This is a genomic window from Pararhizobium sp. (genome assembly GCF_965279435.1).
Taxonomy (GTDB): Bacteria; Pseudomonadota; Alphaproteobacteria; order Rhizobiales; family Rhizobiaceae; genus Pararhizobium.
This window is the reverse complement of record NZ_CBDIHY010000003.1, coordinates 4062674-4120344: the sequence shown is the minus strand read 5'-3', so window position 1 is coordinate 4120344 and position 57671 is coordinate 4062674. Positions and strand designations below refer to the sequence as shown.

At 59.9% G+C, this 57671-nt stretch carries 49 protein-coding genes and 1 other RNA gene (2 of these 50 running past the window's edge); 36 read left to right on the top strand and 14 right to left on the bottom strand.

Annotation, left to right across the window (positions count from 1 at the left end; all coding sequences use genetic code 11):
* On the bottom strand, positions 1-767 hold the 5' portion of the coding sequence (locus ACQY8Q_RS25740; protein WP_428429340.1) for a L,D-transpeptidase family protein. The gene continues 610 nt to the left of window position 1, outside the view; only the first 767 of its 1377 coding nucleotides appear in the window; its start codon is at positions 765-767; its stop codon lies off the left edge, out of view.
* Between the two features lie 206 nt (positions 768-973).
* Here ACQY8Q_RS25740 and ACQY8Q_RS25735 point away from each other — a divergent pair, with 206 nt between their 5' ends.
* Together ACQY8Q_RS25735 and ACQY8Q_RS25730 are read left to right on the top strand one after the other, a co-directional pair.
* A complete protein-coding gene (locus tag ACQY8Q_RS25735) occupies positions 974-1828 on the top strand; it encodes a DUF4432 family protein (RefSeq protein WP_428429339.1) in 855 nt (284 codons plus the stop codon).
* A gap of 74 nt (positions 1829-1902) precedes the next feature.
* Positions 1903-2241, top strand: a complete 339-nt coding sequence (locus ACQY8Q_RS25730; RefSeq protein ID WP_428429337.1) for a TIGR01244 family sulfur transferase — start codon at positions 1903-1905, stop codon at positions 2239-2241.
* A gap of 55 nt (positions 2242-2296) precedes the next feature.
* Here ACQY8Q_RS25730 and ACQY8Q_RS25725 read toward each other — a convergent pair whose 3' ends face one another.
* From ACQY8Q_RS25725 to ACQY8Q_RS25715, 3 genes are read right to left on the bottom strand one after another with little or no spacing between them, the layout of a single operon-like run.
* Complete coding sequence (locus ACQY8Q_RS25725; RefSeq protein ID WP_428429336.1) at positions 2297-3943, bottom strand: thiamine pyrophosphate-binding protein; 1647 nt, start codon at positions 3941-3943, stop codon at positions 2297-2299.
* A 34-nt stretch (positions 3944-3977) separates the two neighbouring features.
* Positions 3978-4928: a DMT family transporter gene (locus ACQY8Q_RS25720; protein WP_428429335.1), complete on the bottom strand. Its 951-nt coding sequence runs from the start codon at positions 4926-4928 to the stop codon at positions 3978-3980.
* A gap of 13 nt (positions 4929-4941) precedes the next feature.
* Positions 4942-5877, bottom strand: a complete 936-nt coding sequence (locus ACQY8Q_RS25715) for an alpha/beta fold hydrolase (protein ID WP_428429333.1) — start codon at positions 5875-5877, stop codon at positions 4942-4944.
* Positions 5878-6069: 192 nt separating this feature from the next.
* Between ACQY8Q_RS25715 and ACQY8Q_RS25710 the strand changes: the two genes are divergently transcribed.
* The 4 genes from ACQY8Q_RS25710 (at position 6070) to metF (ending at position 10727) form a co-directional block, all read left to right on the top strand.
* Positions 6070-6837, top strand: a complete 768-nt coding sequence (locus tag ACQY8Q_RS25710; RefSeq protein WP_428429331.1) for a ribonuclease T2 — start codon at positions 6070-6072, stop codon at positions 6835-6837.
* A 93-nt stretch (positions 6838-6930) separates the two neighbouring features.
* On the top strand, positions 6931-8580 hold the full coding sequence (gene ettA, locus ACQY8Q_RS25705) for an energy-dependent translational throttle protein EttA (RefSeq protein WP_428429329.1): 1650 nt from the start codon (positions 6931-6933) through the stop codon (positions 8578-8580).
* Positions 8581-8770: 190 nt separating this feature from the next.
* Entirely contained in the window at positions 8771-9799 is a 1029-nt protein-coding gene (locus tag ACQY8Q_RS25700) for an ArsR/SmtB family transcription factor (RefSeq protein ID WP_428429327.1), read from the top strand.
* A 1-nt stretch (position 9800) separates the two neighbouring features.
* On the top strand, positions 9801-10727 hold the full coding sequence (metF, locus tag ACQY8Q_RS25695) for a methylenetetrahydrofolate reductase [NAD(P)H] (RefSeq protein ID WP_428429326.1): 927 nt from the start codon (positions 9801-9803) through the stop codon (positions 10725-10727).
* A gap of 530 nt (positions 10728-11257) precedes the next feature.
* Here the strand turns inward: metF and ACQY8Q_RS25690 are convergent.
* Positions 11258-12193: a DMT family transporter gene (locus tag ACQY8Q_RS25690; protein WP_428429324.1), complete on the bottom strand. Its 936-nt coding sequence runs from the start codon at positions 12191-12193 to the stop codon at positions 11258-11260.
* 102 nt (positions 12194-12295) lie between these two features.
* Between ACQY8Q_RS25690 and ACQY8Q_RS25685 the strand changes: the two genes are divergently transcribed.
* Positions 12296-13720 (top strand): cation:proton antiporter, encoded by a 1425-nt coding sequence (locus ACQY8Q_RS25685; RefSeq protein WP_428429323.1) that lies wholly within the window; start codon positions 12296-12298, stop codon positions 13718-13720.
* Here ACQY8Q_RS25685 and ACQY8Q_RS25680 read toward each other — a convergent pair.
* The 4 genes from ACQY8Q_RS25680 to ACQY8Q_RS25665 all read right to left on the bottom strand — a co-directional run bounded on the left by ACQY8Q_RS25680 (position 13707) and on the right by ACQY8Q_RS25665 (position 17992).
* A complete protein-coding gene (locus tag ACQY8Q_RS25680; protein ID WP_428429321.1) occupies positions 13707-14924 on the bottom strand; it encodes a lytic murein transglycosylase in 1218 nt (405 codons plus the stop codon). The two genes, ACQY8Q_RS25685 and ACQY8Q_RS25680, sit on opposite strands and share 14 nt — an antisense overlap.
* 131 nt (positions 14925-15055) lie before the next feature.
* On the bottom strand, positions 15056-15856 hold the full coding sequence (locus ACQY8Q_RS25675; RefSeq protein ID WP_428429319.1) for a glycoside hydrolase family 25 protein: 801 nt from the start codon (positions 15854-15856) through the stop codon (positions 15056-15058).
* A gap of 220 nt (positions 15857-16076) precedes the next feature.
* Positions 16077-16745, bottom strand: coding sequence for a class I SAM-dependent methyltransferase (locus tag ACQY8Q_RS25670; protein WP_428429317.1), 669 nt, complete (start codon positions 16743-16745; stop codon positions 16077-16079).
* A complete protein-coding gene (locus tag ACQY8Q_RS25665) occupies positions 16742-17992 on the bottom strand; it encodes a DUF3419 family protein (protein ID WP_428429315.1) in 1251 nt (416 codons plus the stop codon). Before ACQY8Q_RS25665 ends, ACQY8Q_RS25670 begins: the two co-directional genes overlap by 4 nt.
* Positions 17993-18274: 282 nt before the next feature.
* Between ACQY8Q_RS25665 and ACQY8Q_RS25660 the strand changes: the two genes are divergently transcribed.
* Positions 18275-19714 carry a putative bifunctional diguanylate cyclase/phosphodiesterase gene (locus ACQY8Q_RS25660; protein ID WP_428429313.1) on the top strand — a complete coding sequence of 480 codons (1440 nt, stop codon included), beginning with the start codon at positions 18275-18277 and terminating at the stop codon, positions 19712-19714.
* 119 nt (positions 19715-19833) lie between these two features.
* Positions 19834-21186, top strand: a complete 1353-nt coding sequence (locus tag ACQY8Q_RS25655; protein ID WP_428429311.1) for a serine hydrolase domain-containing protein — start codon at positions 19834-19836, stop codon at positions 21184-21186.
* A 54-nt stretch (positions 21187-21240) separates the two neighbouring features.
* Here ACQY8Q_RS25655 and ACQY8Q_RS25650 read toward each other — a convergent pair whose 3' ends face one another.
* From ACQY8Q_RS25650 to ACQY8Q_RS25635, 4 genes are all read right to left on the bottom strand, one after another.
* Positions 21241-22197 (bottom strand): transglycosylase SLT domain-containing protein, encoded by a 957-nt coding sequence (locus ACQY8Q_RS25650; RefSeq protein WP_428429309.1) that lies wholly within the window; start codon positions 22195-22197, stop codon positions 21241-21243.
* A gap of 117 nt (positions 22198-22314) precedes the next feature.
* Positions 22315-22950, bottom strand: a complete 636-nt coding sequence (locus tag ACQY8Q_RS25645) for a LysE family translocator (protein ID WP_428429307.1) — start codon at positions 22948-22950, stop codon at positions 22315-22317.
* An 84-nt stretch (positions 22951-23034) separates the two neighbouring features.
* The gene (locus ACQY8Q_RS25640) at positions 23035-24249 is read right to left on the bottom strand and encodes a pyrophosphate--fructose-6-phosphate 1-phosphotransferase (RefSeq protein ID WP_428429305.1); all 1215 of its coding nucleotides are present in this window, start codon (positions 24247-24249) and stop codon (positions 23035-23037) included.
* Positions 24250-24348: 99 nt separating this feature from the next.
* Positions 24349-25224, bottom strand: a complete 876-nt coding sequence (locus ACQY8Q_RS25635; protein WP_428429303.1) for a DMT family transporter — start codon at positions 25222-25224, stop codon at positions 24349-24351.
* Positions 25225-25543: 319 nt separating this feature from the next.
* Between ACQY8Q_RS25635 and ACQY8Q_RS25630 the strand changes: the two genes are divergently transcribed.
* From ACQY8Q_RS25630 to ACQY8Q_RS25545, 18 genes are all read left to right on the top strand, one after another.
* On the top strand, positions 25544-26251 hold the full coding sequence (locus ACQY8Q_RS25630; protein WP_428429301.1) for a TerB family tellurite resistance protein: 708 nt from the start codon (positions 25544-25546) through the stop codon (positions 26249-26251).
* Positions 26248-27012 (top strand): N-acetylmuramoyl-L-alanine amidase, encoded by a 765-nt coding sequence (locus tag ACQY8Q_RS25625; protein ID WP_428429299.1) that lies wholly within the window; start codon positions 26248-26250, stop codon positions 27010-27012. The genes ACQY8Q_RS25630 and ACQY8Q_RS25625 overlap by 4 nt, the downstream gene beginning before the upstream one ends.
* Positions 27013-27238: 226 nt before the next feature.
* Positions 27239-27769: a lytic transglycosylase domain-containing protein gene (locus ACQY8Q_RS25620; protein WP_428429297.1), complete on the top strand. Its 531-nt coding sequence runs from the start codon at positions 27239-27241 to the stop codon at positions 27767-27769.
* A 109-nt stretch (positions 27770-27878) separates the two neighbouring features.
* A complete protein-coding gene (locus ACQY8Q_RS25615; RefSeq protein WP_428429295.1) occupies positions 27879-29069 on the top strand; it encodes an NAD(P)/FAD-dependent oxidoreductase in 1191 nt (396 codons plus the stop codon).
* A gap of 70 nt (positions 29070-29139) precedes the next feature.
* Positions 29140-29538: RNase P RNA component class A (gene rnpB, locus ACQY8Q_RS25610), an RNA gene on the top strand.
* A gap of 422 nt (positions 29539-29960) precedes the next feature.
* Complete coding sequence (gene mraZ / locus ACQY8Q_RS25605; RefSeq protein ID WP_428429874.1) at positions 29961-30401, top strand: division/cell wall cluster transcriptional repressor MraZ; 441 nt, start codon at positions 29961-29963, stop codon at positions 30399-30401.
* A 14-nt stretch (positions 30402-30415) separates the two neighbouring features.
* Positions 30416-31441, top strand: coding sequence for a 16S rRNA (cytosine(1402)-N(4))-methyltransferase RsmH (gene rsmH / locus ACQY8Q_RS25600; protein ID WP_428429293.1), 1026 nt, complete (start codon positions 30416-30418; stop codon positions 31439-31441).
* 3 nt (positions 31442-31444) lie between these two features.
* Positions 31445-31855, top strand: a complete 411-nt coding sequence (gene ftsL / locus ACQY8Q_RS25595) for a cell division protein FtsL (protein ID WP_428429291.1) — start codon at positions 31445-31447, stop codon at positions 31853-31855.
* On the top strand, positions 31855-33600 hold the full coding sequence (locus ACQY8Q_RS25590) for a peptidoglycan D,D-transpeptidase FtsI family protein (protein WP_428429290.1): 1746 nt from the start codon (positions 31855-31857) through the stop codon (positions 33598-33600). Before ftsL ends, ACQY8Q_RS25590 begins: the two co-directional genes overlap by 1 nt.
* Before the next feature lie 63 nt (positions 33601-33663).
* Complete coding sequence (locus ACQY8Q_RS25585) at positions 33664-35127, top strand: UDP-N-acetylmuramoyl-L-alanyl-D-glutamate--2,6-diaminopimelate ligase (protein ID WP_428429289.1); 1464 nt, start codon at positions 33664-33666, stop codon at positions 35125-35127.
* A gap of 1 nt (position 35128) precedes the next feature.
* The gene (locus ACQY8Q_RS25580; RefSeq protein ID WP_428429288.1) at positions 35129-36562 is read left to right on the top strand and encodes a UDP-N-acetylmuramoylalanyl-D-glutamyl-2,6-diaminopimelate--D-alanyl-D-alanine ligase; all 1434 of its coding nucleotides are present in this window, start codon (positions 35129-35131) and stop codon (positions 36560-36562) included.
* A 122-nt stretch (positions 36563-36684) separates the two neighbouring features.
* The gene (gene mraY, locus ACQY8Q_RS25575) at positions 36685-37785 is read left to right on the top strand and encodes a phospho-N-acetylmuramoyl-pentapeptide-transferase (RefSeq protein ID WP_428429287.1); all 1101 of its coding nucleotides are present in this window, start codon (positions 36685-36687) and stop codon (positions 37783-37785) included.
* Positions 37786-37791: 6 nt separating this feature from the next.
* Positions 37792-39183: a UDP-N-acetylmuramoyl-L-alanine--D-glutamate ligase gene (murD, locus tag ACQY8Q_RS25570; RefSeq protein WP_428429285.1), complete on the top strand. Its 1392-nt coding sequence runs from the start codon at positions 37792-37794 to the stop codon at positions 39181-39183.
* Between the two features lie 60 nt (positions 39184-39243).
* Entirely contained in the window at positions 39244-40398 is a 1155-nt protein-coding gene (gene ftsW / locus ACQY8Q_RS25565; RefSeq protein WP_428429283.1) for a putative lipid II flippase FtsW, read from the top strand.
* 22 nt (positions 40399-40420) lie between these two features.
* Positions 40421-41545, top strand: a complete 1125-nt coding sequence (gene murG, locus ACQY8Q_RS25560) for an undecaprenyldiphospho-muramoylpentapeptide beta-N-acetylglucosaminyltransferase (protein WP_428429282.1) — start codon at positions 40421-40423, stop codon at positions 41543-41545.
* On the top strand, positions 41542-42957 hold the full coding sequence (murC, locus tag ACQY8Q_RS25555; protein WP_428429280.1) for a UDP-N-acetylmuramate--L-alanine ligase: 1416 nt from the start codon (positions 41542-41544) through the stop codon (positions 42955-42957). The genes murG and murC overlap by 4 nt, the downstream gene beginning before the upstream one ends.
* The gene (gene murB / locus ACQY8Q_RS25550; protein WP_428429279.1) at positions 42954-43928 is read left to right on the top strand and encodes a UDP-N-acetylmuramate dehydrogenase; all 975 of its coding nucleotides are present in this window, start codon (positions 42954-42956) and stop codon (positions 43926-43928) included. Before murC ends, murB begins: the two co-directional genes overlap by 4 nt.
* A gap of 101 nt (positions 43929-44029) precedes the next feature.
* The gene (locus ACQY8Q_RS25545; RefSeq protein ID WP_428429278.1) at positions 44030-44401 is read left to right on the top strand and encodes a DUF2750 domain-containing protein; all 372 of its coding nucleotides are present in this window, start codon (positions 44030-44032) and stop codon (positions 44399-44401) included.
* Between the two features lie 98 nt (positions 44402-44499).
* Here the strand turns inward: ACQY8Q_RS25545 and ACQY8Q_RS25540 are convergent, their stop codons facing one another.
* Complete coding sequence (locus ACQY8Q_RS25540; protein WP_428429277.1) at positions 44500-45801, bottom strand: MFS transporter; 1302 nt, start codon at positions 45799-45801, stop codon at positions 44500-44502.
* Between the two features lie 382 nt (positions 45802-46183).
* On the opposite strand from ACQY8Q_RS25540, the gene aqpZ reads away from it, so the two are divergent.
* The 9 genes from aqpZ to ligA all read left to right on the top strand — a co-directional run.
* A complete protein-coding gene (aqpZ, locus tag ACQY8Q_RS25535) occupies positions 46184-46870 on the top strand; it encodes an aquaporin Z (protein WP_428429276.1) in 687 nt (228 codons plus the stop codon).
* Between the two features lie 319 nt (positions 46871-47189).
* A complete protein-coding gene (locus ACQY8Q_RS25530) occupies positions 47190-48116 on the top strand; it encodes a D-alanine--D-alanine ligase (protein ID WP_428429873.1) in 927 nt (308 codons plus the stop codon).
* Positions 48104-49036 carry a cell division protein FtsQ/DivIB gene (locus ACQY8Q_RS25525; protein WP_428429275.1) on the top strand — a complete coding sequence of 311 codons (933 nt, stop codon included), beginning with the start codon at positions 48104-48106 and terminating at the stop codon, positions 49034-49036. Before ACQY8Q_RS25530 ends, ACQY8Q_RS25525 begins: the two co-directional genes overlap by 13 nt.
* Positions 49033-50364, top strand: coding sequence for a cell division protein FtsA (gene ftsA / locus ACQY8Q_RS25520; protein WP_428429274.1), 1332 nt, complete (start codon positions 49033-49035; stop codon positions 50362-50364). Before ACQY8Q_RS25525 ends, ftsA begins: the two co-directional genes overlap by 4 nt.
* Before the next feature lie 93 nt (positions 50365-50457).
* On the top strand, positions 50458-52233 hold the full coding sequence (gene ftsZ / locus ACQY8Q_RS25515) for a cell division protein FtsZ (protein WP_428429273.1): 1776 nt from the start codon (positions 50458-50460) through the stop codon (positions 52231-52233).
* A 346-nt stretch (positions 52234-52579) separates the two neighbouring features.
* Positions 52580-53512: a UDP-3-O-acyl-N-acetylglucosamine deacetylase gene (gene lpxC / locus ACQY8Q_RS25510; RefSeq protein WP_428429872.1), complete on the top strand. Its 933-nt coding sequence runs from the start codon at positions 52580-52582 to the stop codon at positions 53510-53512.
* Between the two features lie 233 nt (positions 53513-53745).
* On the top strand, positions 53746-54579 hold the full coding sequence (locus ACQY8Q_RS25505; RefSeq protein WP_428429272.1) for an outer membrane protein assembly factor BamD: 834 nt from the start codon (positions 53746-53748) through the stop codon (positions 54577-54579).
* 34 nt (positions 54580-54613) lie between these two features.
* Positions 54614-56287 (top strand): DNA repair protein RecN, encoded by a 1674-nt coding sequence (gene recN, locus ACQY8Q_RS25500; protein WP_428429271.1) that lies wholly within the window; start codon positions 54614-54616, stop codon positions 56285-56287.
* Between the two features lie 184 nt (positions 56288-56471).
* Positions 56472-57671, top strand: the 5' portion of a protein-coding gene (ligA, locus tag ACQY8Q_RS25495) for an NAD-dependent DNA ligase LigA (RefSeq protein ID WP_428429270.1). The gene runs 960 nt beyond the window's last position; 1200 of the gene's 2160 nt are visible here — the first part of the coding sequence; the start codon lies at positions 56472-56474; its stop codon lies beyond the right edge, outside the window.

The following is a 57671-nucleotide window of genomic DNA, read 5'->3' as shown; positions in this document are numbered from 1 at the left end:
GGACCGGCGGCATCGGCTGCCGTGATCGTGTAGGTGGTGATCGGCAGGCCGCCGGTGAAGCGTAGCCGCTCCAGAATGTCGTCGGTATTGTTCGGATCCAGCGTTTCGCCGGTTGCCTGTTGCCAGGCCTCGATCGCCTTGGTCACGTTGGAGCCGGTCTTGCCGTCGATCACGCCTGGAGAAAAACCTTCCCGATCGAGGAAAACCTGCAGTGCGGTAATTTCGGCGCTGGATTTCTTGGTGATCCGGGCAACCGATGGCAGCGTCTGGCGGGCAGGCGCGTTGTCCTCCGGCGGCAGGGCGGCCATGTCGTTTTCGTCCTGCATCGGCAGGCTTGTTGGCAATTCCTGACGATCGACATTGCCCGGCGCCGAATCACGATAGTCCGGGATCGAGCCTGTGACATCGCCGGGCCGGGAATAGCCCTGGTCGGTGAAGGCAGGATCGGAATAACCATAGTCAGGATTGGTATAGACGTCGCTGTTGCGCTCGCGGCGGCGCACCTCATTGCGCTGGCGGCCTGATCCCATCACGGTCGCAACGACATTGCCCCAGCTATCGACCAGAACGGTGCGGCCACGGTTATCACGCATCATCCGCACGTCGCCGGATTCGGGCATATAGTCGAGGATGTCACCTTGTGGCGTCACCAGCACCGAATTGGGCGGCAGGCGGCCAAAGCTGTCTTGCGCCTCGGCGGCAGTGGCAAGAGCGAGCACGCCGACGGCGGAAAAAAGGGCAAAGCGGGTTCTGGAAACGAACGTCACGGTGAAACCTGTTATCTGGCAGTTGAACTCGGGGCGTACAAATCAAATGGGACGGTAATATGAATAAACTGAATTCATTATGAACACTTTCCTAAAATCCTTCAAATTCGGTGGGTTGCCGTTTCAATCAGGTGTGGAACCCCTTGCTTTGCGCTAGTTTTGGCTGTTGCCGATTCCGCCAGATAGAGCACACGGGAGAACTTGCAATGTCGATCCAAATCTCCGGTGGCGACTGGGAAAACGATTTCCAGATTCTTCTCGACCGGCAGTCTGCACTGGATATCGGTGCGTTCGTCGTTGATGGCGTCGATCTGTCGCCGGGCACGGCAATCCCGTCGGACGGCGATACGCGCATCGATCATGCCCTGCAGGGGTTTTTCTTCACCTGCGGTCCCGATCATATCCGCCACCCGGAACCGATCGAAGGAAGCGATGACGGGCAAACGTTTCCGCTGCACGGCTCACTCTGCGGCACGCCGGTCGGCCAGACCCGGATGTCGGCGCCGGGCGAACCGCCGGGCTGCACCGCGCAAACCGACGTTGTGCTCGCAAACGGCGGAACGGCAAGTATCTCCCGGCAATGGTCTGTCAATGCCGATACGGCTGAGGTCATGCTGCTCGATTGTGTCACCAATACTGGAGACAGGCCGTTCGCACCGATGCTGATGTATCACATGAATATCGGCGGCTGGCTTGCTGGCGCTGAAACGCAGATCTGCGGAACGATGTTCGGCGATGAAAAGCGGCCTTGGCGGTTCGGCGAGGGGGACCGCGGGCTTTTCTGCCTGCCGGCGGTACCCGGTGCCGAAGACGGCTGGGCACAGGTGACGCTTGGACCTTTCGAGGCACTGGCCGGCCGCTCTCTGGCCGTCCGGTTCTCCACGCACACATTGCCATTCCTGCAGGTGTGGCGTTGCCAGATCGGCGCGGCCAATGTCATCGGTATCGAGCCTGTGTCCCATCGGCTTGCCAAGCGGGCCGAGCTTGCCGCCGCTGGCGAAATGCCGATGCTTGAGCCCGGCGGGACGATCGAATACGCGCTGGCCTTCCAGATCCGCTGATCCGCCTTTCCAATTGACGCGCTACGCGGCCGGTCTTACATCAGTCCGGGCATTATTTTGAGGAAGGCACAGCCATGGACATTCGCCAGATCAACGATGAATATTCGGTCACCGGACAGATTTCCGTCGAGGACCTCGATGCGATCAAGGCGCTGGGGTTCAAGTCCATCGTCTGCCATCGCCCGGATTTCGAGCAGCCGGATCAGCCGCAGTTCGAAACGATCGCTGCCCGCGCCAAGGAGCTTGGCCTCGACATCACCCATATCCCCGTCGGTCCGATGGGCGTGACGGCCGATTCAGTGCGTGAAATGGTCGATGCGCTGGATACGTTCGAACGCCCGATGCTCGGCTATTGCCGCTCCGGCGCCCGCTCGACCAATGTCTATCAGCAGACCCAGCACATTCGAGGCTGATACTTTTGGACGGCGCGCTGTCTTGCGATCGCGCGCCGTCGTTTGCTGATGAAGCCTAGCCGTGCCGGATCTGGCTCAGCGTGCGCGTCGGCGTGATCGCTTCCGGATCGAGCCTGATCTCGATGATCGACGGCTTGCCGCTTTGGCGGGCGCGCTCGAAGGCACTGGCAAAATCCTCCGTCTTTTCGACGAGTTCTCCATGGCCGCCATAGGCGCGGGCAAAGGCTGAAAAGTCCGGATTTGTCAGATCGGTGCCGCTGACCCGGCCCGGATATTCCCGTTCCTGATGCATGCGGATCGTGCCGTAGATGCCGTTGTTGATCACCAAGGTTATGATCGGCAGATTGTAGCGCACGGCGGTGGCGAATTCCTGGCCGTGCATCATGAAGCAGCCGTCACCGGCAAAGCAGATCACTTCGCGTTCCGGAAACAGCTGTTTGGCGGCAACGGCAGCCGGCAGGCCGTAGCCCATCGAGCCGGATGTCGGCGCCGCCTGCGTGTTGAACTGCTGGAAGCGGTGGAAGCGATGCACCCAGGTGGCGTAATTGCCGGCGCCATTGGCAAAGATCGTATCCTTTGCCGTATTCGCCTCGATATAGCGCATGATCGGCCCCATCTGCACATCGCCGGGACCGGTTTCCGGCGGAGTAGACCAGGTGAGATAGGACTGGTGCATTCTCGCCGTACGTTCGGACTGATGAAGCGGTTGTCCTGGTTTCAGGGTGTCGAGCGCGGCTGCGAAATCAGCGGGCGATGCGGCGATTGCCAGATCCGGGCGGTAGACACGGCCGAGTTCTCCGGGGTCGGGGTAGACATGCACCAGCGTCTGCTGCGGGTAGGGCACCTCCAGCAGGGTGTAACCCGAGGACGGCATCTCGGAGAATCGGCCACCGATCAACAGTACCAGATCGGCTTCGCGGATGTCCTTGGACAGCGCGGGGTTGATACCGATGCCGACATCTCCGGCATAGTTCGGATGCAGGTGATCAAACAGCATCTGGCGGCGGAAGGAGCAGCCGACCGGTAGATCGAAGCGCTCGGCGAAAGACTGGAACTGCCGGACGGCCTCTTCGCTCCAGCGCGTACCGCCGAGAATGGCGATCGGCCGTTCGGCTTTAGAAAGCAGCGCTTCCAGCGCCTGCATCTGGCCCTGGCCGGGATGGCTTTCCACCGGTTGATAGGGCTTTGCCGGGACAGCTTCCGTCTTCTGCGTCAGCATGTCCTCCGGCACGGTCAGAACCACCGGACCGGGACGGCCGGATGTGGCGACCGCAAAGGCGCGGGTAACGAACTCCGGGATGCGGGCGGGATCATCGATTTCGCCAACCCATTTGGCGATTTCGGTGAACGCGCGGCGATATTCGATTTCCTGAAAGGCTTCGCGCTCGCGGGCATCGCGCTGGACCTGGCCGATGAACAGGATCATCGGGATCGAATCCTGTCGGGCGATATGCAGGCCGGCAGACGCATTCATGGCGCCTGGACCGCGTGTGACCATGCAGATGCCGGGTTCGCCGGTCAGACGGCCCCAGGCGTCCGCCATCATCGCGGCGCCCCCTTCCTGGCGGCAGACCAGTACCTCGATATCTGTATCGTAGAGCGCATCGAGCACAGCGAGATAGCTTTCGCCCGGTACGCAGGACACCCGCTTGACACCGTTTGCCTTCAGCGCCTCCACGATCAATTCTCCGCCTGTCTTCATGTTTGCTCCTCCCAAAGCACGTCAATCACGTTTGTCAGATGGCCGGTGATACCGGCGCAACACCTGCTGTTTTGTTGACCCGGCGCTCGCGCCAGATGATGTAGAGGCCGGACCCGATGATGATGGCGATGCCCAGCCATTTCAATGCGTCCGGCAGATGGCCGAATACCAGCCAGCCGAAGATCGTCGCCGAGACGATTTCCAGATATTGCAGTGGCGCCAGCACCGAGGCGGGCGCGGCGCGATAAGCATAGACGCCAAGCACCCCGGATATGGTTGCGGTGACGCCGACGCCAAGCAGATAAAGCCCGGCGGTCATGTCCGGCACGACCGGATCGAAGATCTCAGAACCCGTCCCGTTGCCGATGTAAAGCAGGATACCGCAAAACACCGCACCCCAGACGCCGGCGTGAAACTGCATCGACCATGGATCCTCGTTCTGCGCCACCAGACGGGTGACCAGAAGGAAAATCGCCAGTCCAAACGCCGAGACAACAGGCAGAAGTGCGATCCAGCCGACTTCCTGCATGCTCGGCTGGATGACCAGCAGAGCTCCGAAAAAGCCGACGCCGCAGGCGGTATAGCGCCGCCAGCCGATGGTTTCCTTGAGGAAAATGCTGCCGAGGATGGTCAGGATGATCGGCTCGACGAAGAAGATGGCGATGGCATCGGCGACTTCCATCGCCTTCAGCGTGGTGATGAACGACAGCATGGTCACGACCAGCAGGCCGCCGCGCAGCATGTGCAATCCGGTCTTCTTCCAGGTCAGATCGAACAGTGTGCCGCGGACGATGACGATCGGCAGGATGAAGATCATCTGCAGCACGAAGCGCACGGCGGTGATTTCAGCCGATGGAATGGTGGTGATCGCGAGTTTTGCAAAGATATCGATCAGCGGCGAGATCAGCACCGCGATGACCATCAGGGTGAGGCCGAAGGAAACATCATTGCTGCGTGTCGCCGGGTTCGCGGAAATGCCGGTCATGCCAGGTCTTTGCTCATTTCCGCTGCTCCACGACGGAGAGGCACCATGCGGCAAAATCCTGCATGGCACTGTCGCGCTCAATTTCGTTCAAGGTTTCGTGGCGCATGGTCGGATAAACCACTGTCGTCACGCCCTTCAGCCCCACCTTCTGCATACGCCCAGCCAGCCAGGAGATTTCCCGGCCGCCATTGGTGGCTGGATCCTGGCCGCCGCCGACAAGGTGGATCGGCAGGCCTTGCGGCAGGCGTCTCAGCCGCTCTGGCTTTGCGCCGTCGAAGGTCAGCGTGAACAGGTCGATCCACATCGAAACGCTGGCATCGAAACCGCAGAGCGGGTCGTCGATATATTGTGCCACTTCCACCGTGTCGTGCGACAGCCAGTCATAGTCGGTTTCGCGGTCGGGGATCGACTTGGCCCAGGCGGCGAATGTCAGCTTCGACAGCAGTCCGCTCGGCACATCGGAGCCTTTCAGCATTTTCTCGATGGCAAGGATGGCTTGGGCGGCGCGTCCGGCCAGGCCCGGATTGAAATTCGAATTCCACACGGCCAGTCCATCGTAAAGGCCCGGATCTTCTTCCGCCGCATTCAGCGCGATCAAGCCGCCCATGGAATGACCGAACAGGATGACGGGCAGGCCGGGATGACGGCTGGCAGCCATCGCGCGCATTGCCCTGACGTCGTCAATGACCTTGGCTGCCCCTTCAGATTGCGCATAGCGGCCGAGCGGCGCATCGGCAGCCCTGGTTGCGCCGTGGCCGCGATGATCGTGCGCGTAGACGTTGAAACCGTGCGTGGCCATGAGTTTGGCGAAGCGGGCATAACGGGCGGAATGTTCGGCCAGTCCGTGGCAGATGATCAGCACGCCCTTGTGCAGGCCGCTGGCTGGCCAGTGACGCCAGGCAAGGGCGGCTCCGCTCGGGCTTTGCAACGTTTCGACCTTGGCGAACACCCCTTAGATCCTCCCAGGCGAAGTTCCTGCACTTAACCGCTATCAACTTGATTTAACAGCCGAAGGCAACCGGCGCTTGGTGCTTGTTTGGTATCAGGTCAGAAAAGAATCGATGATGTATGGATTCCAGGTTGCATTTTTCTTGTTTTAATCGCTAAATGATCTTGTTTTGTTCTCGTTTGGGAGGCCGGCATGCAGGGAAATGTGAGGACCAGTTTTCGACCGCTTTTCTATCGCCTGAGCGTTTTTGCGCTTGCTGTGATGTTTGCCTCTTCGGCAATCGCCGAAGAGCAAGTTTCATCCGCCAAGGGCAAGACCGAATACATTCTCGCCATCAGCTGGCAGCCGGGATTTTGCGAAACCCGGCCAACCCGCACGGAATGCGCCGGCCAAACCGCCGAGCGCTATGACGCCACCCATTTTTCACTGCATGGCCTCTGGCCGGTCAAGAAGAGCTATTGCGGCGTCGCGGCGGATATCAAGGCTCGAGCCCAGAAGGGCGATTGGCTGGAGTTGCCGCAACTGGCGATGACGCAGGAGACTGCGGCCAAGCTGAAGGTGGCCATGCCGGGAACGCAGTCCGGGCTCGACCGGCATCAATGGTTGCGCAGCGGCACATGCCATGGCGGCACAGCACAGGACTATTTTTCCGTGCAGCTTCGTCTTCTCGAGGACATCAACGCCTCGGCCGTGCGCAGCCTGTTTGCCGGCCGGATCGGACAGGATGTGACGGAGAGCGAGGTCAAGCGGGCGTTTGACGACAGTTTCGGCAAGGGGGCGGGAGATCGGGTCAGGATGCGCTGCCAGAAAGTCGGTGCGCGCAGCGTCATCACCGGGTTGACGATCGGACTGTCGGGCGATGTTTCGGCCCATGCCGGCCTTTCAAGTCTGATCCTTGCCGCCGGGGATACCGATTTCAAATGTGCAAAAGGCACCGTCGATGCAGCCGGCATTCCGTGAATGGCGTTGCTAAAACCGGTTTCTTCATTGCTCCGCCGGGATAATTCGCCTACATAGCGGGCAAAATCCCATTCCGTCGGAGCAGTTCTCTCTATGGCACGTCAATTCATTTATCATATGTCAGGGCTGAACAAGTCCTACGGCACCAAGAAGGTGCTGGAGAATGTCAATCTGTCGTTCTATCCGGACGCCAAGATCGGTATCCTCGGCCCGAACGGTGCCGGTAAGTCGACCGTGCTGCGCATCATGGCCGGCCTCGACACGGAATATACCGGCGAAGCCTGGGTCGCCCAGGGTGCGACCGTCGGCTACCTGGCGCAGGAGCCGCAGCTCGATCCGAACAAGACGGCGATGGAAAACGTCATGGAGGGCGTGGCCGACAAGACCGCCATCCTCGAGCGTTACAACGAACTGATGATGAACTATTCCGACGAGACGGCGGAAGAAGGCTCCAAGCTTCAGGACATCATCGACGGCCAGAACCTGTGGGATCTCGAAAGCCAGGTCGAAATGGCGATGGAAGCACTGCGCTGCCCGCCCGGCGATGCGGATGTGACCAGCCTTTCGGGTGGTGAGCGCCGCCGTCTGGCTCTGTGCAAGCTGCTGCTCTCCAAGCCGGACCTTTTGCTGCTCGACGAACCGACCAACCATCTTGACGCCGAAACCATCGGCTGGCTGGAAAATCATCTGCGCATGTATGCCGGTGCCGTCATGATGATCACCCACGATCGCTACTTTCTCGACAATGTCACAGGCTGGATCCTCGAGCTCGACCGTGGCCGCAGCATTCCCTACGAAGGCAACTATTCCGCATACCTGCTGGCCAAGGCCAAGCGCATGCAGCAGGAAAACCGTGAAGACGCTTCCCGTCAGAAGGCGATCAGCCGCGAACAGGAATGGATTGCTTCCAGCCCGAAAGCCCGCCAGTCGAAGTCGAAGGCCCGTATCAAGGCCTATGACGAACTGGTCGATGCAGCCGACAAGATGCGTCTTGGCGATGCGCAGATCATCATTCCGATCGGCGAGCGCCTCGGTCAGGTGGTTATCGAAGCCGAGAACATTACCAAGGGTTACGGCGACCGCGTGTTGATCGACGACCTGTCGATCAAGCTGCCGCCCGGCGGCATCGTTGGTGTCATCGGTCCGAACGGCGCCGGCAAGACGACGCTGTTCCGGATGATCACCGGCCAGGAAAAGCCGGATAGCGGCACATTCCGTGTCGGCGATTCCGTCAAGCTCGGTTATGTCGACCAGAGCCGCGATGCACTCGATGGCGCAAAGACCGTCTGGGAAGAAATTTCCGGCGGTGCCGAAGTCATCAAGCTCGGCAAGCTGGAGATGAACTCGCGCGCCTATTGCGGCGCCTTCAACTTCAAGGGCACCGACCAGCAGCAGAAGGTCGGCAATCTCTCCGGCGGTCAGCGCAACCGCGTTCACCTTGCCAAGATGCTGAAGGCCGGCGGCAATGTGCTGCTGCTCGACGAACCGACCAACGATCTGGATACGGAAACACTGGCCGCGCTTGAAATCGCGCTGGAAAACTTTGCCGGCTGCGCTGTGATCATTAGCCACGATCGCATGTTCCTCGACCGGCTGGCCACGCATATCCTGGCCTTCGAAGGCGACAGCCACGTGGAGTGGTTCGAAGGCAACTTCGAGGACTACGAGAAGGACAAGATCCGCCGCCTTGGCCCGGAATCGGTCAACCCGAGCCGCGTCAGCTACAAGCGCCTGACGCGCTAGTCAGGGGCGGGCGTTCGCGCCTGTGTACCAGCAGCGCGGCATCCCGTTGCTTTGCCGGATTAAAACAGATCAGGCGGTCCGCAAGGGCCGCCTTTTTCATGTCTCGATGTCTGTGGCCAATACGACATTTCAACTTGCGAAAAGTCCGAAAATCACATAAACATATCTTTATGTGTTGATGGGGTAGGTGATGGCGCGAGAACACGGGCTGGGACTGGACGAGTTGGTCGACGTGCTGAAGGCAGCGGGCGAGCCGACGCGCATGCGTCTTCTGGCGCTTCTGGCTGCCGGCGACCTGACCGTCACCGATCTTACCGAAATTCTCGGTCAATCGCAGCCTCGAATTTCCCGCCATCTGAAGCTGCTGTCGGAAGTTGCCCTGATCGACCGCTATCAGGAAGGCGCCTGGGCCTATTTCCGCCTGAGGGGCGAGGGGGCTGGCGTTGCGCTGGTGCGCGACCTGCTGTCGGCCTCCGATATTGCCGACGCCGTACTGACGCGCGACGGCGAGCGGTTGGCAGCGCTGAAACAGGCGCGGTCTGAAAAGGCGCAGGACTATTTCAGCCGCAATGCCTCGGAATGGGACGAATTGCGCCGCCTGCATGTCAGCGAGGCGGATGTCGAGGCGGCCTTGAAAAAGGTTGTCGGCACGGAGCCTGTCGATGGCCTGCTTGATCTTGGAACCGGTACCGGCCGGATCCTTCAGCTTCTCGAAGGCCTGTATCGCCGTGGTGTCGGTGTCGATGCCAGCCGTGACATGCTGGCCGTGGCCCGCGCCAACCTTGATCGCGCCGGGATCACCAAGGCTTCGATCCGCCATGGCGATATCTTCAACCTGCCGCTGGACGGCCGTCAGTTCGATCTCGTCACCATCCACCAGGTCCTGCACTTCCTGCCGCAGCCGCAGGCGGCGATTGCCGAGGCTGCCCGCATGCTTGTGCCCGGCGGACGATTGGCGATCATCGATCTTGCCCCGCACACGCTGGAATATCTGCGTGACGAGCATGCGCATATGCGCCTCGGTTTCTCGCGCCAGACGATGGCCGATTGGCTGGAAAAGGCCGGGTTGAGCGTCGAGGAGACGGTGGACCTGACGCCGGAGATAGATCGGGACCGGCAGCTGACGGTGACCATCTGGCTTGCCCGCGACAACCGGCAGGCCGTTGCAATCGATACACCCGAGGGCAAGCGCGCTCTCGCCTATGCCGGGAGGACATGACATGCCGATACACACCCTTTACCCGGCGGAACGCGGAAACCTGCGGCTTTCCTTCGAGTATTTCCCGCCGAAGAACGACGATATGGAAGCCCATCTGTTCCAGACGGTCACGGAGCTATCTGCCTTCGATCCGGCTTTCGTCACGATGACCTATGGCGCTGGCGGCTCCACCAAGGCGCGCTCGTTGACCGCCGTACAGCGGATGATCCATGATGAGGGTTTCGCCAATACCGCGGCTCACCTGACCTGTGTCGGCGCGACGAAGGCCGAAGTCGATGCGATCGTTGACGAGTTCATCGGCAAGGGCGTGCGTCATTTCGTGGTTTTGCGTGGTGACCCCCAGGGCAGTGTTGGCGCGCGCTACGAGCCGTTTCCGGGCGGTTACGAGAATGCTGCGGCGCTGGTGGCGGCAATTCGGGCGAAGGGCGATTTCGACATTTCGGTCTCCGCCTATCCGGAAAAACATCCGGAAAGCCCGGATGTCGATGCCGATATCGATATGCTGAAGCGCAAGGTCGATAATGGCGCGACGCGGGCGCTCACCCAGTTCTTCTTCGATAACAATGATTTCGAGCGCTATCTTGAGCGCGTCCGGCGGGCGGGCATCACTATTCCTGTTGTCCCCGGTATTATGCCGATCAACAATCTGGCGGGGATTACCAAGTTTGCCGCACTCTGTGGTGCTAAGGTTCCCGAGGCTATCGTCACCCGGCTTGTGCATCTCGACGAAAGCCCGGAAGAACGTTTCAAGGAAGCCACCCATATCGCCGCAGAGCAGATTGTCGATCTGGCGCGGCGTGGCCTTCGTGATTTCCATCTCTACACGATGAACCGTTCGCCGCTGGTGGCGGCGGTGTGCGATCTCGTCGGGTTTGAGCGGGTAGTGCCGGCTGCGGTTCACTCCCGATCAGCGGGTGCCGCTGCCTGAGACCGGCAAACATTGCGCTGTTGAAATAGACAAAGCCCTTGAGACCGGATGGTTTCAAGGGCTTTTTTATCTTTGGCAGCTTCAGGTTTGCGGTCCTTTTCAGAGCGCCTTGCCTAGCTGAGTCGTGCTGCAATGGATTGCGGCCTTAAGTCCTGCTTTATCGATTGGACTATGTGGCTAATGCTTTCAGATGAAAAGCATGCTTCCGATAAATACGAACGCTGCACTTATCATGAGGACATTCAACGAATGTGTCATTCCCATAACCGGCCCTCCTTGCGTTGACCTCCGAAAGATAGGGGGAAAATGTCACGCATGAAAGGAAAAGTTATGCTGCGTTGCGGTATACCGTGCCTCGGAAGAGCTTATTCACAGGGGTAAGCCCATGATTGATCGTTGTTTTTTCCGCTGCCACAATTTTTTCACAATGTCTTTACTTTGGTTAATGTGACACGCTGAAATGCGCTGTGAGTGACCAATTGGACACATCCCCAGCCCACCAAAGCATGGGTTTGATTCCATCGCTGGCGTCAGGTGCGGCTGCCAGGCAGGAGGCGGCCATCGAGCACCACGAGGCCGGCGGCGATCAGCAGCATGCCGGCAATGTCGGTTTTTTCCAGCGTTTCCCCGAGAAACAGGACGCCGAGGAATATGGCGCTTGGCGGCACCAGAAGGGTGACCAGCGACGTGTTGGTGGCACCGGCCCGGCTCATGATGCGGAAGAACAGGATGTAGCCGTAGGCAGTCGACAGAAGAGCCAAGGCCAAGATCGCCAGCACTGAGGTCATTGGCGGAAAGGCCAGCTGCCACGGCTGATCGACCACCAGAGAGAGCGGCAGCATGATCAGCGTCGATGCGGTGAGCTGCCCGGCCGCCGTGACCGGCGCTGCCAGGCCCCGGAAGCGCTTGCCATAGGTCGCCGCAAAACCATAGCTGATCGCCGCTACCACCGGAAAGAGCAGGGCCCAGAGTGGAATGTTGCTGTCAGCCTGTGTCAAGCCCGGCAGGGCACTCGGGCCGATCAGGACGGCTGTGCCGGCCAGGCCGAGCAGGCAGCCGGTGATCTTGGCAAGGCTCAGCTTCTCGTCCTGCGTCAGCGCATTGGCGATCAGCACCGTCCAGACCGGCGTGGTGGCGTTGAGGATGGCCGCAAGCCCGGCGCCGATCTGTGTCTGGCCAAGGAAGATGAACGTGTGCGGAATGGCGTTGTTGATCAGGCCGAGCAGCAGGAATTGCGGCCAGCGGGCCTTCAGTTCGCGGTAGATGTCGTAACGGCCGAAAATGTAGATATGCAGCGCAAGGGCCGCCAGCGCCACGCGTAACAGAACAAGGGTAAACGCCGGCACATGCTGGATGGCGATGCGTGCGAAGAAGAACGAGCCGCCCCAGATCAGCCCGAGCAGAGCCAAAAGCCCCCAGGTGGCAATCGTCATGCGGTTTTGCAGCCCGCCAGTTTTCGCATCCATGTGACTTGACCTTCCCCTGCTTCGCTCGAAATATAGCGAGCGTTAGAGCTTACTTATCCTACGAGGCTCTAAGGCGTAAGATAGGATCTATCCACCCGATTCTTGATCGACGTCAGAGATATGAAGGACGATCTGCTGGAGCCTTTGACGACACAATCGATCGCTGCCACCGCGCATGAGGGCCAGGGGCTGATCTCCATCGCCATCGTCGTGGCGGTCGCAGCCATTCTCGGGCTCGGCTTCCTGCGCTTGCGTCAACCGCCACTGGTTGGCTTCATACTGGCGGGCGTAGCTCTGGGGCCAACCGGTTTCGGCTTCATCTCCAACAATGCCAATGTCACACTGCTTGCCGAAATGGGCGTCGTCGTCCTTCTGTTCTTCATCGGCATGGAATTGTCGATCAAGGCGTTCGTGCTCAGCCTGCGCCAGGCCTTGAGCGTGGCAGGCGGGCAGGTGATCGCGGCGATTGCTGCGGCAGGTCTGATCGCGCTGATTACCGGCGCAACCATGGCCGAAGGGCTGATCCTCGGCTTCGTCATTGCGATGTCTTCCACTGTCGTTGCCATGAAGATGCTCGAAGACATGGGCGAGTTGCGCAGCGAGACCGGGCGGATCGCCGTCGGCGTGCTGATCGCACAGGATATCGCCGTTGTCCCGATGCTGATCCTGGTCTCCAGCCTTGGTGGCGAGGAATTGCACGTCGGCATTATCGCGATCAAGATAGTCATCGCCATCGGCATTCTCGCGGCCCTGCTCTGGTGGTTCGGCCGCCACGGCAAGTTGAAGGTTCCCTATAGCGAAGCTGTCGAGGACAAGGTGGAGATTCTGGCGCTTGGAGCGCTTGCCGTCTGCTTCGGCGCTGCCGCCATTTCTGGCCTTGCCGGCATGTCGCCGGCCTATGGGGCGTTTCTCTCCGGCATTGTAATCGGCAATTCGACACTGCGCAGCCGCGTCATTCCGGTGATCGAGCCGATCCAGAGCGTGCTGCTCGTGGTTTTCTTCCTGTCGATCGGGTTGCTGATCGACCTCACTTTCATCGGCGAAAATTTCTGGTCGGTGCTCAGTGCTGCGCTGATCGTCATTGCGGCGAAGACCGTGCTGAACATTTTCCTGCTGCGCAAGACCGGCTCATCGCCGCAGATCGCCCTGGTGGCGGGGCTATCTATGGCACAGATCGGCGAGTTTTCGTTCGTGCTTGCCGCGGCAGGGCTCGGTGCGGGCGTGCTGCAGTTCGATACCTATAAGGTTGCGATTGCCGTCACGGCGGTGTCGCTGCTGGTTTCGCCGCTCTGGGTCAGCTTGATGCACCGGTTGGAAAATATTGCTTCCGGACATCTGCTGACCTACCGCGAGGCCTTTGCGGTCGCCTATGCACGCGAACTGAGCGAGGTGTCGAAACGGGGAGCGGCGCTTGCCGGTGCCCGCTGGTCGTTGAAACTGCGTTACCGCGCCTTGCGCCTTGCCCGCCACCACCGGCGGCGGGCAAAATTGGAAAACAAGCCTGAAGACGATCTTACAGAGCGTTGAGAACGTCCGGCGTTGCCCAGCCATCGGCAGGGATACCAAGGCGCAGCTGCTCCTTCTGAAGGGCTGCACGGGTGCCGGATCCGAGGATGCCGTCGATCTTGCCGACGTCATGGCCCTTGGCCTGCAGCTTCGTCTGCAGCGCCTTCATGCCTTCGTCGGTCAATCCCGGCTCCGGTGTATGGTTGTCATAGGTCGGAGCGCCTGCCAGCCGGGTGGCGAAATAGGCAGCCGAGGTCGTGTAGATGAACGACTGGTTCCATTCGAGATAGACGTTGAAGTTCGGATAGGTCAGGAAGGCGACGCCGTGGCGTCCCTGCGGGATGACCAGTGATGAGGCAAGCTGCGGGAATGCAGTGTTGCCGTCGCGCGGCTTGACGCCGAGCTTGAACCAGTCACCCGCGGTCATGCCTGTCTGCAACCCGGTCTTCTCCCAGGGCAGGTTTTCCGGCAGGTTGACTTCCTGGATCCACGGCTGACCGGCGACAAAGCCGAGGCTCTTGATGAATTTCGCCGCCGTCAGGATCGCATCCGGCGAGCTCTGCTTGAGGTTGACGTGACCGTCGCCATCGCCATCCATGCCCTGTGCGATGATGTCTTCCGGCAGCATCTGGACCTGGCCGATTTCACCGGCCCAAGCGCCAGTTGTTGTTTCCGGATCGAGGTCGCCGTGCTGAACCATCTCGATGGCCGAGATCAACTGCGGGCGGAACATTTCCGGGCGGCGGCAATCATGCGACAGCGTCACCAGAGCGTTGCGGGTGTTGAAATCGCCCTGGACTGCGCCAAAATCGGTTTCCATTGCCCAGAATGCGGTGATCACCGGAGCCGGAACGCCGAATTCCTTTTCGGCCCGTTCGAAGATTGCGGCATATTCCTTCATTTTCTTGGCGCCGATATCCAGCCGCGCCTTGCTGACGGTGCGCTGCGAGAATTCGGTAAAGCTTTGCTTGAACACGCCCTGGGCGCGGTCGCGGCTCAGCACTTTTTCCGAAATGACGGAACCGGCCAGCGCACGATCGACCACGTCGGCCGGAATACCCTTGGCAATCGCCTCCGCCTTGACGCCCTGCAGGAAGGTGGCGAGATCGCCGCCGCAGGCGACTGCCGGGGTTGCAGGCTTTGCGGCCTGCTGCGCCAGCGCAGACGAGGCCAGGAGGGTGAGGAAACCGATCGAAAGAACGGAGCGCAGTGTGCTGCGTGTCATCGCAAGTCCTTGTTGTCAGGCCAAAACCGGCCGAAAGCAGCGCCAAAACGGCTGCTTTTGTTTCGCTGAAAATATGGCAGCGGCTGTCGCACGGCAATGGGGCGGAAAGAAGAAAGACCGGCGTATCTGTCTCAGTTTTGCGCCGGTTCGCGGGGTTTGGAAACGGCTGCGACCCAGCTCTTCCAGTTCTTCTGGGAACCCGCGAAAACGTTGATGTCGGCATTGCCCTGGATGCCGGGGATGACGCCGGTGCTGGTATATTGCCAGAAGGCCCAACGGCGCTCGGTGTAGATTTCCGTCGGATGTGCTGCGACCGAGCGGACCCAGAAATGATAGTCCTTGAACTGGCCGACGAGATTGTCGCGGTGGAAATCGACCGATGTGTAGATGATCGGGCGCTTGCCGTAATAGGCTTCCAGCCGGTCCATGAAGCGCTTCATTTCGGTCTGGACGGTCAGTGGTGATGGCCGATACTTGCAGGTTTTGGATTCACCGTTCCATTCGACGTCGAGAACCGGCGGCAGATAGACCGCGCTCTTCGGCACATTGGAGATGAACCAGTCGGCCTGCTCGTCGGCCGTCGAGCAGAAATAGTAGAAGTGGTATGGAGCATAGGGCAGGCCGGTGGCGCGGGCCTGCTGCCAGTATTCGCCGAACTTGGCGTCGACCCGGTCCTTGCCTTCCGTCGCTTTGATGAAGGCGAAGGAAACGCCGGAGTTCTTGACCTTGGCCCAGTCGATGTCACCCTGCCATTTCGACACGTCGATGCCGTGGATGTTGTGTTTCTGCGGCGTGCGCGCGCCAAAATCCTGCGGATCCTTGTCCTGGAATTTCGGCGGGATCGATGCGGTGGAGACGAGATCGTAATCTGTCGATGTGCAGGCGGAAAGCAGCGAGACAATAGGCAGAAGAGCCAGGAATAGCCGGCGCATGAGGTTTCCGTTCTGAAACGATCGACGTTGCTGCCTCACACGATGATATCCGCTGATGTGAATCCCCCAGGAGGCATGAACCTCATTTTCACCATATCATCGTAAAAATTGCGTTAGTTTCAAGCGGCAATTGCGAAAGCGGCGTAGCGAAACGCCAACGGCACGCATTTGCCCGTGGTTCTACAGTAAAACTTGATGATGTCGTGGAGCTTGCGCCGGCCTAGTGAGCCGCGCGCCGGTAGGTGAACAGCCAGGCGTAGCCGCGTCCGATCGGGTGGAATTCGAGGGTGTCGCCGAACGTCTCGGCATTGGACCTGAGCACGACCTCCATCGTCTTGCGTGGCGTGACATGGAACCGCTTGAGCCATGCCTGCAATCCACGCCGGAACAGGCGAGGCAGGCGTTCCTGCTGGCCGAAATCGGCAATGTGCAACGAGCCACCTGGATTGAGTGCGGCGATTGCCGCACCGATTGCCTTCTCCCAATCCGGGATCATCGACAGGGCGTAGGAAATGACGATCCGGTCGAAACCGGTTTCACCGAATTCGGACGACTGAAAATCGGTCGCATCAGCGACGCGCAGGATTGTGCGGGCCCGGCCTGGTTTGCCAAGTTTCGCCTCGGCGGAGACCAGCATTTCCGCTGAAATATCGAGCCCGAACAGCCGCGCGTGCGGGAAACGCTGGCCGATCAGCGCCAGATTGCGGCCGGTGCCGCAGCCGACTTCAAGCACGCTGCCGCCAGCTGGAACATTCAGCTCGCCGATCAGGGTGTCGCGGCCGAACAGATAGTATTTGCGGGTCAGATCATAGATGTGCCGCTGGGTGCGATACATCCGGTCCATGCGGTCGGCATGGCTGCTTCCCGCATCGGTGCCGATCGCTGTCATGCCGTTTTCCTGTAGATGTGGAAACCGCCATAGATGGCCGAGCGGTCTTTCAGATTGAGCGCCTGCGACTGCTCACGATCATAGTGCCACTGGCCGAGCACGTTTTCGGAGACGCGGCCCTCCAGAATGCTGGCTTCGGCGGCGGTGCGGAAGATCACCATGGCACCTTCCGCCGAGGTGCGGGTGATTTCGCTCCACAGGTCGTTGAGCTGGCGGTCGTTCATCCAGTCCTGTGCATCGAGCAGGACGTAGCGATCGACGGAACCGGCAGCCTTCTTGGCCAGAAGCTCGGTAAAGCTGGCGTGATGCACATGCACACGTTCGGCATTGTTGCGGATGTTCTCGTGGCGGCTGGCCTCCAGATAGTCCGGCAGATCGCCCTCATGCGGCATCGGATAACGGCGGGCAAAAGCCTGCCAGGCAAAGTAGTTTTCCTTCAGCGGGAAATGGCAGCAGAGCTTTTCCAGCCGGTGGCGCAAAACGCCGGCCAGTGATTTTTCCGCGCTGAGGCTTGCCAATTCGTCGAACTGTTGCGGGGGAATGCCGAGGCCGAACAGCGAGCTCTTGCGGCTGGTGATCCAGCGGATCAGGGGGCGGTCGAACAGGGGGGCAAGGCGCTCGTCGAAGAACTGGCGCTGCTCGCGCATCGAGCGGGCATTGGCCAGTTCGCTCGGATCGACCCCGTGCAGACGTGCCAGCAGGTGGCCAAGGCCGATGAAGCGGCCGAGCAGGCCGGTACGGTAGATGTTCTTGCCGAAAACCTTGACTCGACGTTGGCCGGTCAAGCTGCGGCTGTTCCAGTATTGCCGCGTTTCGCTGTCGAGCTTTGGCGCGATGAACAGATCATAGGCCTGAACGTTGCTGGCATGATCATGGCGGGCCAGGAAACGGACGATATCGGCATGACCGGGCAGGTGACGGAAGGCTGCGAGTTTTAGCCTGTTCAGTGCCACGTGATGGCGGTTGAGGTCAACGACGTCGATGCGCTCGGGTGCCGCAGACAGGTAGGCCAGCATATTGCAGCCGCCGGAAGCAATGGTGACGACGTGATGCTCGGGCCGCAACTGCATTGCAGCCATATCGACGGCCGGATCCTCCCATATCTGTGGATAGACGAGACCCGAAAACAGCAGCCCGAAAAGGCGCTCCGACAGCCCCTCCAAACTCAACGCCTTATGCTGGATCAGCGCGGTTTTCAGCTTGCGGTTCCGTTTGCCGTAGCCTGCATCGGGTGCGAGATCGGTCATGTCAGCCTGCCATCCGTTGACGTTGGAGGAGCTTTTAAGACGAGTCCGCTACACTTTGATGACGACGTTTTCTACTAGTTTTTACCCATAAGAATTGATTAAGTTTGTATATGTTACATACGGTGAGTTTTTCGGGGCGCTAACATGATGTTAAAGGCTTTTCTACCGAAGCCCGAGCAGCGGTATGCTGCATTGGGCGCGGTGATCGGGGCATTGTTTCCGGCAGTTTGCATTTTTTATGACGTAATAATCGCAGATGTTCACGGGGTATGGGGCAGTGGAATGCTAGCGATCTCAGTTGCTTCATTGATCGTCATGCCGTTTGTCTGCGGGCTGTTCTTTTATCAGCGGGGACGTGCGCAAAGCCGCCTTCTGGAAGAACTCGAGTTGCGCCGCAAGACCGAAGAAAACCTGTCGCGGGTCGTCCATACCGATCAACTGACCGGCATCGCCAACCGTGTCGCGCTGGAGCGCGATCTTCGCGAATTGCTCGTTACCGGATCTATGCCTGCAGGCCGCACCGCTCTGTTGATGCTCGACCTAGACCGCTTCAAATTCGTCAACGATTCCATGGGCCATGATGCCGGTGATGCGTTGCTTGTTGCGCTCGGCAGGCGGCTGATCCAGGCGATGTCGGGCATCGCTGCGGTCTATCGGCTGGGGGGAGACGAGTTCGTCATCGTCGTTGCCGGCTCTCCGTCCGAAGGCAAGCTTGACGATATCTGCATGACGATCAAGGGCCTGTTCGTTGAGCCTTTTCAGCTGTCTTCCGCGCAATTCTGGACGGGCGGTAGCATTGGTGTTGCCTATATAGAGCCGGACGATCAGTCGATTTCTGCGGTTCTCAAGCGCGCCGATCTGGCGCTCTACAAGGCCAAGGAGATTGCCGGCAACAGCCACGTGGTCTACGCGCCGGAAATGGCCGAGGAGGCAACGCGCAAGGGCGAGATCGAGTATGATCTTTCCCGTGCATTGGCCGCCGGCGAATTCTATCTCGAATACCAGCCGATCGTCGGCATCGAAAGCCGGGCGATCCGCTCCTTCGAAGCACTGATTCGCTGGCGCCATCCCGACAAAGGCATCATTCCGCCCGATCATTTCATTGCTGCCGCCGAAAAAACCGGCCTGATCCTGCCGATCGGCAACTGGGTGCTCAGAACCGCTTGCCTGGAGGCGGCGCGGTGGCCGGCTCCAACCGGCGTCGCGGTCAATGTCGCGGGCGATCAGTTCAAGGACCGTGCTTTTGTTCCGTATGTGAAAGCCTGCCTTGCGGAAGCCGGACTTGCTCCCGGCCGGCTGACCATCGAGGTGACTGAATCGATCTTCTATGTCGATGCGGCGATTATCAGCGGCAGTCTGACGGAGCTTCGCGCACATGGTGTGCGGATAGCACTCGATGATTTCGGCATCGGATTTTCGTCGATCAACAATCTCAGGCGTTTTCCGCTTGACCAGCTCAAGGTTGATCGTTCCTTCACTCAGGCGATGCTCGGTAATCAGCGGGATGCCGAAATCGTCGATATCATCCTGAAGCTCGGAAACACGTTTCAGGTCTCGACGACCATCGAGGGCATTGAGACCGAAGGGCAGATGGAGTTCGTCCGGGCGCTCGGCGCTTCGGAAGCCCAGGGGTTCTTGATTTCCAGGCCAGTCTCGGCCGAAGGAGCGATTGCCATCCTGCAGCGGGAGCCGGAAAGGCTTGCGGCACGATCGATCGGCTAGAGCCACATTTGTCGGACGAGACACAAGAAACATGTTTAGCGTCGAAGTGATTGCCACAAAGCCTTCCTAAATGCGTGAAATCCTGTTCTTCTGACACCAGCGAAGCAGGGACGATGTGCATGCGGAAAAAAAGGTGGTTCTGGCTCGCGGGCTCGGTATCGATAGCCGTGGCGGCTGTCGCGGGCTGGCTTGTCGTGGTGCCGCCGGATCTGCTGCGGGTCGGCGATGGTTATGCGGCCAAGATCGTCTGCTCGAACGTTTTCATCGCCGATCGGGACGCAAACACTGTTCTTGCCGACGATGTTCAGGCGCCCGGCCATCCGCTTTTGCGTCTGGTGCGGATATCGGTCGACGATATCCGGAAAACCGTTACGGCGCGCATGTTCGGTTTTGCAGCACCCGGCCGGGCAATCTACCGTGAAGGTCTCGGCTGCACCAATGTCACCGAAGGGGAGTTCGCAGCTTTCCCCGGAAACAGACAGCTTCGCCGCAGGCCGGCCCAGTCGGATGACGGCAAGCCGTGGCCGGATGGCAGCGGCACCGCCGTCAACCCGGCAATCCAGACGCTTTTGACCGATCCGCAGCTTGCGGGGCCGGGCATGCGCGCCATCGTCGTCGTCAAGGACGGCAGGATCGTTGCGGAAAACTATGGCGAGGGTTTTAGCAGCGCCACGCCTCTGCTTGGCTGGTCTATGACAAAGTCCGTGACCGCAGCCCTGATCGGCTTGAGGATCCGCGACGGACAGATGGCACTCGACCGGACCGAGCTGCTGCCGCAGTGGCGAAACGATCCGCGCAGCCAGATCAAGCTTGCCGACCTCATGGCCATGCAGAGTGGACTGCAGTTTAACGAGGATTACGGCGATGTGACCGACGTCACGCGCATGCTCTATCTGGAAGGCGACATGGCCAGCTTTTCGGCGGCCAAGCCGCTGGAGGCAAAACCGGGCGAGCGTTTCAGCTATTCCAGCGGCACGACAACCATTCTGTCGCGGCTGTGGATGGACACGTTCGCCAGCGTGCGCGAAGCGCTGACCTTTCCGCGCGCCGCACTCTTCAGGCCACTCGGCATGAACAGTGCTGTTCTGGAGCCGGACGGGCATGGCACCTTTGTCGGCTCGTCCTATATGTACGCGACAGCACGCGACTGGGCCCGGTTTGGCCTTTTCCTGCTGCAGAACGGCAGCTGGAACGGCGAACAATTGTTGCCGCCGGACTTTGTCAGCTACATGCGCACGCCCACCCAGGCATCTGGAGGACGTTATGGGGCAGGGCAGGTCTGGACGAAATTTGGAAATGACGGTGGTCCGCCTTTACCCGGCGATGCCTATTGGCTGCAGGGGCATGATGGCCAGACTGTGATGCTGGTGCCGTCACTCGGTCTTGCGGTCGTCCGGCTGGGATTGACGCCGTCACGCAGCGGCTATGACGTGCGCCAGTTGCAGGCCAAAATAGTTGAGGCGGTCAACTGACCGCCCCGGAACTTGAAATGAAATAAAAAAAGGGAAGGGAGAGGCTAGCCAACCTTACTTCATGCCCAATGTTTCGAGCAGGCCTTTGCGCTTGGCGTGGTAATAATAGCCGCTGGCATAGAGCTTGACCGCGCCGTCGTTCTGGTTGTCGGCCACCATCCAGGCGCCGGCCAGATATTTCGTCGCGTATTTCAGATTGGTTTCGGCATCGAACAGGCCTTCTGCCGTACCTTCATAGCCAAGACCCTTGGCCGTGTTGTAGCGGATCTGCATCAGGCCGTAATTGCCGGAGTGATAGGCGCGCGGATTGTAGGTGCTTTCGCGCTTGACGACGCGGTGCACCAGTTCTTCCGGGATATTGTTGAGCTTGGCGTAATAGGTGATCAGGCGGTCGAGTTCCGGACGCGAACTTGTCGGCTTGGCGCCAATGCCAAGCGAAGCAGGAATACTCCTTGCCATTGCATAGGCGCTTGCGCCGATCGAAGGCTTTGGCATGGGAACGATCATCTGCTTGGCGACCAGTGTCTCAAGCCCGACTGGCTCGCCGGTATCGAAATCCGATTCCATTGCAGCGACCATCATGCCTTGGGGAATCTGCGGCAAGCGATCGGACTTTGCCGATGCCTGCATATTGGTGGTTTCCGGCAGCACGGCGGCTGTTGCCGCTTGTGCTGCTGCAGATGTCTGCGGCGCTACCAGTGCATTGGCGGATGTTGCAGATATTGTTGCTTGATTGGCTGCGGCAACCTGTGCCGCTGCTGTTTCGCCGGGCTTCATCATCGCCGTTTCGGCGGCAAGTGCCGCAGTCGTTGCAGCGACGCCATCCGGTGTCGGCAGAGCGTAAGCCGTCATTTCCGTTCCAGGCTTCGGCAGCGGTGTCACCGTCTGCACCGCCATCAGCTGTTCCATTGGCGTTCGCTCAATGCTCGAGCAGCCGCTGACAAGCGATGCCGAGATCAGAGCACAGGCCGTAACAGCCGGTTTTGAAACGGAAAAACGGAAATTCGCCATGCTGTCACTTTCGTGCTGTCAGGCCCCACAGCCCTATGCAAATCAGCAGCCAGAGGCCACCATGCGCATAGCGTCATTAACCTATGAGACGGTGAACCGCAAGCGCAGGACGCCTTTTCAGGTGCCGGCGCGCCGCAAGCCCGCTGTCAGAAGGCCTGCACCGATCAAAAGCGACCCGCCCGTGCGATTGACGATCGTCTGAACTTTGGGCTTTCGAATCGTGTGGCGGGCAGCCGATGCCATCAGCGCATAGAGCGTTGCGTTAAGGGTTGCGAGCACCAGGAATGTGGTTTCAAAGATTAGCATCTGGTTGAACAGCGGGCGGCTGAGATCGAGGAACTGCGGCAGGAAGGCCACGAAAAAGACGATGCTTTTTGGGTTGAGCGCCGTGACCACATAAGTGTGCAGGAAGATCCGCAGCGGCTTTTCCGTCGGCACCGACATGGTGCCATCGGCAGCTTCAGCTGCGATTGGTGCGCGCCAAAGCTTGATGCCGAGCCAGATCAGATAGGCGGCGCCCACCCATTTCAGCACGGTGAAAATCGCTGCCGATGTGGCCAGCAATGCGCCAAGGCCGAGCATCGAGGCGGTCATCGCGGTGAAATCGCCAAGGGCTACGCCGGCGACCGTGGCGCTTGCGACCTTGCGCCCGTGGCCGAGTGCGTAGGAGATCACCAGAAGAATGGTCGGGCCAGGGATGGCAAGAAGAATGGAGGAGGCGGCGACGAAGGCCAGCCAGTGTTCGATCGACATGAAAACGGCTCCGTTTGGACTTGGCGTTCTATCGAGGAAGCCATGCGCAAACGGAGCCGTCAATAGGCGTTTATGAGCCGGATATCAGTTTGCCGGCGACCACTTCTGGCCGATCGCGTCCATGACCTCGCCGAACCATTTCACCGAGGTGTCGAAGTGCTTGCCGCCACGGATGCGCGGGAATTCGATCGTGCGCAGCTTGCCGCCCTGGTCCTCGTCATGGCCGGTGACGCCGGAGACCTTGTTCAGCGCGCTTTCGACGGCGAGATCGACCATGCCCTGGATGAGGCGCAGGTCGTCGGCGTTGGCCGGTGCGGAGCGGGCATAGTAGCCGGACTTCTGCACCATCGAACGCTCGGCGCCGAGAAGGGCAGCGAACTGCTTGGTGAACCAGCCGCCGACATTGATCGTGTCGATCTTCACATGGCCGAAGGCATCGCGCTTGACGGCTTCACCGGCGGCTTCGCGTTCGGCAACGACGGCATCGAGGCAGGCGCCTTCGGAGACGAACAGCGTGACAAAGCCGGTCTTGTCCATGACGGAGCGCAGCCGCGCGGCTTCGATTTCCAGATTGAACGCAGTCTCGGGCAGATAGAGGCCGTCGATGTTCTTCATCTGCCGGTTCATCATGAAGCCGTCGACGAATTCCCGATCGTCGATGTGCTGAATGTAAGAGCGTGCCGTCGCGGCTGTCAGCCAGCCGCAATGGCGGCCCATGACTTCGTGGACGACGAGCGTGCGCGGGGCAGCACTCTGTTCGTTGCTGACATTGTCGAAGAATTTCGCGCCATATTCGGCAGCAGTCCAGGCGCCGAGCGACTGGCGGATCGGTACAACGTCGTTATCGACCGTCTTCGGCAGGCCAACGACTGTAAGGTCATAGCCATTAGCGCCGAGATAGGCGGCAAGGTCGGCGGCCGTGATGTTGGTGTCGTCACCGCCGATCGTGTGCAGGATGGTGATGCCGTCCGCTGCCAGCCGTTCGGCTGCCACCCTGAGCGGGTTCTGGCCTTCCTTGACCAGGCCGCGCTTGATGCAATCGGCCGTGTTGGTCAGCTTTACCCGGCTGTTGCCGATCGGCGAGCCGCCATGGCGGTGGAGGATATGGGCTTTTTCCCGCATGTCGCGGGTGATCTCGATGCGGTCGGCCAGCAGCAGGCCCTGATATCCGGAGCGGTAGGCCACGAGCTCGATGTCGGGCGCGATGTCGGTATAGCGCTCGATCAGGCCGCCCACGGCAGAGGACAGACAGGGCGCGAGCCCGCCTGCGGTCAGCATTGCAACTTTCTGTTTGGCCATGGAGTCCTCCTAGGGGATTGCGGCAAGATCGTTCGCGGTCTCTCTAGCGCAATTCCCATGGAAGTTAAATGACATGCTGCAGGTATCGGGGTGGACAGCTTAAGCGATGCGCGATTTTCGCCCGAGCCAGACGATGAGGGCAACGGCAACGGCAAAGCCGATTGTCGATGGGCTGATAACTTCACCGAGCAGGACTGCCGAGACAGCGAGCGTGACGAATGTCTGCAGCAATTGCACTTGCGCCACACGTGCGATACCGCCGAGCGCCAGTCCGGCATTCCAGAAGATGAAGCCGGCAAACATCGACATCAGGCCGAGATAGGAGAGGGCGCCGAGTTCGACTGGGGTCGGCGCCTGAATGCCATCTTTCATGACCAGCAATGTCGCAACGACAGAGAGCGGTGCGGTAATGACTAGCGCCCAGGAGATCACCTCCCAGCCCGGAATGATGCGCGAAACCTTGGCAGACAACACGTAGCCGAGCGAAGCGGTGACGGCGGCGAGAAACAGCCAGGCATCGCCGGCCTGCAGGTGAAAGCCGCTGTCGCGGATGGAAAAAAATACCACGAGCGCTGCGCCGGCAAGACCATAGGCCCAGAAGGCCGGGCCCGGCCGCTCGCCATCGACGAGCGCGGCGAAGATCGAGGTCAAAAGCGGCAGGATGCCGAGAATGACGCCACCATGGCTGGCCGGGATGGTCTGCATCGCCGTGGTGGAGAAGATCGGGAAACCATAGACGACGCAGATGCCAGCGCCGAGCAGCATTGGGCCTTGTCCTTTTGGCCACTTTTTCCGCATCAGAAGCAGCGTCAGTCCGGCCGCTATCGAGGCGATCACGGCGCGGCCGAAGGTGATGAAAAACGGCGAAAAACCGCCAAGCGCAATGTGCGTCATCGGCAGGGTGACGCCGAAAATGGTGACGCCGATCAGGCCGAGTGCCATGCCCATGGCCTGCGGGTGGGTGGAAATGCGCATCGGAACTCCAACGGAATGTGGATTGTCCGGTCGCACCCTGGCCGGTTCGAAGTCAAATTCATTTGAATGATTGAACGATCACGGCAACGAATGCTATAATAGTGAGGTGCCATCACAAATTCGTCATTTGAGCCGAATCCGCGGCTCTGGCTCCTTGCAATCCGCGCCAACATCTGGTCATGCTGTTGCTCGAGCTGCATGAGACTATCGTGGCGGCACAGTCGTGTCAGCCGCTTTGCATGTGTGCATGGACGTTTTGCCCATGCCGTCTCCACCTGAAGCGCCCTGGGATCAGCCAGTAATGGGAAAGAACGTACCTATGTCATTCTGGGATAGCATCCTCAGCATCGTCACCGCGACGGGCAATGCGCTCGCCGGTGTGATCGAAGCTGTGCGGACGCTGTTTGAAGGCGATCCGGAAACCCGCCGCAAGGTAGCGTTTTCCGTCGCCATGATTGCGCTGTCCGCCAAGATGGCAAAGGCCGATGGCATCGTTACCGAGGCCGAAGTGTCGGCGTTTCGCGATATCTTCAAGTTTCCCGACGATCAGGCGCAGAACGTTGCCCGGCTCTACAATCTGGCCCGTCAGGATGTTGCCGGTTTCGAGGCCTATGCTGAAAAACTGGCGTCGCTTTGTGTTTCCTGCGATCAGAATTGCCCGGTGCTGGAGGACATCGTTGATGGGCTCTTCCATATCGCCAAGTCTGACGGTGCCATCCATGAGAAGGAACTGAACTTTCTCTCCCGCGTCGCCGAGATCTTCCATATGAAGGAAGAGCGCTTTCAGGAGATCATGGCCCGCCACGTGCACAGCGCCGGCGCCGATCCCTACAAGATTCTTGGCGTTTCGCCGAAGGACGATTTTTCGATCATCCGCAAGCGCTACCGTGTGCTGGTGTCTGAAAACCATCCTGATATTCTGGTTGCCCGTGGCGTGCCGCAAGAGCTACAGGCGATTGCCAACGATCGTATGGCTGAACTCAATGCCGCCTATGAGGCGATCGAGAAAGAACGCCGCGCCGCATGACGGACTTCGCCTGTGACTATCCCGCCGCACGCGTCGTGCCGTCGCCCAACCATGGCGAAAGGGCAGGCGGGCTGAAACCCGACATGATCATCCTGCACTATACCGGCATGGCAACGGCAGCGGCCGCTCTCGACTGGCTTTGCCGCGAGGAAAGCCAAGTCTCCAGCCATTATTTCGTTCACGGGGATGGCCGCGTCGATCAGCTGGTCGCCGAAGATCGGCGCGCCTGGCATGCCGGCAAGAGCAACTGGAAGGGCGAGACCGACATCAATTCCCGCTCGATCGGCATCGAAATCGCGAATGCCGGCCATCCCGGCGGACTGCCGGATTTCCCCTCCGTACAGATCGATGCGGTCGTCGAACTGTGTCGAAACTGCGGCGAACGGTGGTCGATCACCCCTGAGCGGGTACTGGCGCATAGCGATATCGCCCCTATTCGCAAGGTTGATCCTGGAGAAAAATTTCCTTGGGAACGGCTGCATTCCGGGGGCGTCGGGCATTGGGTTCCACCGGCCCCGATCGGTGGCGGACGGTTTTTCCAGCGCGGCGATCAGGGGCAACCTGTCGAGGCGGTGCAGACGATGCTGTCGCTATACGGCTACGGAATTGAAGTGACAGGTGTTTTCTGCGAGAAAACCGAGGGTGCGGTGGCCGCATTCCAGCGTCATTTCCGCCCAATGCAGGTCGATGGCATCGCCGATATTTCGACGCTGGACACGCTGCACAGACTGCTTTCGGGCTTGCCGAATTTCAGCCGGTGAGCGGCGGTTGCGCCAGAAATTCCAAGGGCCTTTTCACGCCGTCTCCTGACTAATTTTGTGCACTGCCACATCATCACCATGATGCCGGGGTCTTTTGCGGCCATACCAAACCGCAGGGAAATCAGGCCTCCAGCCCTTCCTGTTGATGACGAAAATCGGGTGCGAGACGGCAGGGCGGGGTGCGCCCACATGGCCGCAGCGCCCGAAAGTGGAGACTTCAAGCTAAATGAGAATATCGTATCTTGCTGCGGCGGCGGCATGCTTCTGCATGCTGATTTCCGGGGTTGAAACGTCGTATGCCGGGGGCACCGACAAGACCATCACATCCTCCATCAAGCCAGTGACCAGAACGACCGGTTATGCTGCACCGGGCGTCAACGCGCTCAAATCTTCCGTCTACAGCGGCCTGATCCAGACCTATGCCAAACAATACGGCGTCCCTGTTGATCTTGCCCATGCGGTGATCAAGGTCGAGAGCAATTTCAACCCCAAGGCACGCGGAAGTGCCGGCGAAGTCGGCCTGATGCAGATCAAGCCCGCCACGGCACGGATGATGGGTTATTCCGGCGGCAAAAACGGCCTGTTCGATCCCGAGACCAACATCAAATTCGGCATGAAATATCTCGCCGTGGCACACGAACTGTCCGGTGGTTTCACCTGCGGCACGATCCTGCGCTACAATGCCGGGCACGGTGCCAAGAAGATGAACCCGGTGTCGCGCCGCTATTGCGGCAAGGTGCAGGCAATCATCGATTGATGTGAAGGGATGCCGGATCGCATGTCCGGCGGCGCTCTTTTTCACATTCGCAGATGTCAGCCGGCCGATGCCATGATATTGCCGAAGGATCGTTTTCCGAGGGCGTAACATGGTAGGCACATTCGATTTCATCATTGTTGGCAAAGGCATGATGGGCGCAGCGGCCGCCCGGCACCTGGCGAAAAGCGGTGCTAAGATCGCATTGATCGGGCCGGACGAGCCAGAAGACTGGGCAAACCACGGTGGCGTCTTTAGCAGCCACTATGACAATGGCCGCATCACGCGCACGATCGATCCAGACCCGGTCTGGGCGCTCCTGGCGCAGCGCTCGATCGAACGCTACGCCGATATCGAAACCGGCAGCGGTGTCGATTTCTACAGCGAAGCCGGTTGCCTGATCGCCGCACCTCTTCCGGGTGGCGAGGAAAGCACGCTCGACAATGTGATTGCCGCCCGCAACCGTCTTGGCGTTGTGGCGCCTTTTATCGACGAGCAAGGACTTGCCGAGCAGTTTCCCTGGTTCCGGTTTCCAGCAGGCTATGGCGGCGTGTTTGAGCCTCGCAACGCGGGCCATATCGACCCGCGTGCACTGGTGAAGGCGCAGGTCATTCTGGCCGAAAAGGCCGGCGTGACGATCATTCGCTCTGAGGTTTCGGCTGTCGCCCGGGTTGGAAGCAGCGTCAATGTCCAAACGGTTGACGGGTCGACCATCCGGGGTGGGCGTGCCGTTATCGCCGCCGGTGGATTTTCGATTTCCGGGCAATTGCTTGCCCGGCCGCTCGATCTCGCCGTCAAGGCGCGTACCGTGCTGTTTGCCGAGGTGGCGGAGGCTGATCTGCCACGGTTTGCCGGAATGCCGTCGCTGATCGGTTCGGCCCTTCAGCAGGACGAGAGCTATTATCTGTTGCCACCGATCCGCTACCCGGACGGCAAGCATTACATCAAGATCGGCGGCGATCCGAGCGATATCAATATCGGCTCAGAGCCCGAGGTTCGCGCCTGGTTCCGGGGGCAGGCCAACCGGTCAGCAGCCGATCATATGTCGGGTCTTCTGGCGCGCGCCATGCCGTCCTTTACGCCCGCTTCGCTCCGGTGGAGCCCTTGCGTTACCACCTTCACCCGCCACGGCTATCCCTATATCGGCTTTGCCGATACCGACCGCATCGCTGTTTTGACCGGCGGCAATGGTGCTGCGGCCAAGAGTTCGGACGAAATCGGCCGGCTTGGCGCGTCACTGCTTCTGAACGGTGTGCTCGATGCGCCCGAATACGATACGGATTTTGCTGTCTGCTTCCGCTAGCAGCGCGGCATCACAGACTTTTTGCTTTTGTCTCTGGCAATTGGCGGACACCTCGGCTATGCACCGCGAGCCAGTTGGCCGGGCAGCCGCGCTCCGCTATGACCGAAAGGTTGCGGGGGGAGGAAAGTCCGGGCTCCACGGAAAAACGGTGCCGGATAACGTCCGGCGGGGGCGACCCCAGGGAAAGTGCCACAGAGAGAATACCGCCTGCGTTTACGCAGGTAAGGGTGAAAGGGTGGGGTAAGAGCCCACCGCACGCATGGCAACATGGGTGGCAAGGCAAACCCCACCGGGAGCAAAACCGAATAGGGATGACGTGGTTCGCGCAAGCGTTCCGGCCTTTTCCGGGTCAGTCATCCGGGTGGGTTGCAGGAGGCAGCGCGCAAGCGTTGTCCCAGATGAATGGCTGCCACGTTCCGGCTTTCGGGCCGGAGCCATACAGAACCCGGCTTACAGGCCAACTGGCAAATTCCCTTATTTTTCAATTTCATAAACTGCGACCTTGGAGGTCGCGTATCCAATTGAATCTCAATTTCAATTAGGTTTTTCTAAAGAAGCGAACCGGGAATTCGTAAACCGCAATTCGCCGGTGGAGCCACGGTCGTGGCTATGCGTTTGTAACCATTTGTTAAACTTAACGGACTATCAATATTTGCCAACGACGCGTGCCGAAATAGACCAAATCCCATTGACGCCCATATGGTCCCATGTTATCCCAACGATGCACTGCACACGGGCTGATTCAAGCCTACTCACCGCAAGTTTCGGGATTGCTCCGTAAGGAGTTTTCGATCGGGCATGTCGCCCGGCTGTGGGGTGCTGCGCGTCCTTTTGATGGTGTGTGTGGGCTGTTGGGGCTGGCATGTCCACCGGGAACGGCTGTATCGTGTCATGAACCGCTTCCTTTCGCATGCGACAAACCGGATCGATTCCAAGGGGCGGGTTTCCGTTCCTTCGATGTTTCGCTCTGTCTTGTCGGCGCTGGATATTCGGGAGCTTTACTGCTTTCAGGATTTCGTCTTTCCGGCTATCAGCGCCGGCGGTCCCGAGTTGCTGGACCGCTTCGAAAGGCAAATCAGCGGCGAGGATCCATTTTCGCCGCAGGCCAATCAGATGTCGCTCCTTGTTCATGGGGGCGGGGTCTTCATGAAGCTCGACCAGGAAGGCCGGTTGATGGTCACGGATTTCATCCGCGATTTCACGGGCATCGACACGGAAGTCACTTTCGTGGGGCGGGCGGATCATTTTCAGTTGTGGGCGCCGCACGTGTTTGCGGAAACGCAGGCAGCGGCAAGAGAAGAGCGCAGATTGCGAGGTCTGCGTTCGGGCTAGAGTGGAGAAGCGGAATGATGACGGATCAAGGCGCAGGTTTTACCGATGCCGAAGGCGGACCGGTCCGCCACATTCCGGTTCTTCTCCCCGAGGTTCTCGCCAGTCTGGATATCGCTCCGGGCAAAATCATTCTTGATGGTACATTTGGTGCGGGCGGTTACACGGCGGCGATCCTTGCTGCGGGTGCCGATGTCATCGCGCTGGATCGCGATCCGGCGGCCATTCTCGGTGGTCAGCCGCTGGTTGAGGCCAGCGCCGGCCGCCTGACGCTCGTGCAGTCACAGTTTTCCGATCTCGCGCAGCACGCTCCGCCCGAAGGCTTGGATGGTATTGTGCTTGATATCGGTGTTTCCTCGATGCAGATCGACGAGGCGGATCGAGGCTTCTCGTTTCAGCGCAAGGGGCCGCTGGACATGCGCATGTCGTCGTATGGTGTTTCTGCAGCCGATGTCGTCAATCGCGCCAAGGTGACCGATCTCACACGTATTTTCGGCTTTCTCGGTGAAGAGCCGCAATCCGGCCGCATCGCTCGCGCCATCGAAAAGCGCCGGCTTGAAGAGCCGTTCGTGACGACCCGCGATCTTGCCGGTCTGATCGAGGTCGTGACGCCGCGCAAGGCCAAGGACAAGATCCATCCTGCCACCCGCGTTTTTCAGGCGCTGCGCATTTTCGTCAACGACGAGCTTGGTGAGCTGGCCAGCGCGCTGTTTGCCGCTGAGCGCGTCCTGAAGCCCGGCGGACGGTTGACCGTGGTCACATTCCATTCGCTGGAAGACCGGATCGTCAAGAAATTCTTTCAGGACCGCGCCGGCAAGGCTTCGGGATCGCGCCATCTGCCGATCGCCCACGAACGCGCGGCAACCTTCGCACCAGTTGGGAAATCTATGGTGGCTGCCAGCGAAGAAGAAGCGTCCCGCAATCCACGTGCCCGGTCCGCCAAGATGCGGGTTGGTGCCCGCACCGATGCTCCGCCTGAGGCAGATGATCTGTCCATTTTCGATCTGCCGAACCTTGCAAGCCTTGGAAAGATGGGGGGCTAAGTCATGTTGCGTAGTTTTGACATCGTCCTGATCGTCGTCATGACCGCGGCTGCCACGGTCACCTACACGATCAAGCACCAGGCTGAAAACAAGCTCGAGGAAGTTCGCAAGCTCGAGGCCGGCATCAAGCTTGAGGAAGACACGATCGATCTGCTGCGCGCCGACTGGGCGCTGCTGACCCAGCCCAACAGGCTGGAGAAACTCGTCACTGTCTATCAGCAGGATCTGCAGCTTGCGCCCACCGACCCGACCCAGCTTGCCCGTCCGGAAGAATTGCCGATGCTGAAGGCTGACATGCCGCCGCCGGCCGATGTTCTGGAAGCGATGGGACTGGCCAAGGGCAAGGGGAATGGCAAGTCCAAGAAGCCGGTGGCTGACACAGACGATATTGCAACGGGTTCGGTGGATCGCTGATGTCTTTTCTCTCCCGCATCATGGTCGTCAAGAGCAAGGCGCATTTTTCCGCCGGCGGCAACAACCATCCCGGCGATCTCGGCAGGCCGTTCGAGGGTACGCGCAAGCGGACAAGCAACCAGGCGAAAAGCCGGGTTGCCATCGTCATCGCCAGCTTTACGGCGGTTTACTGCATCATCGGGGGCCGTCTGGTTCAATACGGTCTGGCCCAGCCGGAGACCGTCTCCAGCATCGGCCGCGCCGACAATCTGATGGCGTCGCGCCCGGATATTCTCGACCGTAATGGTGAAATTCTGGCGACCGACATCCGCACGGTTTCGCTCTATACGGAACCACACAAGATTGTTGATGCCGACGAAGCGGTTGAGCAACTCTCGACCGTGCTGCCCAGCCTGAATGTCACCGATATCTACAACAAGCTGAAATCGCCATCGCGCTTCCAATGGTTGCGCCGTCAATTGACCCCGAAGCAGCAGAGCGAAATCCTGGCGCTCGGCATTCCCGGCATCGGTTTCCGGCCGGAAAAGCGCCGGTTCTATCCGGGTGGCGCTACCGCTTCGCATATTGTCGGTCATGTCAATGTCGATAACCGCGGCATCGCCGGTATGGAGCGCTGGATCGACAGCCAGGGGCTTGCCGATCTCGCGGCCATCGGCATGACCAGTGATGCCAAGCTCGAGCCGGTTAAATTGTCGATCGACCTGCGCGTTCAGAATATCCTGCGCGATGTCGTCGTCGATGCAATGACGAAATTCCGCTCGCTTGCCGCCGGTGGCGTGGTACTGGATGTCAGGACAGGCGAAGTCCTCGCCATGGTCTCCTATCCGGATTACGACCCCAACAAGCCGGCTGATGGCGCCAAGGAAGGCTGGATGAACCGCATGTCGAACGGTACGTTCGAGATGGGGTCGACGTTTAAATCCTTCACGACGGCGATGGCGCTCGATTCAGGCAAGGTAAAGCTCACCGACAGTTTTGACGCGACAAACCCGATCCGCATCGGCGGCTTTACGATCAAGGACTTCCACGGCAAGCGCCGCGTTCTGACCGTGCCGGAAATCTTTCAGTATTCGTCCAACATCGGTACGGCCAAGATGGCCGACATCGTCGGCATCGAGGGCCACAAGGAGTTTCTCACCCGCATCGGGCTGCTGACCAAAATGCCGACCGAACTGCCGGAAGTGAAGACGCCGAGCCAGCCGCGCGTATGGAAGAAGATCAACTCGATCACCATCTCGTTCGGCCACGGCGTCTCGACCACACCGTTGCAAACGGCAGTGGCGGGGGCTGCCCTTTTGAACGGCGGCAACCTGATCGAGCCGACCTTCCTGCCGCGCACGATTGAGGAGGCGCAGGCCGCTTCGACCAAGGTTATCAAGAAATCGACCAGCGACGATATGCGATTCCTGTTCCGCTGGAACGGCGTCAACGGCTCGGGCCGCAACGCCCGTGTGCCGGGCTTCAATGTTGGCGGCAAGACCGGTACGGCCGACAAGGTTGTGAATGGCCGCTATTCGAACGACGCCAACTTCAACGCCTTCCTGGCCGGCTTCCCGATCGATGACCCGCGTTATGTGGTCCTGACCTTTATCGACGAGCCGAAGACCGACAAGGGCAATGGCGCGGCACTGGCGGGCAATACCGCCGCACCGATGGTGCGTGACATCATCAGCCGGTCGGCGCCGCTGCTCGGCGTCGAGCCGAAGTTCGGTGAAGACGGTTCTGCCTTGCTTGTGTCTTATTGACCATGGAATGACAATCTGAAGGATTCGCCGCCCGGCGCGTCGATTAAACTGAAAAGTGCATCCATGAAGATCAAAGATCTGATCGGGAAGGATTTCCCGGAAATTGCGTCACAGCTGGACTCGAAAGCCGGCGATATCGACATCGCCGCCATCACTGCCGATAGCCGGCAGGTTGGCCCGGGCACGTTGTTCATGGCGCTGTCTGGAAGCAAGGCTGACGGCAAGGCTTTCATCGACGAGGCAATCGCCCGCGGAGCCGCCGCTGTCGTCACCGGCGCAAAGTTTGAAGGCAATGCTCCGGCAATCCCCATCCTGTTCGCATCGACCCCGCGCCGCGTGCTGGCAATCGCTGCGGCCAATTTCTATGGCCGCCAGCCGGATACGATGGTTGCCGTCACTGGCACGGCCGGCAAGACCTCGGTTGCCTCCTTTGCCCGGCAGATCTGGGCGCATGCCGGTTTTGCAGCTGCGATGATCGGCACGACCGGTGTGATTGCGCCTGGCCGCAACGATTACGGTTCTCTGACAACACCCGATCCGGTGTCCTTGCACAAGCTTCTGGCCGAACTGTCCGACGCAGGTGTCACCCATGCGGCAATGGAAGCGTCCAGCCACGGGCTCGACCAGAACCGGCTCGACGGCGTCCGGCTTGCTGCTGCCGGTTTCACCAATCTGGGCCGCGACCACATGGATTATCACCCGACTGTCGAGGACTACATGGCCGCCAAGATGCGGCTGTTCGACGGTGTCTTGCCGAAGGGCTCACCGGCGGTGATCTTTTCCGACGATCCCTGGTCGGCGCAGGCGATTGCCGCTGCCAAGGCTGGTGGCCACGAAGTTTTGACGGTCGGCCGCAAGGGCGACTACCTGTCGCTGAAGCGCGTCGAGCATTTCCGCCATAAACAGATTGCCGAAATCCATGTCGGCGACGAGATTTTCGAAGTGCATGTGCCGCTCGCAGGCGATTTCCAGATATCGAACGCGCTGGTTGCGGCCGGTCTTGCCATGTCCACCGGCGTTAGTGCCAGGGCGACGATGGCAGCGCTTGAGAAGCTGCAAGGGGCTTCCGGCCGTTTGGAACTGGTCGGCCATACCAAGGAGGGCGCGCTTGCTTACGTCGATTACGCCCACAAGCCGGATGCGCTGGAAAATGTATTGATGTCGGTTCGCCCGTTCACTACCGGCCGCATCATCGTGGTGTTCGGCTGCGGCGGCGACCGGGACAAGGGCAAGCGTCCGATCATGGGCGAGATCGCCACGAGGCTCGCCGATGTAGTGATCGTCACGGACGACAACCCGCGCTCGGAAGTTCCCGCCGTCATTCGCAGCGAGATCATGGCTGCCGCCAAGGGTGCCACCGAGATCGGCGACCGCGCCGAAGCGATCAAGGCTGCCGTCGATATGCTGAAATCGGGCGACACACTGATCGTTGCCGGCAAGGGGCATGAGGAGGGGCAGACCGTCGGCTCCATCACCTTGCCGTTCTCCGATCACGACGAATTGCGCAAGGCATTGGGAGGGCATTGATTTGAGCTTTCTCTGGACAACAAGCGACCTGATGGCGGCCATGCACGGCCGCCCGAGGGGAAATCTGCCCGAGGGCATTACGGGCATTTCGATCGACAGCCGTTCGCTCGGCAAAGGGGAGGCATTTTTCGCCATCAAGGGCGACCGCGTCGATGGGCACGATTATGCCGGTATCGCTTTGGCCAATGGTGCAACGCTTCTGGTCGTCAGCGAAGCCAAAATTCCGGCGCTCGGGCGGCTGAATGGACCGATGATCGTTGTCGATGACGTGCTGGAGGCGATGGTGCGGCTGGGTTGTGCTGCGCGTGATCGAAGTGCCGCCAAGATCATCGCCGTCACCGGATCCGTCGGCAAGACTACGACCAAGGAGATGCTGCGGCATATGCTTGAGCCATCCGGCCGGGTGCATGCGTCCGTTGCGTCGTTCAACAATCACTGGGGCGTGCCGCTGACCCTGTCGCGCATGCCCGAAAACACTGATTTCGGCATTTTCGAAATCGGTATGAACCATGCCGACGAAATCCGGCCGCTGGTCAAGATGGTGCGGCCGCATGTGGCCATCATCACCACGATCGCTGCGGCGCATCTCGGCAATTTCAAGGACCTCGAGGAAATCGCGACTGCAAAGGCTGAAATCATGGAGGGCCTCGTTGATGACGGCCACGTGATCCTCAACCGCGACAACGAACAGTTCGACATGCTGGAGAAGACAGCAAACGCGCTGGGTATCGCTCACGTTCACAGCTTCGGCAGCAGCGCCAAAGCCGATTTCCGCATGGTTGAATATGTAGGCGGCTCGGAAGGCGGCGTGCTGTGGGCTGCACTCGACGGCAAGACACTGGAAATCCAGATGGGTGCGCCCGGCCGTCATATCGCCGAGAATGCGCTGGCGGCTCTCGGAGCGGCCAGCCTTGTCGGCGCGGATATGGATGCGGCTCTTGCTGCGCTTGCAACGCTTCAGCCCGAAAAGGGACGGGGCGCCCGCCACCGCCTTTCGATCGGGTCCGGAACGTTTGTGCTGATCGACGAAAGCTACAACGCCAATCCGGCTTCGATGCGAGCGGCGATCTCGCTGCTGAAAGATACGGTCCTGCCTGACGGCGGGCGCCGGATCGCCATTCTTGGCGACATGCTGGAAATGGGCGAGACCACTAGCGAAATTCATGCCCGACTGGCCGCTCCGCTGGTCGAAGCCGGGATTACGGATATCTGGCTCGCCGGAGAAGAAATGGCGCATCTGCGTGATGCGCTGCCTGACGGTACGCATGTCGAATACCGGCTGTCGGTCATTGAGCTGAAGGAATTTGCGCTCGGCTCTATCGCTGCCAGGGATGTGGTGATGATCAAATCGTCGAAGGGGACCGGCTGCGGCAGGATCGTTTCGGCTCTTCTTGAGCTCTATCCGGCCCATTTGGGTGCGCAACACGCTGAATAAAGGCAGGACAAGGCATTCTTCGCCACTGTTCTATGCTGACACTTTTGATAGGACGCAGTTATCCTTCCATCAGGTGATTCTGATGGATGAAACTGCAACGAACCTTTGGGGAAAGGTCCCTCATGCTCATCTGGCTTGTCGAACTGGCGGACCATTTTCAATTCTTCAACCTGTTCCGGTACATCACGTTCCGGACTGGCGCCGCCCTGTTCACCTCGGCATTGATCGTTTTCCTGTTCGGGCCGCGGATGATTTCGTCGCTGCGCGTACGGCAGGGACGCGGCCAGCCGATCCGCGCGGATGGTCCGCAGACCCATTTCAAGAAGGCCGGTACGCCGACAATGGGCGGGTTGATGATCCTTGCCGGTATCGTCGGCAGTTCGCTGCTCTGGGCCGATCTTTCCAGCGTCTACGTCGTCTCGACGCTGCTGGTAACGCTGGGTTTCGGCGCCATCGGCTTTTACGACGATTATCTGAAGGTGACGAAACAGTCCGACAAGGGCTTTTCCGGCAAGGCGCGGCTCGGGATCGAATTCCTGGTCGCAGGCATCGCCGTATACTTCATGATGCGCACGGCGCTTTCGGCTGGTGTTGCCGGTTCGACTTTCGGATCGTCGCTGACATTCCCGTTTCTCAAGGATTTCACGCTTAATCTCGGCTATTTCTTTATCCTGTTCGGCGGCTTCGTCATCGTCGGTGCCGGCAATGCCGTCAATCTGACCGACGGTCTTGATGGCCTCGCCATCGTACCTGTCATGATTGCTGCAGCCTCCTTCGGTGTCATCGCCTATCTCGCCGGTAACGCGGTGTTTGCAAACTATCTGCAAATCCATTTTGTCCCGGGAACGGGTGAACTTGCCGTCATTCTTGGAGCGGTGATCGGGGCCGGGCTCGGATTTCTGTGGTTCAATGCCCCGCCGGCGGCGATCTTCATGGGCGACACCGGGTCGCTGGCGCTCGGCGGTCTGATCGGTACGGTTGCCGTTGCCACCAAGCACGAAATCGTCATGGTGATCATCGGTGGCCTGTTCGTCATGGAAACCCTGTCGGTGATCATCCAGGTCTTCTGGTTCAAGCGCACCGGCAAGCGCGTCTTCCTGATGGCGCCGATCCACCACCATTTCGAAAAGCTCGGCTGGACCGAAAGCCAGGTGGTTATCCGTTTCTGGATCATTGCCGTTATCCTCGCCATGGTCGGCCTTTCGACCCTGAAGCTGCGGTAACAGACGATGATACCGGTCACCACATTCAGCGGCAAAAAGGTCGGCCTGTTCGGGCTTGGCGGTTCTGGACTGGCAACGGCGCAGGCACTGGTGGCCGGTGGCGCCCTTGTCACGGCCTGGGACGACAATCCCGACAGCGTCGCCAGGGCCTCTGCGGCAGGGATCGGTACCGGTGATCTCCATCACGCAAACTGGGCGGATTTTTCCGCCTTCGTCCTGTCGCCCGGCGTTCCGCTGACGCATCCAAAGCCGCATTGGACCGTTGATCTTGCCCATGCTGCCGGTGTCGAGATCATCGGCGACGTCGAGCTTTTCGTGCGCGAACGGAGGCTCCACGCGCCGGATTGCCCGTTCATCGCCATCACCGGCACCAACGGCAAATCGACGACCACGGCGCTGATTGCGCATATCCTGAAATCCAGCGGCCGCGATACGCAACTCGGCGGCAATATCGGTACCGCTGTGATGACGCTCGACCCACCGGCGCCAAACCGGTTTTACGTCGTTGAATGCTCGTCCTACCAGATCGATCTGGCGCCGACGATCAATCCGTCCGCTGGCATCCTGCTCAACCTGACGCCCGATCATCTCGACCGTCACGGCAGCATGGAACAGTACGCGGAGATCAAGGAACGCTTGATTGCGGGTAGCGACACGGCGATCGTCGGCGTTGATGACGTCTACACCGAGGCGATTGCCGACCGGGCAACGCTTGCCGGACACCGCGTCATCCGCATCGCCCGCCATCGGGCGCTTGGCGAAGGACTGTATGCGGACGGAACGCGCGTCATGCGCGCCGAAGGTGGTCTGGCGACCGTTGTTGCCGATCTCGACGGTATTGCAACCTTGCGCGGTAATCACAACGCCCAGAATGCGGCGGCGGCGATTGCGGCCTGTCTGTCTGTCGGCGTTTCAGAAAGAGAAATCCTTGCCGGGCTTTCGTCTTTTCCGGGTCTGAAGCATCGCATGCAGCCGGTTGGCCGCAAGGGCAACGTTGTCTTCGTCAATGACAGCAAGGCGACCAATGCCGATGCGGCAGCACCAGCGCTGTCGAGCTATGAGCGGATCTACTGGATCGCCGGCGGCCTGCCCAAGGAAGGTGGAATCACCTCGCTTTCGCCGTTCTTTCCGAAGATCGCCAAGGCCTACCTGATCGGCGAAGCCGCACCGGCCTTTGCTGCGACCCTTGGGGAAACGGTTCCCTTCGAGATTTCCGGAACTCTGGAGCGGGCGGTGGCCCATGCAGCAGCCGATGCGGCAGGGGATGAGGCGGCACAATCGGCCGTCCTGCTGTCCCCGGCTTGCGCAAGCTTCGACCAGTACAAGAACTTTGAAGTGCGCGGCGACGCCTTCGTCAGCCATGTCGCTGCGATTGACGGCGTGACGATGCTGATTTGAGGGTGACGACCCTGACTTTGAGATATTGGCGCCGGACGCGCCGTTGAAGGGGACGAAGAAATGGTAAGCCGTGCCGAACGTGGCCCTGTGGCCGACTGGTTCTGGACGATCGACAGGTTCTTCCTGGCGACCTTCATTCTGTTGATGGGCATCGGTTTCATGTTGTCCTTCGCGGCAAGCCCGGCGGTGGCCGAGCGGCTCAATCTTGACAGCTTCCATTTCGTCAAGCGCCACGCGGCCTTCCTCTTGCCGTCGCTGGCGGTGATGATCGGCATCTCGTTCATGACGCCGCGCCAGGTGCGCCGCACCGCGATGATCCTGTTGGTGGCGTCGCTCGCCATGATGGTCCTGGCGCTGTTTTTCGGGGCCGAGGTCAAGGGATCGCGCCGCTGGATCTCGCTCGCCGGGTTGTCGGTACAGCCGTCCGAATTCATGAAGCCGGCCTTCGTCGTCGTTTGTGCATGGCTGTTTTCCGAACATGCCCGCCAGCCTGAGATTCCCGGCAACCTGTTTGCCATCCTGTTGTTCGGCATTGTCGCGGCACTTCTGGTCGCCCAGCCCGATCTTGGCCAGACGATTTTGACCACGGCGGTCTGGGGCGGCATGTTCTTCATGGCCGGCATGCCGTGGCTCTGGATCGTCGTGCTCGGCGGCTCTGCCGTTGGCGGCCTTGTGGTTGCCTATACTCTTTTGCCGCACGTGGCGGGCCGTATCGACCGGTTCATGACCGGCGAGGGCGATACGTTCCAGGTGGACACGGCACTGCAGGCCATCATCCGGGGTGACTGGTTCGGCCAAGGGCCGGGCGAGGGCATCGTCAAGCGGATCATCCCGGACAGCCATACCGACTTTATCTTCTCGGTCGCTGCCGAGGAATTCGGCATCGTCTTCTGCATGGTCATCGTGCTGATTTTTGCCTTCCTCGTCATGCGGGGCCTCAGTCACGCGTTTCGTGAACGCAATGATTTCACCCGTTTTGCGGTTGCCGGCCTGGTGCTGCAGATCGGCATCCAGTCGATGATCAATATCGGCGTTAATCTGCAATTGCTGCCGGCCAAGGGCATGACCCTGCCGTTGATCTCATACGGCGGTTCGTCCATGGTGGCGATCTGCGTAACGGCGGGTTTCATCCTGGCGTTGACCCGCCATCGTCCGGAAAAGCGCGCTGTGGAGCGTAGCCTGTTTCGTTCCGGCATGGCCGTTCCGGCCGAATAGGCCGGTGGAATAAGGACTGAACATGACCAAAGGCATTATCATGCTTGCCGCCGGTGGTACCGGCGGCCATCTGTTTCCGGCGGAAGCGCTGGCGCACGAATTGAAGGCGCTCGGCTATTCCATTCATCTGGTGACAGACAGCCGCGCCGAACGGTTTGCGGGCAAATTTCCGGCCGATGAAATCCATGTCGTACCATCGGCGACGATCGGATCGAAGAACCCGCTGAAGATCGCGTCATCGCTATGGACACTCTGGTCCGGTATGCGCATTGCCCGCCGCCTGATGGCGAAGGTGCGGCCGAAGGTCGTCGTCGGCTTCGGCGGCTATCCGACAATCCCACCGTTGCTGGCTGCCACCGGCATGGGCATCCCGTCGATGATCCACGAGCAGAATGCCGTCATGGGCCGCGCCAACAAAGCCTTGGCTAACCGTGTCAGGGCGATTGCCGGTGGGTTTCTGCCTGAAACCGATGGACCCTATGCAGCAAAAACGGTGACGACCGGCAACCCGGTGCGTCCGGCGGTTCTGGAGGCGGCAAAGGTTCCCTATCAGCCACCCGGCGAAGGCGAGGAGTTTCGTCTTGTCGTGTTCGGTGGCAGCCAGGGTGCACAATATTTTTCCAAGACTGTGCCAACTGCGATCAGTCTGCTCGACGATAATTTGCGGCGGCGGCTGAAGATCACGCAACAGGCCCGTGCCGAAGACATGCCGATGGTCCAGGGCTGTGTCGCCAAGCTGGAGATGAATGCGGATATCGCCCCCTTCTTCACCGACATGGCTGACCGCCTTGCCAAGGCGCATCTGGTCATCTGCCGTTCGGGTGCTTCGACAGTTTCGGAGATCGCCGTGATCGGCCGCCCGGCGATCCTGGTGCCTTACCCCTATGCGCTCGACCATGATCAGGCGGCCAATGCGGCATCCCTGGCTGCGACCGGTGGCGCCAAGGTGATCGTCCAGGCCGAACTTTCGCCGGAAAAACTCAGCAAGATTCTGACCGGTGCGATGACCAACCCCGAGAAGCTTGCCACGATGGCGGCAAATGCCAAACAGGCGGGCAAACCCGATGCGGCGCGCTTGCTTGCCGCCATGGTTGAAGCTATTGCCAGCGGTTCGACGATTGCACAGTTCAAGGAAACACGCTCATGAAAATGCCGCAGACAATCGGCCTGGTCCATTTCATCGGTATCGGTGGTATCGGCATGAGCGGTATCGCCGAAGTGCTGCACAATCTCGGCCACAAGGTTCAGGGCTCCGACCAGTCCGACAGTGCCAATGTCCAGCGCCTGCGTGACAAGGGCATCGAGGTCTTTGTCGGCCACAAGCCCGAGAATATCGGCGAGGCCGAAGTCGTTGTGGTTTCGACCGCCATCAAGAAGAGCAACCCGGAACTGATTGCCGCGCGTGAAAAGCTGCTGCCTGTCGTGCGCCGTGCCGAAATGCTCGCCGAACTCATGCGCTTCCGCAATGCCATCGCCATCGGTGGTACGCACGGAAAGACGACGACGACGTCGATGGTCGCGACGCTGCTGGAAGCCGGCGGTCTCGATCCGACCGTGATCAATGGCGGCATCATCAACGCATACGGCACCAATGCCCGCATGGGCGAGGGCGAGTGGATGGTGGTCGAGGCTGACGAATCCGACGGTACCTTCCTGAAGCTTCCGGCCGATGTCGCTGTCGTCACCAATATCGACCCCGAACATCTCGATCACTACGGCAATTTCGATGCCGTGCGGGAAGCCTTCCGCCAGTTTGTCGAGAACGTGCCGTTCTATGGCTTCGCCGTGATGTGCCTCGATCATCCCGAAGTTCAGACGATGGTGTCGAAGATCGAGGACCGCAAGGTCATCACTTACGGCGAAAACCCGCAGGCCGACGTGCGCTTTTCCAACATCCGCATGGACGGCATCGTCTCGGTGTTCGATGTGGAAATCCGCCGCCGCCGCACAGGCAAGGTGATCCAACTGAAGGATCTGCGCCTGCCGATGCCGGGCCGTCACAACGTTTCAAATGCGACGGCAGCGATTGCCGTTGCCCAGCGCCTCGGCATTTCGCCAGAGGATATCGCCAAGGGGCTGGCCGCCTTTGCCGGCGTCAAGCGCCGCTTCACGTTTACCGGTGAATGGAACAATGTCCGCGTCTACGACGACTATGGCCATCACCCGGTCGAGATCAAGGCCGTGCTGAAGGCGGCGCGTGAGGCCTGCCAGGGCCGCGTCATCGCCGTGCATCAGCCGCACCGGTTCTCGCGGTTGCACAGCCTGTTCGAGGATTTTTCCGCCTGCTTCAACGAGGCCGACACGATCCTTCTGGCGCCGGTCTATTCGGCTGGCGAAGAGCCGATCGAGGGCATCAATTCGCAGGAACTCGTTTCCCGCATCAAGGCCGGTGGTCACCGCGACGCGCGGTTCATCGATGGTCCGGAATCAATCGCTCCGATTGTATCGGCCATTGCACAACCCGGTGACTTTGTGGTTCTCTTGGGGGCTGGCAGCATCACCTACTGGGCTGCCGCACTTCCGAAGGAACTCGCAGGCATTTCAGGAAATTCCGCATGAAACAGGTACACGGAGAAAAGTTGCTGGCCTCTCTGGGGGACGGCGTCAAGGAATTGCGCGGACGTCTGACGCCGGATGCGCCGATGGATCGCGTCACATGGTTTCGGGCCGGTGGTCTTGCCGAACTGATGTTCCAGCCGCATGACGCCGATGATCTCATCGCTTTCCTGAAGATGCTGCCCGCTGAAGTGCCGGTCATGGTTGCCGGTGTCGGCTCCAACCTTCTGGTTCGCGATGGCGGTATTCCGGGCGTCGTCATCCGGCTATCGGCCAAGGGGTTTGGCGATGTCGAACTGGTTTCCGAGACGCGCGTCAAAGCCGGAGCGATCTGCCCGGACAAGAACCTTGCGGCAATGACGCTCGATCACGGCATCGGCGGTTTTGCCTTCTATTACGGCATTCCCGGCACGATCGGCGGCGCGTTGCGCATGAACGCCGGTGCCAACGGCGGCGAGACCCGCGAGCGGGTCGTCGAGGTGCATGCGGTTGATCGCAAGGGCAACGGCCACGTGCTTTCCAACGCCGATATGGGCTACAGCTACCGTCATTCAGCGGCGCCGAAGGACCTGATCTTCACCCATGCGGTTTTCGAAGGCTATCTCGAAGACAAGGCGAAGATTCGTGCCGACATGGACGCGGTGCGTCAGCATCGCGAGACCGTTCAGCCGATCCGCGAAAAGACCGGCGGCTCGACCTTCAAGAACCCGGACGGTCATTCCGCCTGGAAGCTGATCGATGAGGCCGGGTGCCGTGGCATGATGATCGGCGGCGCCCAGATGTCGCCGTTGCACTGCAATTTCATGATCAATACCGGTCAGGCGAGCGGCTACGAACTCGAATACCTCGGCGAGACCGTGCGCCAGCGCGTCTTTGAAACCTCGGGCGTTTCGCTCGAATGGGAAATCAAGCGCGTCGGCACGTTCATGCCCGGCTACGAGGTCAAGGAGTTTTTGGGCGAACTGACGGCCTGAACGATCGTTCCATGATGGAAGAGCATGATCATGCAGCAATCGCTGCATGATCTGAGATTTCTTCAGTTGTGAATATTTTTTGACAACACTGTGATGAGGCTATGAGCGTAACAGCTGCACACACAGCGAGATTCTTTGACGAAATCGTCGCGCATGGCACGGTCTGGTCCATACGGGACGACGATGGTTTCCCGACCTCGACAAGTCCGCTTGGTGAGACGGCAATGCCGTTCTGGTCTTCCGATAGCCGGGCTCAGAAGGTTATAGACAATGTTTCCGCATATCGTGGCTTTAAAACCTCTCGGCTTGCGTTGTCTGAATTCGTGGACCGTTGGCTTCCGGGACTGGAAAGGGATGGCCTTTTCGTTGGTATCAATTGGTCGGGCAAGCGCGCGACGGGGTACGATATGACGCCGGAAACTGTCAGAAACCGTATTGCAATGAAGCAGACAGCCACCGTTTCCGGCCACTAATCGCCATCGTCTCTTTGCTGTGATGCTATCGATTAATGAAAAAGCCGCCGCAGAGTGATCTGCGGCGGCTTTTTGGTGTTTGATGCTTTTGCTGACGCTCAGACTTCGTCCTTGCCGGAAAGCAGGATGCAGATCAGCGTGATCACGGCCGCTGCGCCGAGATAGTAGCCAACATAGGCCATGCCGTAGTTCACCTGCAGCCAGGTCGCGGCGTAGGGAGCAAGCGAAGCTCCGAAAATGCCGGCGAGGTTGAAGGTGATCGACGAGCCGGTGTAGCGCACGTTGGTCGGGAAGGGGGCTGCAAGCGCCGTTCCGATCAGGCCGTAGGTCAGGCCCATCAAGGCCATTGCGATGATTGCAAAGACGAAGATGGCGCCTTCGCCCGATGTCATCAAGACGTTCAGGAAGAACGAGAAGATGCCGATCAGGACAGTCGTTGCAATCAATACCTCGCGGCGGCCGAAGCGTTCGGCCAGTTTGCCAGCGATCGGAATGAAGATACCGAACAAGACCGAGCCGACGATCTGGATTTCCAAAGCGTCGAGGAACGGGATCTTCAGGACCTTGACGTTGTAGGAGAGCAGATAGGCCGAGCCGATGTAGAACAGCACGAAGGTCGCCAGCGCTACGAAGGTGCCGAGGAAGAGGCTGCGCTTGTGGTTGCGGAACAGTTCCACAACAGGCACATCAACGCGCTTGTGCTCGTCGATGGCTTTCTGGAACGCCGGTGTCTCGGTGATTGACAAGCGTACCCACAGGCCGACGGCAATCAGGATAATCGAGGCAATGAACGGGATGCGCCAGCCCCAGCTGAGCAACTGCTCCTGGGTCATCAGGTGCAGCAGCAGCCAGAAGGCGCCAGACGACAGGAACAGGCCGACAGGAGCGCCGAGCTGCGGGAACATGCCATACCAGCTGCGCTTGCCTTCCGGTGCGTTCTCCGTGGCGAGCAGGACGGCACCGCCCCATTCGCCACCAAGACCAAAGCCCTGACCGAAGCGGCACAGCGCCAGCAGAAGCGGCGCGATCACGCCGATCTGCTCATAGGTCGGCAGCATGCCGATGATGACAGTCGAGACGCCCATGGTCAGAAGAGCCGCAACAAGTGTGGTCTTGCGGCCGACACGGTCGCCGAAATGGCCGAACACGACGGCGCCGAGCGGGCGTGCGAAAAAGGCGATCGAGAAGGTCGCGAACGACGCCAGCAGTGCCGTGGTCGGATCGGTGTTCGGGAAGAACAGGGCCGGGAACACCAGCACGGCGGCGGTGGCGTAAACGTAGAAGTCGAAGAATTCGATAGTCGTGCCGACCAGGCTTGCCAGAAGAACGCGGGCCGGCGAATTGAGCGGGCCCTTGTTCAACGGCACTGCCGCCGGCGACGTGGAGAGTATGTCGCTCATTGTCATGTGTCCGTATTGGAAATGTGATTGCCGTCTTAGGAGGCAGCTGCCCGGCTTTAACGCAGGCGAAGCGGCAATAAAACCCTCCAAACGCAACAATCGGCAAGTATTCCGGGCGTGGCGATCATAAAAATAACGTCAAGCCGCAGCCGCATCGCCGTTCATTTCGCCAGAGTGATCAAAAATGCCACCTTAGAGGGCTGCTTGCCTGCACAATCCTTGACCAGAATCGAATTGTGGCAAATCTTGGGTTGTGTACCCGGCCACCGGGTGCGGCAAACAGGCTGGGATGCGCATGCGTTTCCTTCAGGGGGTCTGATGGAGGCGCTGACGAAGCGTATCAGGCACTTTTGGGGCATTTGCTCCGTTTGAAGGGGAAACCATGTTCAAGAAGCTTTCTGCGGAATTTTTAGGAACATTCTGGCTTGTGTTCGGCGGCTGCGGCAGTGCCGTGCTGGCGGCGGCCTTTCCGGAAGTCGGTATCGGCCTGCTCGGTGTTTCGTTTGCCTTTGGTCTCACCGTTTTGACCATGGCCTATGCGGTCGGCGGCATTTCGGGCGGTCACTTCAATCCGGCGGTGTCCGTTGGCTTGACGGTTGCCGGTAAATTTCCGGCCTCTTCGCTCCCCGGCTATATCATTGCCCAGGTGGCGGGCGGCATCGTCGCGGCCGCAGCCCTTTATCTGGTTGCCAGCGGCAAGGCTGACTTCCAGCTCGGCGGTTTTGCTGCCAATGGTTACGGCGAGCATTCGCCGGGCGGCTATTCGCTGACCTCAGCCTTGGTCATCGAGGTACTTTTGACCGGCTTCTTCATCTTCATCATTCTGGGAGCCACCCATGGCCGCGTACCGGTCGGCTTTGCGCCGATTGCTATCGGTCTTACCCTGACCCTGATCCACCTGATCTCCATCCCGGTCACCAACACCTCGGTCAATCCGGCCCGCTCGACGGGGCAGGCATTGTTCGTTGGCGGTTGGGCGTTGCAGCAACTGTGGCTGTTCTGGCTCGCTCCGATCGTCGGTGCAGTGATCGGCGCAGTCATCTGGAAGGTGGTCGGCGAAGACGACTAAGACTCTATCATCTGCCTTGCTTCGCTTACGAAAGGCCCCGCGCAAAACGCTGCGGGGCCTTTCCGTTTTATCAGTCCCGCCGTCGGCCTTTTCTCTTGCGCCGCGATTAACACTCTGATTCTAAGCGATGAATCGAAGTGCTGAGATGAGTCGGTGCGAAATATTTTACCCATGTCTTGGATAGGGTTAACCAAAGTAAACGGTTCATTAACTATAATGCCGCTCTAGTGGAGCTGTGCCTGAAAGATGCGACTCGTCTGCATCAACAAGCCAGGCGCAAGCAGCGATTTGTAAGGCTGGCGTAATGTCGGGGGTTTTTATGAGTGGTAAGCATGTAGCTGTCCTGTTGGGCGGATTTTCTTCGGAGCGGCCTGTCAGCCTGTCTTCGGGGACTGCGTGCGCCGATGCGCTGGAGGCCGAGGGCTACCGCGTTACCCGAATTGACGTTGACCGTAATGTCGCATCCGTTCTTGCTGACCTGCGTCCAGATGTTGCCTTCAATGCCCTGCATGGCCCGTTTGGCGAGGACGGCACGATCCAGGGCATCCTCGAATATCTTCAGATCCCTTATACCCATTCCGGCGTCCTTGCTTCGGCGCTGGCCATGGACAAGGCGCAGGCAAAGCTTGTTGCCAGCGCTGCCGGCATCCCCGTTGCCGAGGCGCGCGTCATGGATCGCCATGATTTTGGCTCCGATCATCCGATGAAGCCTCCTTACGTGGTCAAGCCTGTTCGCGAAGGCTCCAGCTTTGGTGTGGTGATGGTCAAGGAGGATCAATCGCATCCGCCGCAGATCGTCACGTCGAACGAGTGGCGCTACGGTGACCAGGTGATGGTCGAGCGCTATGTGTACGGCCGCGAGTTCACCTGCGGCGTCATGGGCGATACGGCTCTCGGTGTCACCGAAGTGATACCGCAGGGACACGCCTTCTACGATTACGATTCAAAGTATGTGAAAGGTGGCTCAAAACACGTCATCCCGGCCGATCTTTTACCAAATATTTACCAAAAAATACAAACACTCTCAGTCATGGCGCATCAGGCGATTGGATGCCGCGGCGTAAGCCGCTCCGACTTCCGCTTTGACGACCGTTTCTCTGCCGAGGGAGAGCTCATCTGGCTGGAAGTCAATACCCAGCCCGGCATGACTCCCACCTCTCTGGTGCCTGAAATGGCCGTTCATGCTGGTCATACGTTTGGTGAATTCCTCAAGTGGATCGTGGAGGACGCGTCGTGTTTGCGTTGAAGGGCAGGAAAGCAGGAAGAGGACGGGCTCCGCTGGAGGCGGCTGATCTTGATGGTCAGCGCGTTTTGCCACGGCCGCTTCGCCGCGTCGTGCGTTTCCTCGTCAGTCTCGGGACGGGCCGCATCCATTTCATGCCATATACCGGCACTGTCTCCGTCGCGGCACTTTTTGCTGCGACCGGTTTCTACGGCATGTCGCTCGGTGGTCACAGCCAGGATTTCGCCCAGACAACCACGACGGCCGTCGGTTTTGCCATCGAGGACGTCAAGGTATCCGGCAACGACCAGACCTCGGAAATCGACATTCTGCAGCAGCTCGGCCTTGATGGTGCAACCTCCCTGGTCGCCCTCGATATCGGCGCGGCGCGCAAGTTGATCAGCGAGATGCCCTGGGTCGAGGATGTTGCCGTGCGCAAGATCTATCCGGGCACGATCGAGGTCAATCTCAAGGAGCGCAAGGCGTTCGGTATCTGGCAGCACGGTTCCGACCTGTCGCTGATCGAGGCAAGCGGCAGTGTGATTGCGCCGCTGCGTGACAACAAATTCTCCGAGCTGCCGCTGTTTGTCGGCCGCGATGCCGAGACCACCGCTGCTGCGTTCTACGCGCGATTTGAACAGTGGCCGGAAATCAGCAAACGCGTCAAAGCCTATGTGCGCGTTGCCGGCCGCCGCTGGGATCTGATCCTGGACAACGGCATCAACATCAAGCTGCCCGAGCATGATCTCGACCGCGCCATGCAGGTGCTGTCGACGATGGACGAGGGGCAGCAGTTGCTCGAACGTGACATCGCTGCGGTTGATCTGAGGCTAGAGGATCGCACCACGATCCAATTGACCCCGGAAGCCGCTGCCCGCCGCCAGACTGTTCTGGAAGCCCGCACGAAGATGTTGAAGAAGCAGGAAAAGGAAGGCCGTACATGAGCATTTTCGGCTCCTCGAGTTTTGGGCTGCCGCGTCTGAAGCCGCTTTCTTCCAAGCGGTCGCATGTCGTTTCTGTGCTCGATATCGGTTCGACCAAGGTGGTCTGCATGATCGGCCGGCTGACGCCGAAGGCCGAAAGCCAGATCCTGCCGGGGCGCACCCATTCGATCGAGATCATCGGGATCGGTCATCACAAGTCGCGCGGCATGAAGAACGGCGTCATCGCCGATCTGGATGCTGCCGAAAGTGTCGTCCGTCTTGCTGTCGACGCCGCCGAGCGCATGGCCGGGCTGACCATCGACAGCCTGATCGTCAATATTTCCGCCGGCCGTCTGCAGAGCGATATCTACACAGCTTCGATCGATCTGGGTGGCCAGGAAGTCGATGCTGCCGACTTGAAGAAGGTTCTCTCAGCTGCTGGCCAACAGTCGCTGCGCCAGGACCGCGTTATCCTGCATTCGCTGCCAACCGGGTTTTCGCTCGATGGTGAGCGCGGTATCCGCGATCCGCTCGCCATGTTCGGCGATTCGCTCGGTGTCGATATGCACGTACTGACGGCGGAACGCGCTGCGCTGAAGAACCTCGAGCTCTGCATCAACCGTGCGCATCTGTCGGTCGAAGGCATTGTCGCGACACCTTATGCAAGCGGTCTTGCTGCGCTGGTCGATGACGAAGTCGAACTTGGCTGTGCTGCCATCGACATGGGCGGCGGCACCACGACGATCTCGGTGTTTGCCGAGGGCAAGCTGGTTCATGCTGATGCGATCAGCCTTGGTGGTCACCACGTTACCACAGACCTTGCACGTGGCCTGTCCACCCGCATCGAGGACGCCGAGCGCCTGAAGGTCGTTCATGGTTCGGCATTGCCGAATAGCGCCGACGAGCGCGATATCGTGTCCGTTCCGCCGATCGGCGAGGACGACCGCGATCAGCCGACACACGTGCCGCGGGCTCTTGTCTCGCGTATCGTGCGGGCGCGCATCGAGGAAACACTCGAACTCATTCGCGACCGCATTCAGCGGTCCGGCTTTTCGCCGATCGTCGGCAAGCGTGTCGTTCTGACGGGTGGTGCGGCACAGCTGACCGGTCTGCCGGAATCAGCGCGCCGGATTCTCGCCCGCAACGTCCGCATCGGCCGTCCGCTCGGCGTCTCCGGACTGCCGGCGGCAGCCAAGGGCCCGGCCTTTTCGACGGCCGTCGGTCTGATGATCTATCCACAGGTCGCGGACATGGAAACACATGCGGCGCAGGGCGGTCTGCTCTCGTCGCTTGCAGGAAACAACAGCCGTATCGCCCGCATGGGGCAATGGCTGAAGGAAAGTTTTTGAGCCCTTCAGCTTGATGCTTGAGGGATGCAATACGGGATTTAGTGATTTGGCCGGCTCGGCAAGGCGGCCAGAAACCAGGAAGGAACGGGTACAATGACGATCAACTTGCAAAAGCCGGATATCACCGAGCTGAAGCCCCGCATCACCGTCTTCGGTGTCGGCGGCGGCGGCGGCAATGCTGTCAACAACATGATCACCGCAGGCCTCGAGGGCGTCGATTTCGTCGTTGCCAACACCGATGCCCAGGCGCTGACCATGACCAAAGCTACGCGCATCATCCAGATGGGTGTTGCCGTGACCGAAGGCCTCGGCGCCGGCTCGCAGCCTGAAGTCGGCCGTGCGGCTGCTGAAGAGTGCATCGATGAGATCATCGATCACCTGAACGGCACGCACATGTGCTTCGTCACCGCCGGCATGGGTGGTGGTACCGGTACCGGTGCTGCTCCGGTCGTTGCCCAGGCTGCCCGTAACAAGGGCATCCTGACGGTCGGCGTCGTTACCAAGCCGTTCCAGTTCGAAGGCCAGCGCCGCATGCGTCTCGCCGACATGGGCATTCAGGAACTGCAGAAGTCCGTCGATACCCTGATCGTCATTCCGAACCAGAACCTGTTCCGGATCGCCAATGACCGCACCACGTTCGCCGACGCATTCGCAATGGCCGACCAGGTTCTGTACTCGGGTGTTGCCTGCATCACCGACCTGATGGTCAAGGAAGGCCTGATCAACCTCGACTTCGCGGACGTTCGTTCCGTGATGCGCGAAATGGGCCGCGCCATGATGGGTACCGGCGAAGCATCCGGCGAAGGCCGCGCAATGGCCGCTGCCGAAGCTGCGATCGCCAACCCGCTGCTCGACGAAACCTCGATGAAGGGCGCTCAGGGCCTGTTGATCTCGATCACCGGCGGCCGTGACCTGACCCTGTTCGAAGTTGACGAAGCAGCCACCCGCATCCGCGAGGAAGTGGATCCGGACGCCAACATCATCCTCGGCGCAACATTCGACGAAGAACTCGAAGGCCTCATCCGCGTTTCGGTCGTGGCAACGGGTATCGATCGGACGGCCGCGGAGGTGGCCGGTCGTTCTTCCGACTTTCGTCCGGTAGCCGCCAAGCCGATCATCCGTCCGTCCATCGCCATCCCGGGGCCGGCGGTCCAGCAGACTGTTGCCGTTCAGCAGCCGGCTCCGGTTGCCCAGCAGCCTGTCGTTCAGCAGCAGGCCGCCCAGCCGGTTCAGCAGACCAGCGATTCGATTGCCGAAGCTATCCGTGCAGCCGAACTGGAACGCGAATTGTTCCTGTCGATGCCGCGCGGCGGTGCAACCGCTCCGGTTCAGCAGGCTCAGGACGATTTCCGTCCGCAGAGCAAGCTTTTCGCAGGCGCCGCACCGGTCGAACAGCAGCCTGTTCTGCAGGCGGCTCCGGTTCAGCGGGCGGTCGAAACACCGGTCTACCAGCAGCCGGTTGCCCAGGCTCCGGTTCGCCACGAGCCGATCGCTCCGGTGATCCGTCAGCAGGCCGAACAGGTCCGCATGCCGCGCGTCGAGGACTTCCCGCCGATGGTGAAGGCCGAAGCCGAGCATCGTGCACAGCCGGTTCAGCATGAAGAGCGCGGCCCGATGGGCCTGCTCAAGCGAATCACCAATTCGCTCGCACGCCGTGAAGAAGAAACGCATGATGTCGCGTCTGACATGACCGCCGGTGCACCGGCAGCGGCCTCGCAGCAGCGCCGTCCGCTGTCGCCTGAAGCGAGCGTTTATGCGCCGCGCCGGGCTGCCCCTCTCGATGACCGTGCCCGCGCTGCCTCGCAGCCGCGTGCACATGAAGACGATCAGCTCGAAATCCCGGCTTTCCTGCGCCGCCAGTCGAACTGATTTTTTAACCCACCTTCCTCCTTGCCGAAATGCCCGGGTTTGCGCCCGGGCATTTTTTATGAATTAGTGAATTCTTCCAATATCTAAGCACCGTGTGTGCGTCGCGTAACAAAGCGAAAGAAACAGTGATTTGGAATGACGGCCCGGTGCAATTATCTTCACAATCAGGACTGATGGGGCAACGTTGCGATTCTAAACGCGAAAGTTGGCATATTGGACCGGATGGTGACAGCAAAGCGTCGCTTTCCGATTGTGTGCCTTGCGGCCTTGGAAAACGCGCGGCTCTGGTCCCATCGAGACATTCGGCGGTAACGCCACATAGCATTTGAAGGCGATAAGCATGGGACTGGGAATTGGACTGCTAGGGTTTCAGACAACGATTGCACACTCTGTTACCCTGAGCGGCACCGGCGTACATTCTGGCGCTGAAGTAGCAATCACGTTTCATCCGGCGGAAGCAGACAGCGGCATCGTTTTCCAGCGTGTTGTCGGTGAACAGACGATCAGCGAATTCAAGGCGGTTTCCTCGCAGGTCGGCAACACTGATCTGTGCACCATCCTCGGTTTTTCGCCTGCCACCTCGATCGCCACGATCGAGCATGTGATGGCGGCGATCTACGCACTCGGCCTCGACAATCTTCTGATCGAAGTGCAGGGCGCTGAAATGCCGATCATGGATGGCAGCTCGGCTCCGTTCATCGAGGCTATCGAGCAGACCGGCATCAAGGCGCTTTCGGTCAAGCGCCGCTATATCCGCATCCTCAAGCCTGTCCGTATCGAATCAGGCGCGTCCTGGTCGGAGTTCACGCCTTATGACGGCATGCGCTTTGAAGTGGAGATCGATTTCGATAGCCCGCTGATCGGCCGCCAGGCCTGGAAGGGTGACATCACCCCTTCGGTCTTCAAGACGGAATTGTCGCGGGCGCGCACCTTCGGTTTCATGCGCGATGTCGAGCGTATGTGGGCCGCCGGTCGCGGCCTCGGTTCGTCGCTGGAAAATTCGGTCGTCATTGCCGATGACAACACGGTCATCAACGTGGAAGGCCTTCGCTACAAGGACGAGTTCGTTCGCCACAAGACGCTGGACGCCGTGGGTGACCTGGCTCTGGCCGGTGCGCCGTTCATCGGCTGCTACCGTTCCTATCGCGGTGGTCATAAGATGAATGCCAATGCGCTGAAGGCGCTGATGAGCGATCCGACCGCCTACGAAATCGTGGAAAATGCTCCGCAGCGTCAGCGTTCGGCGCCGCGCGAAGTGATTGCGGTCAGCGCACCGTAATATGCAGCTATTTGTTCCTGAAAGGGAAATCTGGTCTGACGTTTGATAAGAGCCGGTCTTTTGACCGGCTTTTTCATGATAAGACTGCCACAAAATTGCGTTAATCAATGATCATGACATTGCGGTCTTGTTGCATCTTGATCTAAAACGCGGTTCATAGGCGGCGGTATTCTTACCGGCGCGGGAGTTGGGATTTACGAATGGTAATTGCAGGCCAGTTTGAATTGAAAAAGATGGCACGTGTTGTTGTCATCGCGCTTGCGGCTTCCGCAGGCAGTGTACTGATCACCGCTTGCCAGAACGATCCCGACATCGATATCACCAAGCTGGCCGCCGAAACGGATCCGCCGGAAGTGCTCTACAATCAGGGCCTTGCCAACCTGAATGCCGGCAAGACCACGGAGGCTGCACGCAAGTTCGACGCCATCGACCAGCAGCATCCGTTCTCGGAATATGCCCGCAAGGCGCTGGTCATGCGCTCGTTCATCAATTACCGCAACGGCCAGTATCAGGACGCCATCAACGGGGCGAGCCGCTACCTGAACCTCTATCCCGAATCCGAAGATGCAGCCTACGCGCAGTACATTGTCGGTCTTGCCTATTCCAAACAGATTCCGGCGGTGACACAGGATCAGAAGCCGGCCTTCAAGACCATCGAGGCGATGCAGGCGGTCATTACCAAATATCCCGATTCGGAATATGTCGAGGATGCGCAAGCCAAGATGCGCTATGCCAAGGACCAGCTGGCTGGCAAGGAAATGCAGGTCGGCCGCTATTATCTCGAGCGCAAGGAATACCTGGCCGCGATCACGCGTTTCCGCTCGGTGGTCGAATCCTACCCGAATACCAATCAGGTCGAGGAAGCACTGGCGCGTCTGGTCGAAACCTATTTCGCCATGGGCATCACCACCGAGGCACAGACGGCAGCCGCCGTTCTCGGCCACAACTATCCTGACAGCCAGTGGTATTCCGATAGCTACAAGCTGCTGCAGAGTGGTGGTCTTGAGCCGCGTGAAAACGGTAACTCGTGGATTTCGCGCGCAGGCAAGAAGCTTTTGGGCGCCTAGGACCGGGATAGACAGCGAAGAGATTTGAACCGGGATGCTCTCACAGATTTCGATCCGCGATATCGTCCTGATCGAACGGCTTGATCTTTCCTTCGATGCTGGCCTGTCCGTGCTCACGGGGGAGACCGGCGCTGGAAAATCCATTCTCCTCGACAGCCTGTCGCTGGCGCTCGGCGGCCGGGGCGACGGTTCGCTGGTTCGCCATGGCGGCGACAAGGGGCAGGTGACGGCGGTCTTCGATGTCGGCATGAGCCATCCGGCCCGGCTTTTCGTCCGCGAAAACGGCATTGACGATGATGGCGACCTGATCTTCCGCCGGGTGCAATCTGCCGACGGCCGCACCAAGGCCTATGTCAACGACCAGCCGGTCTCCGTGCAGCTGATGCGCCAGGCAGGCCAGTTGTTGGTCGAAATCCACGGCCAGCACGACGACCGCGCCCTTGTCGATACCCACGCCCATCGCACGCTTCTTGATGCCTTCGGCGGTCTTGCCGAAGAGGCGCAGGCCGTCTCCGGCCTCTACCGCATCTGGAAGGATGCCGAGCGGACGCTGAAGAAGCACCGTGACAAGGTGGAAGCCGCTGCCCGCGAGGCCGATTATCTGCGCTCTTCCGTCGAGGAACTGGAAGCCCTGTCACCACAGGATGGCGAGGAGGACGATCTGGCCGAGCGCCGCTCGCGGATGATGAAGGCCGAGCGTATCGCCGTCGATATCAATGAAGCCAGCGAGTTTCTCAACGGCAATGGCTCACCTGTGCCTCTGATCGCCTCCATGGTGCGCAGGCTTGAGCGCAAGAGCCATGAAGCGCCGGGCCTTCTTGAAGAAACTGTCGAGCTGCTCGACGCTGCGCTCAACCAGCTTTCCGACGCCCAGATGGCGGTCGAGGCGGCGCTGCGGAAAACCGAATACGATCCGAAGGAGTTGGAGCGTGTCGAGGAGCGGCTGTTTGCGCTGCGCGCGGCCGCCCGAAAATATTCCGTGCCGGTGACGACGCTGCCAGCGCTTGCCGTCCGGATGATTTCCGATCTTGCCGATCTCGATGCGGGCGAGGAAAAGCTGAAACAGCTGCAAACGCAGCTTGGCCTGACCAAGGGCGCTTTTGACGCGGCGGCCGTTGCCCTCTCGGCCAAACGCCACAATACGGCAACGGCTCTTTCCGAGGCTGTGATGGCTGAGCTTCCGGCGCTGAAGCTCGAGCGCGCCCGGTTCATGGTGGAAGTGACGTCCGATCAGAACGCCGCTGCTGCCGAGGGCATCGACGTGATCGAATTCCACGTCCAGACCAATCCGGGCACCCGGCCCGGGCCGATCATGAAGGTTGCATCCGGCGGTGAGCTGTCGCGCTTTCTTTTGGCTCTGAAGGTGGCGCTTGCCGATCGCGGCTCGGCCCCGACGCTGGTTTTCGACGAAATCGACACCGGTGTCGGCGGCGCTGTTGCCGATGCCATCGGCCAGCGGCTGAAGCGGCTGTCGAAAACCGTTCAGGTTCTGTCCGTCACCCACGCACCGCAGGTGGCGGCTCGAGCCGCAACGCATCTGTTGATTTCCAAGGGGCCTTCGGCGGAAAAGTCCGAAACGATCTCTACCCGCGTCGCCCGCATGGACGACAAAGCCCGCACCGAAGAAATCGCCCGCATGCTGGCCGGTGCCTCGGTGACCGACGAGGCGAGGGCGGCCGCAGCGCGTTTGCTGGCCGGCAACGTGTAAATTTACCCTCCCCTTGAGGGGGAGGGTCGGCACGTAGTGCCGGGGTGGGTGATCCTTTGTGATCACCTAACGAACACCCCACCCGCGCGGTCCGCGCGACCTCCCCCTCAGGGAGAGGTGGTTTTCAACATCTTCCCATTCTGCGAAAATTCTCTAAAACGACTCTCAAATCAGGAGTCCCAGCATGTCGACCTTATCCATTGCCGTTGAAGATTTGACGCTTGAAGATGCGGTTATCGAGCTGGAACGGCTGGCTGGCGAATTGGCCCATCACGATGGGCTTTATCACGGCAAGGATGCCCCGGAGATTTCCGACGCGGACTACGATGCGCTAAAGCGGCGCAACGAGGAGATCGAGGCGCGCTTTCCGGAGCTGGTCCGTTCCGATAGCCCGTCACGTAAGGTTGGTGCTGCACCATCTGGCATTTTCCAGCAGATCACCCATGCCCGGCCGATGCTGTCGCTCGACAATGTGTTTTCCGACGCGGACGTGCAGGACTTTATCGGCAGCGTTTATCGCTTTCTTGGCCTTTTGCCGGATAATTCGATTGCGTTTACCGCCGAGCCGAAAATCGACGGCCTGTCGATGTCTCTGCGCTACGAAAATGGCAGGCTCGTCAGCGCCGCGACGCGCGGCGACGGCACGACCGGCGAAAACGTCACCGCCAATATCCGCACCATCAAGGAAATCCCGCAGACGCTGCCAGCCGATGCGCCTGCGATCGTCGAGGTTCGCGGCGAGGTCTACATGGGCAAGAGCGACTTTTTGGCGCTCAACGAGCAGATGGTGGCCGAGGGCAAGCAGACCTACGTCAATCCGCGCAACACGGCGGCCGGATCGCTGCGTCAGCTCGATCCAACGGTCACTGCCAGCCGCAAGCTGAAATTCTTCGCCTATGCCTGGGGTGAGATTTCCGAGATGCCGGCCGATACCCAGTCCGGGATGGTCGCGGTGTTCAAGCGCTGGGGCTTTCCTGTTAATCCGCTGACGCAGCGCCTGTCGTCGATCGAGGCTATCCTTGAACACTATAACGGCATCGGCTTGAAACGCCCCGATCTCGACTACGATATCGATGGCGTCGTCTATAAGGTCGACCGGTTGGACCTGCAGCAGCGCCTGGGTTTTCGCTCGCGCTCGCCGCGCTGGGCGACGGCGCATAAGTTTCCGGCCGAGCAGGCGTTCACCACCGTCGAGAATATCGACATTCAGGTGGGCCGTACCGGTGCCCTGACGCCGGTGGCGCGGTTGACGCCGGTGACGGTTGGCGGTGTCGTCGTCACCAATGCGACGCTGCACAATGCAGATTACATCGAAGGCATCGGCAATGGCGGTGAACGCATCCGCGAGGAGGATCACGATATCCGCATCGGCGATACCGTCATC

Bases quoted from the DNA above. Each gene is read 5' to 3' on its own strand.
- ACQY8Q_RS25735 (WP_428429339.1), top strand. From the start codon at position 974: ATGTCGATCCAAATCTCCGGTGGCGACTGGGAAAACGATTTCCAGATT.
- ACQY8Q_RS25730 (WP_428429337.1), top strand. From the start codon at position 1,903: ATGGACATTCGCCAGATCAACGATGAATATTCGGTCACCGGACAGATT.
- ACQY8Q_RS25725 (WP_428429336.1), bottom strand. From the start codon at position 3,943: ATGAAGACAGGCGGAGAATTGATCGTGGAGGCGCTGAAGGCAAACGGT.
- ACQY8Q_RS25720 (WP_428429335.1), bottom strand. From the start codon at position 4,928: ATGACCGGCATTTCCGCGAACCCGGCGACACGCAGCAATGATGTTTCC.
- ACQY8Q_RS25710 (WP_428429331.1), top strand. From the start codon at position 6,070: ATGCAGGGAAATGTGAGGACCAGTTTTCGACCGCTTTTCTATCGCCTG.
- ettA (WP_428429329.1), top strand. From the start codon at position 6,931: ATGGCACGTCAATTCATTTATCATATGTCAGGGCTGAACAAGTCCTAC.
- ACQY8Q_RS25700 (WP_428429327.1), top strand. From the start codon at position 8,771: ATGGCGCGAGAACACGGGCTGGGACTGGACGAGTTGGTCGACGTGCTG.
- metF (WP_428429326.1), top strand. From the start codon at position 9,801: ATGCCGATACACACCCTTTACCCGGCGGAACGCGGAAACCTGCGGCTT.
- ACQY8Q_RS25690 (WP_428429324.1), bottom strand. From the start codon at position 12,193: ATGGATGCGAAAACTGGCGGGCTGCAAAACCGCATGACGATTGCCACC.
- ACQY8Q_RS25680 (WP_428429321.1), bottom strand. From the start codon at position 14,924: ATGACACGCAGCACACTGCGCTCCGTTCTTTCGATCGGTTTCCTCACC.
- ACQY8Q_RS25675 (WP_428429319.1), bottom strand. From the start codon at position 15,856: ATGCGCCGGCTATTCCTGGCTCTTCTGCCTATTGTCTCGCTGCTTTCC.
- ACQY8Q_RS25670 (WP_428429317.1), bottom strand. From the start codon at position 16,745: ATGACAGCGATCGGCACCGATGCGGGAAGCAGCCATGCCGACCGCATG.
- ACQY8Q_RS25665 (WP_428429315.1), bottom strand. From the start codon at position 17,992: ATGACCGATCTCGCACCCGATGCAGGCTACGGCAAACGGAACCGCAAG.
- ACQY8Q_RS25660 (WP_428429313.1), top strand. From the start codon at position 18,275: ATGCTAGCGATCTCAGTTGCTTCATTGATCGTCATGCCGTTTGTCTGC.
- ACQY8Q_RS25655 (WP_428429311.1), top strand. From the start codon at position 19,834: ATGCGGAAAAAAAGGTGGTTCTGGCTCGCGGGCTCGGTATCGATAGCC.
- ACQY8Q_RS25650 (WP_428429309.1), bottom strand. From the start codon at position 22,197: ATGGCGAATTTCCGTTTTTCCGTTTCAAAACCGGCTGTTACGGCCTGT.
- ACQY8Q_RS25645 (WP_428429307.1), bottom strand. From the start codon at position 22,950: ATGTCGATCGAACACTGGCTGGCCTTCGTCGCCGCCTCCTCCATTCTT.
- ACQY8Q_RS25640 (WP_428429305.1), bottom strand. From the start codon at position 24,249: ATGGCCAAACAGAAAGTTGCAATGCTGACCGCAGGCGGGCTCGCGCCC.
- ACQY8Q_RS25635 (WP_428429303.1), bottom strand. From the start codon at position 25,224: ATGCGCATTTCCACCCACCCGCAGGCCATGGGCATGGCACTCGGCCTG.
- ACQY8Q_RS25630 (WP_428429301.1), top strand. From the start codon at position 25,544: ATGTCATTCTGGGATAGCATCCTCAGCATCGTCACCGCGACGGGCAAT.
- ACQY8Q_RS25625 (WP_428429299.1), top strand. From the start codon at position 26,248: ATGACGGACTTCGCCTGTGACTATCCCGCCGCACGCGTCGTGCCGTCG.
- ACQY8Q_RS25620 (WP_428429297.1), top strand. From the start codon at position 27,239: ATGAGAATATCGTATCTTGCTGCGGCGGCGGCATGCTTCTGCATGCTG.
- ACQY8Q_RS25615 (WP_428429295.1), top strand. From the start codon at position 27,879: ATGGTAGGCACATTCGATTTCATCATTGTTGGCAAAGGCATGATGGGC.
- mraZ (WP_428429874.1), top strand. From the start codon at position 29,961: ATGAACCGCTTCCTTTCGCATGCGACAAACCGGATCGATTCCAAGGGG.
- rsmH (WP_428429293.1), top strand. From the start codon at position 30,416: ATGATGACGGATCAAGGCGCAGGTTTTACCGATGCCGAAGGCGGACCG.
- ftsL (WP_428429291.1), top strand. From the start codon at position 31,445: ATGTTGCGTAGTTTTGACATCGTCCTGATCGTCGTCATGACCGCGGCT.
- ACQY8Q_RS25590 (WP_428429290.1), top strand. From the start codon at position 31,855: ATGTCTTTTCTCTCCCGCATCATGGTCGTCAAGAGCAAGGCGCATTTT.
- ACQY8Q_RS25585 (WP_428429289.1), top strand. From the start codon at position 33,664: ATGAAGATCAAAGATCTGATCGGGAAGGATTTCCCGGAAATTGCGTCA.
- mraY (WP_428429287.1), top strand. From the start codon at position 36,685: ATGCTCATCTGGCTTGTCGAACTGGCGGACCATTTTCAATTCTTCAAC.
- murD (WP_428429285.1), top strand. From the start codon at position 37,792: ATGATACCGGTCACCACATTCAGCGGCAAAAAGGTCGGCCTGTTCGGG.
- ftsW (WP_428429283.1), top strand. From the start codon at position 39,244: ATGGTAAGCCGTGCCGAACGTGGCCCTGTGGCCGACTGGTTCTGGACG.
- murG (WP_428429282.1), top strand. From the start codon at position 40,421: ATGACCAAAGGCATTATCATGCTTGCCGCCGGTGGTACCGGCGGCCAT.
- murC (WP_428429280.1), top strand. From the start codon at position 41,542: ATGAAAATGCCGCAGACAATCGGCCTGGTCCATTTCATCGGTATCGGT.
- murB (WP_428429279.1), top strand. From the start codon at position 42,954: ATGAAACAGGTACACGGAGAAAAGTTGCTGGCCTCTCTGGGGGACGGC.
- ACQY8Q_RS25545 (WP_428429278.1), top strand. From the start codon at position 44,030: ATGAGCGTAACAGCTGCACACACAGCGAGATTCTTTGACGAAATCGTC.
- ACQY8Q_RS25540 (WP_428429277.1), bottom strand. From the start codon at position 45,801: ATGAGCGACATACTCTCCACGTCGCCGGCGGCAGTGCCGTTGAACAAG.
- aqpZ (WP_428429276.1), top strand. From the start codon at position 46,184: ATGTTCAAGAAGCTTTCTGCGGAATTTTTAGGAACATTCTGGCTTGTG.
- ACQY8Q_RS25530 (WP_428429873.1), top strand. From the start codon at position 47,190: ATGAGTGGTAAGCATGTAGCTGTCCTGTTGGGCGGATTTTCTTCGGAG.
- ftsA (WP_428429274.1), top strand. From the start codon at position 49,033: ATGAGCATTTTCGGCTCCTCGAGTTTTGGGCTGCCGCGTCTGAAGCCG.
- ftsZ (WP_428429273.1), top strand. From the start codon at position 50,458: ATGACGATCAACTTGCAAAAGCCGGATATCACCGAGCTGAAGCCCCGC.
- ACQY8Q_RS25505 (WP_428429272.1), top strand. From the start codon at position 53,746: ATGGCACGTGTTGTTGTCATCGCGCTTGCGGCTTCCGCAGGCAGTGTA.
- recN (WP_428429271.1), top strand. From the start codon at position 54,614: ATGCTCTCACAGATTTCGATCCGCGATATCGTCCTGATCGAACGGCTT.